61 protein-coding genes, 1 other RNA gene and 1 pseudogene (1 of these 63 running past the window's edge) are annotated in these 56,066 nt (G+C 42.9%); 23 read left to right on the forward strand and 40 right to left on the reverse strand.

Features of this window, described 5'->3' with window-relative positions; all coding sequences use genetic code 11:
- The 11 genes and pseudogenes from GL182_RS24465 to GL182_RS21060 form a co-directional block, all read right to left on the reverse strand.
- A pseudogene (locus GL182_RS24465) lies at positions 1 to 184 on the reverse strand (group II intron reverse transcriptase/maturase); the annotation flags it as partial.
- 50 nt (positions 185 to 234) lie between these two features.
- Entirely contained in the window at positions 235 to 1,632 is a 1,398-nt protein-coding gene (locus tag GL182_RS21025; RefSeq protein ID WP_163381771.1) for a sterol desaturase family protein, read from the reverse strand.
- A gap of 262 nt (positions 1,633 to 1,894) precedes the next feature.
- The gene (locus GL182_RS21030) at positions 1,895 to 3,040 is read right to left on the reverse strand and encodes a haloalkane dehalogenase (RefSeq protein WP_163381772.1); all 1,146 of its coding nucleotides are present in this window, start codon (positions 3,038 to 3,040) and stop codon (positions 1,895 to 1,897) included.
- 49 nt (positions 3,041 to 3,089) lie between these two features.
- Positions 3,090 to 4,241, reverse strand: coding sequence for a pectin acetylesterase-family hydrolase (locus tag GL182_RS21035; protein ID WP_163381773.1), 1,152 nt, complete (start codon positions 4,239 to 4,241; stop codon positions 3,090 to 3,092).
- A gap of 351 nt (positions 4,242 to 4,592) precedes the next feature.
- Positions 4,593 to 4,790, reverse strand: a complete 198-nt coding sequence (locus tag GL182_RS24350) for a helix-turn-helix domain-containing protein (protein WP_240469917.1) — start codon at positions 4,788 to 4,790, stop codon at positions 4,593 to 4,595.
- A 12-nt stretch (positions 4,791 to 4,802) separates the two neighbouring features.
- Entirely contained in the window at positions 4,803 to 5,504 is a 702-nt protein-coding gene (locus GL182_RS21040; RefSeq protein WP_240469918.1) for an AraC family transcriptional regulator, read from the reverse strand.
- Positions 5,505 to 5,522: 18 nt separating this feature from the next.
- Positions 5,523 to 5,720 carry a hypothetical protein gene (locus GL182_RS24355; RefSeq protein WP_240469919.1) on the reverse strand — a complete coding sequence of 66 codons (198 nt, stop codon included), beginning with the start codon at positions 5,718 to 5,720 and terminating at the stop codon, positions 5,523 to 5,525.
- Positions 5,704 to 6,348, reverse strand: coding sequence for an oxidoreductase (locus GL182_RS21045; RefSeq protein WP_240469920.1), 645 nt, complete (start codon positions 6,346 to 6,348; stop codon positions 5,704 to 5,706). Before GL182_RS21045 ends, GL182_RS24355 begins: the two co-directional genes overlap by 17 nt.
- A 345-nt stretch (positions 6,349 to 6,693) precedes the next feature.
- Positions 6,694 to 7,446 carry a LytR/AlgR family response regulator transcription factor gene (locus tag GL182_RS21050; RefSeq protein ID WP_163381774.1) on the reverse strand — a complete coding sequence of 251 codons (753 nt, stop codon included), beginning with the start codon at positions 7,444 to 7,446 and terminating at the stop codon, positions 6,694 to 6,696.
- Positions 7,443 to 8,423 (reverse strand): sensor histidine kinase, encoded by a 981-nt coding sequence (locus GL182_RS21055; protein WP_163381775.1) that lies wholly within the window; start codon positions 8,421 to 8,423, stop codon positions 7,443 to 7,445. The genes GL182_RS21050 and GL182_RS21055 overlap by 4 nt, the downstream gene beginning before the upstream one ends.
- A gap of 460 nt (positions 8,424 to 8,883) precedes the next feature.
- Positions 8,884 to 9,300 (reverse strand): DUF2147 domain-containing protein, encoded by a 417-nt coding sequence (locus GL182_RS21060; protein WP_163381776.1) that lies wholly within the window; start codon positions 9,298 to 9,300, stop codon positions 8,884 to 8,886.
- A 500-nt stretch (positions 9,301 to 9,800) separates the two neighbouring features.
- Here GL182_RS21060 and GL182_RS21065 point away from each other — a divergent pair, with 500 nt between their 5' ends.
- Both GL182_RS21065 and GL182_RS21070 read left to right on the forward strand, forming a co-directional pair.
- On the forward strand, positions 9,801 to 10,031 hold the full coding sequence (locus GL182_RS21065) for a hypothetical protein (RefSeq protein ID WP_163381777.1): 231 nt from the start codon (positions 9,801 to 9,803) through the stop codon (positions 10,029 to 10,031).
- 710 nt (positions 10,032 to 10,741) lie between these two features.
- Entirely contained in the window at positions 10,742 to 11,110 is a 369-nt protein-coding gene (locus GL182_RS21070; RefSeq protein ID WP_163381778.1) for a hypothetical protein, read from the forward strand.
- A 223-nt stretch (positions 11,111 to 11,333) separates the two neighbouring features.
- Here the strand turns inward: GL182_RS21070 and GL182_RS21075 are convergent, their stop codons facing one another.
- The 6 genes from GL182_RS21075 to GL182_RS21100 all read right to left on the reverse strand — a co-directional run bounded on the left by GL182_RS21075 (position 11,334) and on the right by GL182_RS21100 (position 17,231).
- A complete protein-coding gene (locus tag GL182_RS21075; RefSeq protein ID WP_163381779.1) occupies positions 11,334 to 12,425 on the reverse strand; it encodes an agmatine/peptidylarginine deiminase in 1,092 nt (363 codons plus the stop codon).
- Positions 12,415 to 13,287: a carbon-nitrogen hydrolase gene (locus GL182_RS21080; protein WP_163381898.1), complete on the reverse strand. Its 873-nt coding sequence runs from the start codon at positions 13,285 to 13,287 to the stop codon at positions 12,415 to 12,417. The genes GL182_RS21075 and GL182_RS21080 overlap by 11 nt, the downstream gene beginning before the upstream one ends.
- 62 nt (positions 13,288 to 13,349) lie before the next feature.
- Complete coding sequence (locus tag GL182_RS21085; protein ID WP_163381780.1) at positions 13,350 to 14,489, reverse strand: 1-acyl-sn-glycerol-3-phosphate acyltransferase; 1,140 nt, start codon at positions 14,487 to 14,489, stop codon at positions 13,350 to 13,352.
- A 164-nt stretch (positions 14,490 to 14,653) separates the two neighbouring features.
- A complete protein-coding gene (locus tag GL182_RS21090; protein WP_410492723.1) occupies positions 14,654 to 15,259 on the reverse strand; it encodes a DUF1080 domain-containing protein in 606 nt (201 codons plus the stop codon).
- 39 nt (positions 15,260 to 15,298) lie between these two features.
- Entirely contained in the window at positions 15,299 to 16,651 is a 1,353-nt protein-coding gene (locus tag GL182_RS21095; protein ID WP_163381782.1) for a Gfo/Idh/MocA family protein, read from the reverse strand.
- A 232-nt stretch (positions 16,652 to 16,883) separates the two neighbouring features.
- Entirely contained in the window at positions 16,884 to 17,231 is a 348-nt protein-coding gene (locus GL182_RS21100) for a hypothetical protein (protein WP_163381783.1), read from the reverse strand.
- A gap of 160 nt (positions 17,232 to 17,391) precedes the next feature.
- Here GL182_RS21100 and ffs point away from each other — a divergent pair.
- The 6 genes from ffs (at position 17,392) to GL182_RS21130 (ending at position 20,167) form a co-directional block, all read left to right on the forward strand.
- Positions 17,392 to 17,478, forward strand: an RNA gene (gene ffs / locus GL182_RS21105) — signal recognition particle sRNA small type.
- Between the two features lie 86 nt (positions 17,479 to 17,564).
- A complete protein-coding gene (gene fsa, locus GL182_RS21110) occupies positions 17,565 to 18,221 on the forward strand; it encodes a fructose-6-phosphate aldolase (protein ID WP_163381784.1) in 657 nt (218 codons plus the stop codon).
- Between the two features lie 90 nt (positions 18,222 to 18,311).
- Entirely contained in the window at positions 18,312 to 18,515 is a 204-nt protein-coding gene (locus GL182_RS21115; protein WP_163381785.1) for a fructose-6-phosphate aldolase, read from the forward strand.
- Position 18,516: 1 nt separating this feature from the next.
- Positions 18,517 to 19,230, forward strand: coding sequence for a cell division ATP-binding protein FtsE (locus GL182_RS21120; RefSeq protein WP_163381786.1), 714 nt, complete (start codon positions 18,517 to 18,519; stop codon positions 19,228 to 19,230).
- 157 nt (positions 19,231 to 19,387) lie between these two features.
- Positions 19,388 to 19,570: a CPXCG motif-containing cysteine-rich protein gene (locus tag GL182_RS21125; RefSeq protein WP_163381787.1), complete on the forward strand. Its 183-nt coding sequence runs from the start codon at positions 19,388 to 19,390 to the stop codon at positions 19,568 to 19,570.
- Between the two features lie 72 nt (positions 19,571 to 19,642).
- Positions 19,643 to 20,167 (forward strand): hypothetical protein, encoded by a 525-nt coding sequence (locus tag GL182_RS21130; protein WP_163381788.1) that lies wholly within the window; start codon positions 19,643 to 19,645, stop codon positions 20,165 to 20,167.
- Between the two features lie 17 nt (positions 20,168 to 20,184).
- On the opposite strand, the gene GL182_RS21135 is transcribed toward GL182_RS21130, so the two are convergent.
- Positions 20,185 to 21,057: an SDR family oxidoreductase gene (locus GL182_RS21135; RefSeq protein WP_163381789.1), complete on the reverse strand. Its 873-nt coding sequence runs from the start codon at positions 21,055 to 21,057 to the stop codon at positions 20,185 to 20,187.
- A 155-nt stretch (positions 21,058 to 21,212) separates the two neighbouring features.
- Between GL182_RS21135 and GL182_RS21140 the strand changes: the two genes are divergently transcribed.
- Entirely contained in the window at positions 21,213 to 22,019 is an 807-nt protein-coding gene (locus tag GL182_RS21140) for a hypothetical protein (protein ID WP_163381790.1), read from the forward strand.
- Positions 22,020 to 22,027: 8 nt separating this feature from the next.
- Here the strand turns inward: GL182_RS21140 and GL182_RS21145 are convergent, their stop codons facing one another.
- Entirely contained in the window at positions 22,028 to 22,774 is a 747-nt protein-coding gene (locus GL182_RS21145) for a LytR/AlgR family response regulator transcription factor (RefSeq protein WP_163381791.1), read from the reverse strand.
- Positions 22,768 to 24,861, reverse strand: a complete 2,094-nt coding sequence (locus tag GL182_RS21150; protein WP_163381792.1) for a tetratricopeptide repeat protein — start codon at positions 24,859 to 24,861, stop codon at positions 22,768 to 22,770. Before GL182_RS21150 ends, GL182_RS21145 begins: the two co-directional genes overlap by 7 nt.
- Positions 24,862 to 25,026: 165 nt before the next feature.
- Here GL182_RS21150 and GL182_RS21155 point away from each other — a divergent pair, with 165 nt between their 5' ends.
- Complete coding sequence (locus GL182_RS21155; protein ID WP_163381793.1) at positions 25,027 to 25,623, forward strand: hypothetical protein; 597 nt, start codon at positions 25,027 to 25,029, stop codon at positions 25,621 to 25,623.
- On the opposite strand, the gene GL182_RS21160 is transcribed toward GL182_RS21155, so the two are convergent.
- On the reverse strand, positions 25,617 to 26,582 hold the full coding sequence (locus GL182_RS21160) for a succinylglutamate desuccinylase/aspartoacylase family protein (protein ID WP_163381794.1): 966 nt from the start codon (positions 26,580 to 26,582) through the stop codon (positions 25,617 to 25,619). The genes GL182_RS21155 and GL182_RS21160 overlap by 7 nt on opposite strands.
- Before the next feature lie 115 nt (positions 26,583 to 26,697).
- Between GL182_RS21160 and murB the strand changes: the two genes are divergently transcribed.
- Positions 26,698 to 27,741 carry a UDP-N-acetylmuramate dehydrogenase gene (gene murB, locus GL182_RS21165; RefSeq protein WP_317167822.1) on the forward strand — a complete coding sequence of 348 codons (1,044 nt, stop codon included), beginning with the start codon at positions 26,698 to 26,700 and terminating at the stop codon, positions 27,739 to 27,741.
- Positions 27,742 to 27,856: 115 nt separating this feature from the next.
- Here the strand turns inward: murB and GL182_RS21170 are convergent, their stop codons facing one another.
- Positions 27,857 to 28,339: a deoxycytidylate deaminase gene (locus GL182_RS21170; RefSeq protein WP_163381900.1), complete on the reverse strand. Its 483-nt coding sequence runs from the start codon at positions 28,337 to 28,339 to the stop codon at positions 27,857 to 27,859.
- Between the two features lie 233 nt (positions 28,340 to 28,572).
- On the opposite strand from GL182_RS21170, the gene GL182_RS21175 reads away from it, so the two are divergent.
- The 4 genes from GL182_RS21175 (at position 28,573) to GL182_RS21190 (ending at position 30,024) form a co-directional block, all read left to right on the forward strand.
- Positions 28,573 to 28,950, forward strand: a complete 378-nt coding sequence (locus tag GL182_RS21175) for a response regulator (RefSeq protein WP_163381795.1) — start codon at positions 28,573 to 28,575, stop codon at positions 28,948 to 28,950.
- A 71-nt stretch (positions 28,951 to 29,021) separates the two neighbouring features.
- Entirely contained in the window at positions 29,022 to 29,507 is a 486-nt protein-coding gene (locus GL182_RS21180) for a hypothetical protein (protein WP_163381796.1), read from the forward strand.
- Between the two features lie 56 nt (positions 29,508 to 29,563).
- Complete coding sequence (locus GL182_RS21185; protein ID WP_163381797.1) at positions 29,564 to 29,749, forward strand: hypothetical protein; 186 nt, start codon at positions 29,564 to 29,566, stop codon at positions 29,747 to 29,749.
- 128 nt (positions 29,750 to 29,877) lie between these two features.
- The gene (locus tag GL182_RS21190) at positions 29,878 to 30,024 is read left to right on the forward strand and encodes a hypothetical protein (RefSeq protein ID WP_163381798.1); all 147 of its coding nucleotides are present in this window, start codon (positions 29,878 to 29,880) and stop codon (positions 30,022 to 30,024) included.
- Between the two features lie 202 nt (positions 30,025 to 30,226).
- Here GL182_RS21190 and GL182_RS21195 read toward each other — a convergent pair whose 3' ends face one another.
- A complete protein-coding gene (locus GL182_RS21195; RefSeq protein ID WP_410265622.1) occupies positions 30,227 to 31,726 on the reverse strand; it encodes a peptide MFS transporter in 1,500 nt (499 codons plus the stop codon).
- 211 nt (positions 31,727 to 31,937) lie between these two features.
- Here GL182_RS21195 and GL182_RS21200 point away from each other — a divergent pair, with 211 nt between their 5' ends.
- On the forward strand, positions 31,938 to 32,372 hold the full coding sequence (locus GL182_RS21200) for a peptidylprolyl isomerase (RefSeq protein ID WP_163381800.1): 435 nt from the start codon (positions 31,938 to 31,940) through the stop codon (positions 32,370 to 32,372).
- 18 nt (positions 32,373 to 32,390) lie between these two features.
- Here the strand turns inward: GL182_RS21200 and GL182_RS21205 are convergent, their stop codons facing one another.
- The 4 genes from GL182_RS21205 to GL182_RS21220 all read right to left on the reverse strand — a co-directional run bounded on the left by GL182_RS21205 (position 32,391) and on the right by GL182_RS21220 (position 36,127).
- Positions 32,391 to 33,674 (reverse strand): NupC/NupG family nucleoside CNT transporter, encoded by a 1,284-nt coding sequence (locus GL182_RS21205; RefSeq protein WP_163381801.1) that lies wholly within the window; start codon positions 33,672 to 33,674, stop codon positions 32,391 to 32,393.
- Positions 33,675 to 33,804: 130 nt separating this feature from the next.
- Positions 33,805 to 34,410 (reverse strand): bifunctional nuclease family protein, encoded by a 606-nt coding sequence (locus GL182_RS21210; RefSeq protein ID WP_163381802.1) that lies wholly within the window; start codon positions 34,408 to 34,410, stop codon positions 33,805 to 33,807.
- A gap of 3 nt (positions 34,411 to 34,413) precedes the next feature.
- Complete coding sequence (locus tag GL182_RS21215) at positions 34,414 to 35,382, reverse strand: electron transfer flavoprotein subunit alpha/FixB family protein (protein WP_163381803.1); 969 nt, start codon at positions 35,380 to 35,382, stop codon at positions 34,414 to 34,416.
- A gap of 13 nt (positions 35,383 to 35,395) precedes the next feature.
- A complete protein-coding gene (locus GL182_RS21220) occupies positions 35,396 to 36,127 on the reverse strand; it encodes an electron transfer flavoprotein subunit beta/FixA family protein (RefSeq protein WP_163381804.1) in 732 nt (243 codons plus the stop codon).
- Positions 36,128 to 36,181: 54 nt separating this feature from the next.
- Between GL182_RS21220 and GL182_RS21225 the strand changes: the two genes are divergently transcribed.
- Positions 36,182 to 36,508 (forward strand): tetratricopeptide repeat protein, encoded by a 327-nt coding sequence (locus tag GL182_RS21225; protein ID WP_163381805.1) that lies wholly within the window; start codon positions 36,182 to 36,184, stop codon positions 36,506 to 36,508.
- A gap of 72 nt (positions 36,509 to 36,580) precedes the next feature.
- Here GL182_RS21225 and GL182_RS21230 read toward each other — a convergent pair whose 3' ends face one another.
- Complete coding sequence (locus GL182_RS21230) at positions 36,581 to 37,579, reverse strand: zinc-binding alcohol dehydrogenase family protein (protein ID WP_163381806.1); 999 nt, start codon at positions 37,577 to 37,579, stop codon at positions 36,581 to 36,583.
- Positions 37,580 to 37,766: 187 nt separating this feature from the next.
- Positions 37,767 to 39,347 carry a replicative DNA helicase gene (gene dnaB / locus GL182_RS21235; RefSeq protein ID WP_163381807.1) on the reverse strand — a complete coding sequence of 527 codons (1,581 nt, stop codon included), beginning with the start codon at positions 39,345 to 39,347 and terminating at the stop codon, positions 37,767 to 37,769.
- A gap of 309 nt (positions 39,348 to 39,656) precedes the next feature.
- On the opposite strand from dnaB, the gene GL182_RS21240 reads away from it, so the two are divergent.
- On the forward strand, positions 39,657 to 40,463 hold the full coding sequence (locus GL182_RS21240) for a 3'-5' exonuclease (protein ID WP_163381808.1): 807 nt from the start codon (positions 39,657 to 39,659) through the stop codon (positions 40,461 to 40,463).
- A gap of 38 nt (positions 40,464 to 40,501) precedes the next feature.
- Here GL182_RS21240 and GL182_RS21245 read toward each other — a convergent pair whose 3' ends face one another.
- Genes GL182_RS21245 through GL182_RS21275 form a run of 7 tightly spaced genes read right to left on the reverse strand, consistent with a single transcriptional unit; the run spans position 40,502 to position 47,526 of the window.
- The gene (locus GL182_RS21245; protein WP_163381809.1) at positions 40,502 to 41,110 is read right to left on the reverse strand and encodes an HD family phosphohydrolase; all 609 of its coding nucleotides are present in this window, start codon (positions 41,108 to 41,110) and stop codon (positions 40,502 to 40,504) included.
- Between the two features lie 6 nt (positions 41,111 to 41,116).
- A complete protein-coding gene (locus tag GL182_RS21250; RefSeq protein WP_163381810.1) occupies positions 41,117 to 41,998 on the reverse strand; it encodes a YitT family protein in 882 nt (293 codons plus the stop codon).
- Between the two features lie 22 nt (positions 41,999 to 42,020).
- Positions 42,021 to 43,061 (reverse strand): adenylate/guanylate cyclase domain-containing response regulator, encoded by a 1,041-nt coding sequence (locus tag GL182_RS21255; RefSeq protein WP_163381811.1) that lies wholly within the window; start codon positions 43,059 to 43,061, stop codon positions 42,021 to 42,023.
- Positions 43,062 to 43,063: 2 nt separating this feature from the next.
- Positions 43,064 to 43,453, reverse strand: coding sequence for a response regulator (locus tag GL182_RS21260; protein WP_410265606.1), 390 nt, complete (start codon positions 43,451 to 43,453; stop codon positions 43,064 to 43,066).
- Positions 43,454 to 43,455: 2 nt separating this feature from the next.
- A complete protein-coding gene (locus tag GL182_RS21265) occupies positions 43,456 to 45,537 on the reverse strand; it encodes a 7TM diverse intracellular signaling domain-containing protein (protein WP_163381812.1) in 2,082 nt (693 codons plus the stop codon).
- Between the two features lie 44 nt (positions 45,538 to 45,581).
- Complete coding sequence (locus GL182_RS21270; RefSeq protein WP_163381813.1) at positions 45,582 to 46,241, reverse strand: hypothetical protein; 660 nt, start codon at positions 46,239 to 46,241, stop codon at positions 45,582 to 45,584.
- Positions 46,222 to 47,526, reverse strand: a complete 1,305-nt coding sequence (locus GL182_RS21275; RefSeq protein ID WP_163381814.1) for an oxygenase MpaB family protein — start codon at positions 47,524 to 47,526, stop codon at positions 46,222 to 46,224. The genes GL182_RS21270 and GL182_RS21275 overlap by 20 nt, the downstream gene beginning before the upstream one ends.
- A gap of 306 nt (positions 47,527 to 47,832) precedes the next feature.
- Here GL182_RS21275 and GL182_RS21280 point away from each other — a divergent pair, with 306 nt between their 5' ends.
- Positions 47,833 to 48,333 (forward strand): GNAT family N-acetyltransferase, encoded by a 501-nt coding sequence (locus GL182_RS21280; protein WP_163381815.1) that lies wholly within the window; start codon positions 47,833 to 47,835, stop codon positions 48,331 to 48,333.
- Positions 48,334 to 48,337: 4 nt separating this feature from the next.
- Here the strand turns inward: GL182_RS21280 and GL182_RS21285 are convergent, their stop codons facing one another.
- The 3 genes from GL182_RS21285 to GL182_RS21295 all read right to left on the reverse strand — a co-directional run bounded on the left by GL182_RS21285 (position 48,338) and on the right by GL182_RS21295 (position 51,042).
- A complete protein-coding gene (locus tag GL182_RS21285; RefSeq protein WP_163381816.1) occupies positions 48,338 to 49,357 on the reverse strand; it encodes a response regulator in 1,020 nt (339 codons plus the stop codon).
- A gap of 3 nt (positions 49,358 to 49,360) precedes the next feature.
- Entirely contained in the window at positions 49,361 to 49,786 is a 426-nt protein-coding gene (locus tag GL182_RS21290) for a response regulator (RefSeq protein WP_317167823.1), read from the reverse strand.
- 281 nt (positions 49,787 to 50,067) lie between these two features.
- Positions 50,068 to 51,042, reverse strand: coding sequence for a sensor histidine kinase (locus tag GL182_RS21295; RefSeq protein ID WP_163381818.1), 975 nt, complete (start codon positions 51,040 to 51,042; stop codon positions 50,068 to 50,070).
- Between the two features lie 197 nt (positions 51,043 to 51,239).
- On the opposite strand from GL182_RS21295, the gene GL182_RS21300 reads away from it, so the two are divergent.
- From GL182_RS21300 to GL182_RS21315, 4 genes are all read left to right on the forward strand, one after another.
- On the forward strand, positions 51,240 to 52,322 hold the full coding sequence (locus GL182_RS21300; protein ID WP_163381819.1) for an efflux RND transporter periplasmic adaptor subunit: 1,083 nt from the start codon (positions 51,240 to 51,242) through the stop codon (positions 52,320 to 52,322).
- A 61-nt stretch (positions 52,323 to 52,383) separates the two neighbouring features.
- Complete coding sequence (locus GL182_RS21305; protein ID WP_163381820.1) at positions 52,384 to 53,643, forward strand: ABC transporter permease; 1,260 nt, start codon at positions 52,384 to 52,386, stop codon at positions 53,641 to 53,643.
- Between the two features lies 1 nt (position 53,644).
- On the forward strand, positions 53,645 to 54,328 hold the full coding sequence (locus GL182_RS21310) for an ABC transporter ATP-binding protein (protein WP_163381821.1): 684 nt from the start codon (positions 53,645 to 53,647) through the stop codon (positions 54,326 to 54,328).
- A 232-nt stretch (positions 54,329 to 54,560) separates the two neighbouring features.
- A complete protein-coding gene (locus GL182_RS21315) occupies positions 54,561 to 55,007 on the forward strand; it encodes an Hsp20/alpha crystallin family protein (protein WP_163381822.1) in 447 nt (148 codons plus the stop codon).
- Between the two features lie 281 nt (positions 55,008 to 55,288).
- Here the strand turns inward: GL182_RS21315 and GL182_RS21320 are convergent, their stop codons facing one another.
- Positions 55,289 to 56,066, reverse strand: the 3' portion of a protein-coding gene (locus GL182_RS21320) for an MATE family efflux transporter (protein WP_163381823.1). 554 nt of this gene lie beyond the right edge of the window; only the last 778 of its 1,332 coding nucleotides appear in the window; its start codon lies off the right edge, out of view — the gene reads right to left on this strand; the stop codon is at positions 55,289 to 55,291.

Here is a 56,066-nt window from a genome sequence, read left to right on the forward strand (position 1 = left end):
GATGTTGCTCAGTAAGGGGCTGATTGGGGAACCCTGAGGAACTCCTTTTCTACGCCTGTGCAGTTTTCCGTTGATCTGGATCGGTGCACGGAGCCATTTTCGCCTGTCTGCCGCAGGCAGGGATGAGCCGCAGGGTGGTCGGACATTTTACCCTTCGGTAGATGAGTTGGATCAGGGTGCAGTATCAACGTTCGTACTTAACCGAAAGTTTCGTGCTTCGAAATCGCCTACTTTTCATATACTAACCGTTGTAGGGTGTGGGGCATTTGACCGAACCGATATCGAATAAAAAAGCTCATATCGTATCATGACTATCGGATATTTATCGTGTGCCCCGCCGATCACTTCCAGGTGTTCTATTTCAACCCCGTTTGTACTGTAGTTGTACAAATAGCTGACCACTGTATTTCCGTTGTCCGGATTGGTATAGGGTAAGTGGGATACCGTTGGCTGGAGTGCCCTCTGGTTGGGGTCGTTTCGCTGGTTCCAAAACGTCCTATTTCCTAGTATAGATATTGCCTGTGGTGTTACCAGAATAAAATTTTCCCTGTCGGCAAGTAGATTGAATTGGCTCAAACCATACTGGCTTTCCTTTGTACCCCCGGCACCGTGCAAGCTGAAAACAAGAGGGACAGGTTCGTTGCCCATATAACTTTCCGGAACATAGAGCAAATACTCCCTTTGAAGGTTGTCATGGCTGATGGTTTCATCGAACAGACCTTTTTCAGCCGTTTCTGTAATCACAACTTCCCCATTGTCTGCACAACCGGCAACTAGTGCCAGCACCCCTATTACGGCAATTGTTTTGATTGTAGATTTCATCATTATTTTTCGGTTTGCTTGATTGACACCCTGCTCCCTTACCCGATCCTTTTCCCGTTTCCAACGGCCTTTCAAAAATTGAAGGAGCGGTGAAAAGTTGATAATGATAGGGTTATGGCTTAGAAAGCCGGTGGTAACGCCATATTTCACTCTTTCTTCCTCTGGTTGATAGGTGCCGAATAGCCTGTCGAATAGGATGAGCATCCCGCCATAGTTTTTGTCGATGTACTTTTCATTGGAACCATGATGCACGCGGTGTGCCGATGGGGTATTGAAGAAAATCCCTTCCAAAAAACCGAGTTTGCCTACAGCCTCGGTATGGAGGAAGAACTGGAAAAACAGGCTGACCGCCAAACTGGTAACAATGATTTCCGGGGAAAACCCAAGCAGTACCAGCGGAATGTAAAACAAGGGACTGATAAAATTCCCAAGCCAGTTCAACCTCACAGCTGTGGTCAAATTCATCCAGATACTCGAATGATGGGTATGGTGCAACGTCCATAAAGCAGGCACTTCGTGGCTCAACCGATGGTACCAATAGTAAGCGAATTCGGTCACTAAAAAGGTAAGGGCGATGGTAAAAACACCGGCCGGAATCTCAAAAAACCGAAAAGAGGCCACCCAATCGAACACCAAATACTTCCAAGCGAGGGAAAGTGGTTTCAACAAGTTGTTGCCAACCAGTATCCCGAAATTGCCCAAGCTTTCTTTCAGGTTGAACACTGCTTTCTTTTTGGCATTTGACCAGATGATTTCTGCAACCAGGGCAACCAAAACGAACCCTAGGAAATATACATTGATGGAGTCCATGATAATTTCAATTAGTTATTAGAATACAGAATTTTTAATTTTAGCTATTGACATTCACACAATAAAGATACGGGAGCTTGAGAGGCATTGACCTGTCAACAAAAGCAAATTGAACAAAATGGTGGGTTAACTGAACAAGGCTATCCTGTTTATGTCCAGCAAAAGACCAACGGTTTTAGGCACACATTTAAGCGAGCAAGAAATCGAAGGTTAATTGCTTTTTTAACCAATTCTGATGTTGAACAATCGGCTTTACGTCAAATCAGAAAGTGCCGTAAAACTCAACCAATCTGGTAGCTATCTCTACTCCCTGATCATGCTGCAGGAAATGGCCGGCTTCAGGAAGACGGTCATGCGGCTGCCCTTCAGCCCCTGGAACCTCATCAATAAACTTTTGCTGCGTTTCGCAACTGCCTAAGTTGCCAGGATCATTCCCACCCCAAATAGTCAGGAATGGCTTTTCGAATGCAGTAAGACCCGCCCAGGCATCCTCGTTGAGTCCGGGCATTTGATTGATCAATGACGGAAATGTGCGGACACCTGCCATGTATTCGCGGCTGGGGAATGGCACATCGTAGGCCGCTTCTTCTGCATCTGATAACGGGAACCAAGTGCCACTTTCTACTACCTCAGAAGCATGAAAGGTAGTGTCTTTCATGGCATAGTTTATCCATTCTCGAAAGCCCTCCTGCGGACTTCCTCCTCCAAAGAGCAATTCACAACCATTATAAAAGGGGAACTGTTGATCAGGAACGATTGCAAGCGGGAAGTTTAAATCTTCGTGTTCATTTGGATTTTCTACAGGTGTAAAAGGCTGAACGCCTTCAGGTATTATTATTAAATCTCCATTTCCGACACTAATCGTGGCAAACCAGTCCGGATTAAGTCCGGCTACCCGCAAACCGATCAAGCTGCCCCAGTCCTGCACAAATAAGTTGATGTCGGTTAACCCAAGGACCTGAATAAATTGCCCTAAGCGATCAGCATGACCCAGATAGCTGTAGTAGTTTATATCGATGGGTTTGTCAGAGCGTCCCATACCGATATGATCCATCGCAATGACCCGGTATCCGGCATCAGCCAATACAGGAATCATTTTCCTGTAGAGGTAGGACCAACTTGGTTGGCCGTGGAGCAATAATACCACTTGTCCATTAGCCGGACCGGCCTCTGCATAGGCTTGGCGTAATCCGTCTATTTCAACATACTTGTAGTCGTAAGGCCAGTCGGGTAAATTTTCAAATTGCGCTTCAGGGGTCCTGACGAACGCTATACCACCTGCTGTAGTTAAAATTTCAACTTCTGTTTCTTCTTCAGGAGAAACATCCATTTCATCAACTTGGCAGGAAACCGTCAATAAACCAATGGATAAGAATATAAATACGGGAATGAATTTGAGCTTTTTCATAATAAAATCGAATCTATTTTAACATTAAATTTCTGAGGTAAAAGATTGGCTAACATCCATCTTCGATGGAGAAAATTGTTGAGAATTTTTTTTTGATAAGTTTTTTCAATTCAATAACTGTTTCCCAACCCGCGCTTTCATTGATCATATCGGCGAGCCATTGCCTTACGGTTACGCCCCCTACTTCTACATTAAAACTCCTGATGATGTAGGTATGGGCATTACCATTATCAATCAAACTTTGGAAGCGCTCGGGGTGGGCGTTGTTAAGTTCTATAGCAGCTTCTATGAGTTGCGCTTCAAAAGCGGGACCTCCCATTGAAGCCGAGCCTACAGAGTCTTGTTTTGAAGAAATATACGCCATGCGGATATTATCGTCTTGTTGGAGCTGGTAGTCATGAAGACCCGTCAGGTTACCGTCTGACCCAATACAATCTGAACAACTCGAAGGTATAAAAGCATTAGAATTCCAATAAGTAAACAATCCCTCAAAGCCTCCTGGATTACCAATGCCTTGCCCTGAATCATTGACTACATAAATTCGGGCTTCGGGGTATAATTTTCTTACTAAGGGTAAAGCCGCATGTACTGCAAAGCCTCCTGCACTATTTCCGGCAAGTACAATTTTTTCAGGAGACGGATAGTTTTGAACAATTACATCAAGGGATGCTGATAAATTTTGTAGGCCTTTAAAGAAACGGTCATTTACACCATCGCCATCGCTATCCACTTCGTTATCGCCCGACATCATGGAACCATCGCAGTAAGGCACATACCCTACATTATAATTTGCAACAGGATTTTGCGGGTCGCTCGGGCTTAGTATCCCAAAAGGAATAAAAGGGATGCCCTCTTCAACTGCTGCACAAACTACTGGGCTACAAAACCCCCCTCCCTGCAGGAAGATCATCAGGTTATTGCTGCTTCCGTTTCTGGTGAACATCGAAAATTGTTTGCCGGTAAAACAAACGGGGCCATCTGCACTGTTAAAAACATGTTCGGTTACCCCAGGGCCTACAGTTGTTGAAGAAATAGGTGTAATGGTGCCCAGATACCTATCCACTCCTTGGTCATACAGTTGCTGAAAAGGGCGGGGCTCTACGGGTGCGATTTCAGGTTGTTGGCCTTCATCATCTGTGCAGCTCAAGAGCACCACAAACAGAGATAGAAGTAAGAAATGACTGATTTTAAACGTTTTCATTTTAACAAGATTTAAAGTATTTGTTGTTTTGAATACATCGTAAAATTATCTCATCTGATCGTGCTGATTCGGTGCAAACTGCCTGAACTGCACCAATCGGCAAGTCAATTGAACCGGTTGGGGGTTAAGGCTATTATCGGTTGTATCGCATCATGAAAATAATTGTTAGATAAAAAAATGAGCTTTTTGTAACAAGTTCACCTATTCTGTAAAGTTGTTCAGCAGGATTATCAATTTAACGCCTACCCGCCGTAGTTCATAGACATAGCCCAATACTGTTTAAAGATGGCATCTTGTACACGACAAGCCGCCTGATATTCATGTGGGCGAATTAAACCGATATACCTTTATTTAATTCTTTCTGTATTCACTGGGACTAAGCCCTGTTTTTGATTTAAAAAGATTGCTAAAATGCTGAGGGTATGCAAACCCTAAATGGTATCCAATTTCACTAATGGAATTGGAAGAATTCAATAAACGGTTTTTTGCTTTTTCAATAACAAATAGATGAATGTGCTCCTGTGCTGTTTTTCCGGTTTCCTTCTTCAATAGATCGCTCAGTTAATTTGTGGAGAGGTTTAGCTCCAGAGCGCAATATTTTACACTTGGTATACCTAACTCGATGGCTTTATCCGTTTTGTAGTAGCCTTTCAACAGGTTTTCAAACCTCGATACAAGGTCAACATTCAAATTGGAACGGGTGTAAAATTGGCGGTCATAAAATCGGATGCAATAATCCAACAGCAATTCAATGTTTGAGATGATCAGGCTTTGGCTATGCCTATCCAAATTTTGACTGTATTCCTTCTCTATTTTATCCAGGATCTCTTCTAACATTTTGCGCTCATCATCAGAGAGGTGAAGCGCTTCATTCACATCGTATTGAAAGAAAAAATAGGTATCAATTTTGTTTGCCAGATTGGATTTTTGGATAAGATCAGGATGAAAAGCCAGCGTCCAACCTTCATCTGCATCACTTTGTGACGGCATTTGAGCTTCCCAAATCGTTACTTGCCCTGGAGCGGTAAATACCAATGTCCCTTCTTCGTAGTCATAAGAGTTCTTTCCATAAAGCAAATTACCACAACCTATGTGTTTTAACGTGATTTGGTAGAGGTTGTTGATAGCCTTCACGCTCCGAAGATCGATTGAAGGCTTATACTCGTTTGTTTTTACTACCGAAACTAAAGGGTGCTTAGGCTTAGCCAGGCCCACGGCATTGTGGGCTTGGCTAATGGAATGGATGAAATACGATTCCCGCATGTTATGAATTACTTACTATCAGGGACTGGTTTTTTTCAACTGGCTGAGGATAATGTTATCAAAAGCGCTGTCACCCAACCATTTCCTCATTCCTACAAATGGCTTTGCCAAATATGCTTTCAAGTATCTGATTTTAGGCTTTCCAACCGTAGCAGCTTTGGCAATTTCCTTTCCCAGAACGTCCACGGGCGTAAGTTTATCATTGGTGGTATCCATGCTGGCAACAACCTTGTTTGCCAAGTGTGCATACGGCCCACTTACCCGAAACTTTCTTTTGGCTTTCCATGGCTATACCTCCCCATTCGGTTTTGATGCCGCCAGGCTCCACTACGACCACATCGATCCCAAACTGTTTCAATTCCAATCTTAAGCAGTCGCTCCATCCTTCGAGCGCAAATTCTGTGGCATGGTACCAAGCTCCGAAAGGCGTGTATATCTTCCCGCCCATTGATGAAATGTTGACGATCCGTCCGGATTTTTGCTTTCGCATGGTTGGGATCACCAGTTGTGTCAAATGGGCCAATCCAAAAATATTCACCTCAAACTGCCTTTTGGCTTCTTTAATCGGCACTTCCTCTACCGAACCATAAGCGCCATACCCGGCATTATTGATCAAAATATCGATTCTGCCCTCTTTTTCCAAAAGGGTATCTACCGCTTCTACGATAGACGCATCCTCGGTCAAATCCAATGCCACAACGCCCATTCCTTTGTCCTTCAAATCCTGCATACGTTCAACTCTTCTCGCCGCTCCACACACTTTATAACCTTGTTGACGAAGGATTTCGGCGGTTGATTTTCCCATGCCTGAACTTGCTCCTGTTATTAATGCTACTTTTTTCATGTCTGTTAGTTTATGCTGTTTATGTCAAAGCTTCAATGACAAGATGAGAAAATAAGGCGCTACTATCTTGCTTTTGCCCTGTGATTAATCCTCCATCTCTGATGGCAAATGGCTCTAACGGAGCAGCCGCTTCGTAATGGGTCTTGGGGTTTTCCTGGCTTCGGTTTCGATGGTGTATGCATTGATTTTGATGATGGAAACAAAATTAGATCAGGCTAAAATGGCCGACTAAATCATTTTAAAGAAAGACTAAAGGATTTCACAGATTGTACGTTTTATGCAGCGTTAAATGCAAGACTTCGGTCAAAAAACTGACTATTTCACCATTTTAACTAAGATACTACCTTATCTCTCCAACCATTCCTTAAATGGCGATACTTTCAACCGGCTGACCACGGCTTGCTCGGGTAACTGTACCCGAAGTTGTAAGATTATTTTTCGGTTGAAATAAGGCTCAAAAGATTGGATGGCCTCCTTGTTCACCAACAGCTGTCGGTTGATGCGAAAGAACCGGCTCGGATCGCAGACGGATTCCACGTATTCGAGTTTTTTAAAAATGGGATATTTTTCCCCTTCAAAGGTATAGAGGTACACGTTTTCATACTCCACGGTAAAAGCGGCGATTTCCTCCACTTTTTTGATTATAGATTTTTCTCTGTGCTGGGTCAGAAAGCTCTTTTGGAATTTCTTATCATCCTGTGTCTGCATGGTTACGGGTGCTGCATTTTTAGATTTCAAACTGCTGACCAACCTTTTGTACTTTTGGAGTGCCCCATGGATTTCTTCCTCTTTGAAAGGCTTGAGCACATAGTCTATCCCGTTGTTTTTGATGGCTTGGAGGGTATATTCATCATAGGCGGTGCAAAACACGATGGGCACGGTTACATCCACATGTTTAAAGATTTCGAAGCTCTTCCCATCTGCCAGCTGGATATCAAAAAAGAGAATATCCAGGTTTTTCTGGTATTTACTCAGGTACTGGACCGCTTCTGCTATCGACTCCAATTTTTCGATGACCATAAAATCGTCATCTTGCTCAATGATTTCCTGCAAAAGTGAGGCGGTATGTGCTTCGTCTTCCACAATTAAGGCATTCATCTTCTAAGCAGTTTTAATTGTACAAGAAAATGTCCGTCCTTTTCTTTAATTGCAACCCCATCCTGCTCGTTCAAAAGCGCATAACGCTTCCTCAAAACATCCAGGCCATAGCCGGAGCTTTCAGCCTCTTCAATTTTTGGTTGGAGGTTATTGCATACTTCGATATGACCGTTTTCCGTACTTACGATCTCAATGGTTAGCGGCTTTTTGGCGGTCATGCTGTTATGTTTGAAGCAATTCTCCACCACTACCTGCAATGCCATAGAAGGCAAATGCAACGCATGCAACTTCTCGTCAACCCCCAATTTTACTTGCATGGCTGCCTCGTTGCGGTTTTTCATGAGGAACAGGTACGACTCCAGTACCATCAGCTCTTCTGAAAGCGGTAGCGTCGAGTTATCGTCATGCCTCAATATTTGCCTGTAAAAGTCTGACAGGTTCATCGCGAAAGCCTCGGCATGTTGATGCCGTTGGCGCACCATGGAACGCAGCGTGTTCAAAGAGTTGAACAGGAAGTGCGGATCGACCGTTTTTCGCAGCGCTTTTAATTGGACCCTGTAATTTTCCTTCTGTATCTGCTCCTTCTCAATTAATAACCTCGAAATGTTTTCCTGCGTTTTGAGGGCATATTGAATAATCATAAAAATGATGGAAGCAAATATGATTCTCACTATTGATTGGGCCCTTAATGAATTTTCTACACCATCTGTCATGAACAGGAAAAAAAAACCGTTTAAAACCCCAATACAAGCAAGGATGCCCAACACAACTAGCAAAGCCCTATATTTGGGTTTTTTTACCCTCCAAAGTTCCCATAGCATGTACCATAACGTGTAACAGGTGATGAACCCAACCATCCAGTTACCGATAAAACCCAGATTAAAAATGGACTCCGTATCGGTGTTTGCATATATCCCCAAAAGGGGCAAAACCACGGATAGGGCAATGGGTAATAGAGTTTTTGTATTGAGTTTCAATTTTGAGAGTAGAATAGTTATACTTTGAATAACGCAACTAGTTACGAGTTTTTGATGTATCCACCAAAAATGGCGGTTCCAGGTTTAGGGAGCCTCCGAGGTGTCTTCACCAACCGACAGATGCACCCAATTAATTTTGGATGAGTTAGGCTTCCATCGTTGAGAATAAGGACGCATCCTATTCCGCTTTCTTCGATTTGTATGCCCTTTTCCTGGTAAAGTCGGCAAAGACAATTGTATCGGGTTCTGCGGTTCTATCTGCATTATCATTGAAAGGTTGTCCATAAGTCAAGCCAATAGTGCAACGCTATTAATAAACCCGTCACAGGAAATCGAATTGAATGGGTTCATGCGCTGCAGCTGCAATCCCTTTTTCAGCTTCTGAAAAGGACTGTATTCGTGCAAATAAGGATAGATGGACCAGCAACAACCCCATTATGGGTGCAATAGATTTCTTACGTTAAAGCCGTTTCCAATATTTTGTTCCGCTGAAAAAACCGTAGCTTGCCTTGATCTTTAAGGTTTTGTCATCTTCCAAAAACAGCGTGGCATCAAGGGTTCTCTTTGCTTTAGGTTGAAAGATGGTGCCACAGCAGAATTTTGTATCACTCTTCTTTTTAAAGTCCCTGAGCAATACAATTTTTCCATTTTCTTGTATCTTTTTGTTTTGTTCGGCATCTTCCGAAGAAAGCAACTGGCCAAAATACTTCCCCTCTTGTTCGTATATCAAAATTGTGATACTCTTTTCGGTGTCCTTCCACTGCCCCTCTATTTGTGCTTGTGCACAAAAAGAGAAAGCCATCAAGATCGATACAAAAATCAAGGGCATGTTTTTGGTTGGCCATTGGATTCGCCTCAAATTCACTGGAAATTTCATGCTTGTTTATGGTTGATTTACTCTAAGGTACGGCCTATTCTGCTCCATGTACTTGTCGAAAAGAGTGAACTGAACATAGATGTGGGTGAATTGAACGAACATACACTCAAAGGGACATATCTATTAAATCAATTCAACCGTACCGACCCCCCTTCCTAAACTCCGTTTGCGGCCACCGGGGCGAGCACCAAGGCGATGGGTGCCGTGCTGGCAACGCTCTCGATTTCTTTCTTCATTTTCATCTTATTGCTCCTGATGCCGTTCAACTAAATAAAGAAAAGTAGTATCGTATTATCGGCAGTCCCTTTTGGGATTATTGGAGTTGTAGCAGACTTACATTTGAAACACTTCCTTTTATTCTGTATTCAGCTATCAAAGGATAAACTTTAAAATCAATTAGCGAGGGGGCTGGAATAATTGTTTGTTGCTTAAAACCTTCAACATATGTTAAGATTTTTTTAGCTATCTTTTAAATTTGGACTATAAAAAAAAATGGTTGCATGAAAAAAAATAGCTATTTTATTCTTTACGTTTTTCTTGCCTATTCCCTTTATGGGCAAAACGCAGAAAAAGGATTAAAGCTTTTTGTTCAATCAGACCTAGTCGCGTACACTACTGCCAGAGGCTGGAGCGCTTGGGCAACAGCTCAATACCGGCAAAGCAAGCTTTCATTGGTCTATGTCAATTATCCGAATAGTTTTAGAAGCATCTATGACGAGACCAGTATATAAAAGGTGCCAAAACCTGCCAAAAACCTGACCCGATTCACCTCAAAATCGAAACCTTGCGTATAAAAAACTGACAGGCCGGGTTCTGAACTGCAAACTTCGAGTTTAGAAGTACCCGGTTTTTTGGAAAATGAAAAAATTTCCGAAAAATTGTCAGTCCTGATTTTTTTCAAATAGCAGAGCAGTCAATTTTTAGAAAAAATCTTCGGTTTTAAGATTCAAAAACCAACTTCCGAACTGAAAAATTCCAGTTTTTATATTCAGGCCTGTCAGTTTTTGGTGGCCGCTTGTCAGTTTTTAGTCCAGGCCTTCTTGTATTAAGACCCCAGCTGCAGTTCGGAGCAGGCTTTTGGGATTTTGGAAGTACCTCTATAAACGGAACGGATTCATTAGAGAGTATGGTTTTGATGTAGCTTATTAGCGATTTTTTGTGGAAGAGTCTTTATGCTGGAGTTCAGGTAATGAACGCTTTGCAAAGTTTTGTTGATGAGGACAATCAGAAAATTGGTAGGGGCTTTCAGATTTTCAAAACTTTTAGAGTGGGCTATTACGTTAAACTATTTAGAAACATATTATTTATTGAACCATCTTTAGCTATTACGCACCGTCCATATCACACAAAAATGCCTGATTCCTTTAAACAACTTGATCACAAAAAGTCAAAATTCGTTGTCGGAGGACCGGGTCTGCATTTTGGGTTTAATTTTTAATCGATGAAAACTATCTTGAATCTAACAAAATCAGTCATTTTCGTATTTTCATTCGCACTAATTTCATGCGAAAAAGAAGATCCCAATCTCTCCCCAACACATCTTTGCGAAGTGCAAAACCCAGCACAGGAAGTAGAATGGCTAAAAACTGCCATTGATGAAGTGCGTAGTGATGAATACTCCTATTATTCCACGGCTTTGTATCAAGGTGAAAGGGTCTTCTTCTATGGAAATTGCGACCCACTGGTCAATTATGCCTCATTCATCAGGAACTGTGCCGGCGATAATTTGGGAAATACAAATGAGCTTTATGATAGACTTTCAGAAATTAAAGTGGTTTGGAAGCATGAAAACTCAAAATGTAATTTTTGATATAATTATTTACCCCAAATAATCAATAGTTAAATGTTTAATAGATCCAATATCAATTGTCTTAATAATGTTAGGGTATAAAAATAAAAACCCTCGAAAAAGTCGATGGACTTGAGAAAATGTATACTAGCCGGCTCAGGAAAAGGGATCTGCACCTACGCCCTGTAAGTGCCAAATATATTTCCCTACCCTGTAAAAAGGAATTCCGTTTTCTGAATCCGGATCACAGATAAGCAGGCTCCTGCTGGCTGAGGCAATGGAAAGATCCCAGCCCCCAAATCAAATCCCAGGAATCTACTCCCACCACCTTTCTGTCGGGAAAACAGCCGCTGAGGATATCCAATGCCTTATCATCATTTTTGTCCCTGAAAGTAGGCACAATCACATGTTTATTGGCGATATAAAAATTGGCATAACTCGCTGGCAAGCGGGTGTCTTCGTAAATTACAGGGGAAGGCATGGGCAACTCCACAATATCCAGGGACTGCCCGTCCGGAAGCCTGAAAGTCTGCAGCATCTCCAGGTTTTCTTTCAATACCTGAAAATTCTCATCCTTTTTATTGGATTCAACCACAGTCACCACCTTGCTTTCGCTGACAAAACGGGTCAGGTCATCCACATGCCCATCGGTATCATCCCCAATAATCCCATCCCCCAGCCAAAGGATTTGTTGAACACCATAATAGTCCCTTAAAAAGTTCTCAATTTCCTGCTTGTTGTATTGGGGATTGCGGTTTGGGTTGAGCAGGCAGGCTTCTGTAGTCAGCAGGCTACCCTTTCCATTAAAATCTACCGAGCCTCCCTCCATGATGATGCCGGGTTTAAAGCAAGGGATACCCAAATGCAGGGCCACTTTTTCCGGAATCAAATTGTCCAGGTCATAGGGTGGATACTTGTTTCCCCATGCATTGTAGCCCCAATCCACAATGGCCTTGCCCATCTCCGGGTGCTTATTTAACAAAAAAGAAGGTCCATGATCCCTGCACCAGGCATCGTTGGTAGGGAAATGGTGAAAGAAAACCTGCTTCATGTCTGCACCGGAACGCTCAAGATGCGCCGTTGCAAAGGCCTGCATGGTATCATCCGCCAGCATGACATGCACCTTTTCCCCTTCTGTCAGATAAGCCACAAAGCGGCTGAAGGAGGGAAAGATACTATCAATCTTTCCCGGCCAGGAAGCCTCTTTGTGGGGCCAACTCAACCAGGTGGCTTCATGGGGGTGAAATTCGGCAGGGAAATAATAGCCCAAAGCTGCCGGAGCTACAGGGTCCTTCCCAGAAAAACCCTTAAAGTTAAACTTGGGGTCAATTTTCATCCAGGTAACGCTTGAGAAGTGGATCATAACTATCTATCCTTCTGTCCCTGAGAAAGGGCCAATGCGTCCTGTAACTGTCCGATTGTGTCAGACTTACAGCGACCACTTCTACCGTTTCTTCCAAATGGGGGGCCTGAAAAATGACTTTTCCAAAAGCATTGGTAACAAAAGACCCTCCCCAAAATTGTAATTCTCCCTCCTTACCGGTCCGGTTCACCGAAACCACCGGCACACCATTGGCCACGGAATGGGATCTCTGGATGGTTTGCCAGGCCTCGTATTGTTCCTTATTGGTGGCCGGATCCTGTGATTCATGCCATCCAATAGCGGTGGGGTAAAATAAAATATCTGCGCCCATCAGGGAAGTGATTCTGGCCGCTTCCGGATACCACTGGTCCCAGCAAATCAGTATACCCAGTTTACCATACCTGGTGGAAAAGACTTTATAGCCCAGATCACCGGGAGTAAAATAAAACTTTTCATAAAAACCCGGGTCATCCGGGATGTGCATTTTGCGGTATTTACCCAAATAGCTGCCATCTGCATCCAGTACGGCAGTGGTATTGTGATAAATCCCCTCCGCCCGCTTTTCGAAAAGGGAGGCGATGATGACAATGCCCAGCTCTGCCGCCAGTTTCGAAAAGACTTCCGTGCTGGGACCGGGAATTTTTTCAGCGAGCGAAAAATTTTCATAAGCCTCCACATCACAAAAATAAAGGGACCTGAAAAGCTCCTGCAGGCAAACTATTTTGGCTCCCTGCCCGGCAGCCTTGTAAATGGCCGCTACTGTTTTTTCAACATTTGCTTCGGGTTCTCTCCCGCAAGTCAGCTGCACCAAACCAATATTTACTTTTTTCTCTATCAAAGCAGTGCTATTTATATTTGATATTGTAATTCCTGAATATTCAACCCATCCTCAACCTATCAGGTAGTCAACTGTTGCATTTTCTCCTTATGGATTACCGGATTGGCGTACATGGCAAGAAAATTCCTGACTGCCACCGGGTTATCCAATGCCACGCCTTCTCTCATTCTCGCCTGAAATTCCTCTTTTTCCAGAACAGTATATTGGTCTTTATGTTCGGCTGTTTGGTTGAGCAAATCCAGGGCGATGTAATTGGTAGGCCATAAGCGGTAGTTTTTCACTATTTCCTTATCCAGTTCCTCCACCAGCAGTTGGAGTTGCTTGTTGACCGTATTTTCCTTAGTGAATATGGCCTCAATTTCTTTATCCGGTAGTTTCCCGACAGAAATATGGATCCGCTTTTTTTGGCCCATAATGCCACTCATCAGGGTTCTGAAATCTTCATTCTTCTGTTTCACATAGGTTTCTTCCCTGGCCTTTGCTAGCAGCTCTGGCATTTTGAGCATATCGGTAGGGTCATTTTCATAAGAAATTGAAATGGGCACTATCTTAAGCTTCTTAAAATATTCTTTCAGGGGCATCTCTCCGGAAGCTTTGGAAAGCATTTTCAGCACTCCCTTTTGGGTCAAATCCATTCCATCCTTGGTTCTTCCTTCCCTTTGGGCAATCCATACAGACCTGTTTTGAGAAAAAATAGCTTCCCTGATGAATTCAGCATTGAGCATGGAATATTCCAGCATGGCTTTATGGCTGAGCCCCCTGTGCACAATAAAATTCCGGGTCAGTCTGGACAATGTTTTTAAAAATGGTTTTTTTACCAGGTTATCTCCAATGGCTGAAGTAGTCATCAGAAGGCCATGCTCATACAGGGTAGTATTTAAAAGGGAGGTATCCAGTATGATGTCCCTGTGATTGGATACAAACAGGTAAGCGGTATTGGGTTCAAGCTTTTCAAATCCCGAAGTGGTGAGTCCATTGGAACTGATTGCCAATACCTTTTGCACGGAATGGTAAATAAAATTGATCTGAAAATCACGAATGGAATGGGTTTTGAGTAGCTGCGCTGTCCATTCTTCATCCGTTTTATCCGGAAAAGTAAAATTCATCATCGCTTTCATCATGGGATGAGCAGCAACTTCTTTCAAAGCCTGGTTGACTTCACTATCATAAAAAGGTCTTATCGAATCAAATTTGGACATGCTATTTCTTTTAACAGGATGCAAATTACAAAAAATGGCCCAAAGGTTCCTTCCTTTCGTCAAACAATAGTGCTAAAACACAAAAGCCCTGAGATTTCCAGGGCTTTTGTGTGACAAAGACATCAATGGCAGAAGTAAGAAATCCTGCCAAAGGAGAGAATCAATTACAGGGTCTTTACTTTGATGTTTTTCCAGGAGATCTTTAAGCCTCCACCGCTGTGAATTTGCAGGGCAAGCTGTCCTTCTCCTTCTCCGATCTTTTCATCGGTATAATCTACCATTTCCACGCCGTTTAACCAGGTGGTCACGTGATCGCCTTCTACCCGAATCTTAATGTCATTCCACTCTCCGAACTTAAGGTGTTTGTCCTTTTCAGGATCAGGCTTGATCAACCAGCCCCTGCCATAAGACTCATAAATCCCTCCGGTGTCATTGCCCGGAGGAGCTACCTCTACCTGCCATCCGGATACCTTGGTACCTTCAAAGGTAGAGCGGAAAAAAATACCGCTGTTACCGTCCTGATCTTGCTTGAATTGGGCCGTCAGCTCAAAATCCTTGTAATTTTCTTCCGTCCCCAAATACCCGTATTCTGCATCAGGGCCACTTTCGGAAACCAAAATTCCGTCTTCAACATACCACTTTTCCGTGCCGTAAACGATCCATCCCGACAGGTCTTCTCCATTAAAAAGATCCTTCTCCCCGGAAGAAGCACAGGATAATAGCAAGGCCATGGCCAGCATCAGGCTACTGTTTTTTACAATTGTTTTCATCATTCGTTCTAGGTTTTACTTATCTTTTCTGTTTAAAATTTAAACCAACTTCATATTTACCGGATCCCACTGTATAAACTGATCCTGGAAATAACTGTCATTACACAGCAAGGCCGGGGCTGCTGCCCGGAAGGCAAAAACAGGATCCTCCACTACCTGCCCTCCTTCACGAATGGCTTGGAAGAAGTTTCCAAAATGATCATAGTGAGCCCCTTTGTATCCCGGCTCTACCTTATACACCATCTCATTGGGAGGAAGAATTTTCTTCCTGTCTGCAGCAGCTCCCCTCATTTTGGCCTGGGCTTCCATAAAAGGATCATCGCTGGCCGTCTGCTGATTGGTTTTGACCACTACCTCATCCCATTTCACATCCATAGACCCTTTACTACCTACAATCTTCAGGTAGGTGGATCCGCTGGTACCATCTACAAAATTACACCTTAATGAAAGGTTAAATCCCGGATGCTGTTCACTGTCCGGATATTGAAACATCCCCAATAATACATCGGGAACCTCTCTACCGTCCTTCCAATACCGCAAGCCCCCCATGGCTGAAATTTTATCAGGGCCCAGGGAGTTGGTGATGAAATGCAAACTGGTAAACAAATGGACAAACAAGTCCCCTGACATACCAGTCCCATAGTCCAGGTAATTTCTCCACCTGAAGAACCGCAAGGGATCAAAATCTCTTGAAGTGGTATTGGAAATATACCGCTTCCAATCAACGGTTTTTTCTGAGGCATCATCAGGAACCAGGTATTGCCAGGCCCCCTCCGGAGAATGTCTGGCCCAGAACCCCTCAGCATAATTGATGTCTCCTATGGCCCCTTCTGCCAACAGTTCCTTTGCCTTTTCATTCCCCAAACTGGAAATCCCCTGGCTCCCGACCATAAAAACTTTTCCTGATTGCTTCCAGGCATCGATCACTTCTTTTCCTTCCGCTACATGATGCACCATTGGCTTCTCACAGTAAACATGCTTTCCGGCATTCAGGGCATCAATGCTGATCTGCTTGTGCCAATGATCAGGAGTGCCAATCAATACGGCATCGATGTCATCTCTTTTCAGTATTTCTTTGTGGTCTTTTGTCAGGAACAAATGGTCACCCCACTTTTCTTTGGCTGATTCCAATCTCCCATCATACAAATCACATACTGCCGTAATCTGCACATTTTCATGCTGAAGTGCGGTATTCATGTCCTGAGTGCCCATGATTCCTGCTCCTATAAGTGCAATTTTAAGCTCCCGGTCAGCCACTTCCCCAGGATTCCTTTGCATTCGCAAGGGAACCAAATCCGATGCTTCCTGATGTGCAAACGCTGCCGGTGCCAAAGCCGATGCTGCCCCGGCCAGGCCCAATCTCCTTAAAAACTTCCGTCGGTTATTTTCCATTATTTTTCAGTTTGATCCAAACAAAGAATAAATATAGCCAAATAATAAAACATATTTTTATTCAATATGATAAACTTAATAAATAATTTAAAGGATCTCTTCATTGCTTGTGGGCTAGGCCTTTGGTTGATACCAAAAAAAATCCCTTCCTTAAAATGGAAGAGACTTTTTTTGTAGGTTAGTTCTAAATAGTTGGTTTAAATGAAAATATTTTTTAACAACTGAACGAAAGCTATTCTTGATTGGGCCCTTCCTGAATGGGTTGGTTCCGGTTACCATTGTTATTGTAGTTCGGATTATTCGGATCCATCATCCGCTGTTGTGGCCATTGAGGGACCAATTCTTTTTCCTCCAAACTAACCAGCTCATCGTTTTCAAAGGTGGCCAGCAGATAAAAGCGTTCATCTTTGTTGATGCGATATACCTTTTTTTCATTGTTCAACTGGCTGATGACGGCATCTTTGTTTTGTCGCAGAAATTTACTTTCGGACATCCCCAATTGATAGGGGATCCGGGGCTGAAACAAGGCACAGGAACCCATTAAAAATACCAAACTTAAAATACTCAGTGCTTTTACCATAATTTTTATTTTTATCATTATTTTGTCATTACCTAATGCAGGTCCCGTACGCATTAGAATAACAATAATTCTGCCAATAATTTTCTCATTGAGCCTAAAGCCATTACTCCTGCTAGTGTGAAATATTTTGCGGATGTGGTAATTTTATTTACCTTTGTACCGAGCGGCACGACCAGCTCCTGCTAAACCCCCCAGGTCCGGAAGGAAGCAAGGGTAGGCGGTTGTAGCGGTGCGATGCCGCTTATTTTTTTATCCTTTTCCCCAAGAGGTCCTGCTTTTTGTTAATTTTGAATTAAATTTACCAGCATACATCAAAAACCTTATTTATTTAGCATGAAATTCTTTATTGATACCGCAAATTTAGACGAAATAAAAGAAGCCTACGAACTGGGAGTATTGGATGGTGTAACTACCAACCCCTCCCTGATGGCTAAGGAGGGCATCAGCGGGGAGGACCAGGTAAATGCCCACTACAAAGCCATTTGTGATATTGTAGATGCCAATGTCAGCGCCGAGGTTATCGCCACGGATTTTGACGGTATGGTCAGGGAAGGAAAAGCCCTGGCGAAAATTGATGACAAAATCGTGGTCAAAATCCCCATGATCAAAGAAGGGATCAAGGCCATCAAATACTTTTCAAGTGAGGGTATTCGAACCAATTGCACCTTGGTTTTTTCAGCCGGGCAGGCCATATTGGCTGCTAAGGCAGGGGCCAGTTACCTTTCTCCTTTTATTGGAAGGCTGGACGACATTTCGTTTGACGGTTTGGACCTGATTTCGCAAATCGTTCATATCTATCAAAATTATGGTTTTGAAACAGAAGTTCTGGCTGCCTCTGTGCGGCATACCATGCACCTGGTGAAGTGCGCGGAGTTAGGCGCTGATGTGGTGACCTGTCCGCTAAAAGTGATTACAGGCTTACTGAACCATCCCCTTACCGATAAAGGTTTGGCTCAATTTCTGGCAGATCATGCCAAGGCCAATAAATAAAATAATCAAAGGGCAGGTTACAACCTGTCCTTTTTTGGTTACAATTGATTCTAACAGACAGGAAGTATTACAAGTAAAACCCTGGGGCGCATGTATATCATTAAAGTAAAAGGAAAGGCCAAAATCCCGGATTACATTCAGATCAGGGACGAAAATTTTGTTCTGGTAGCCTATTTCAGGGCAGATCGGCCATTAAAGAACATGGAAAAATTTGGTCTGGAAGGCAAAGAAGAAGCTTTGGAGCAATTGATCAGGGACCTTCCTTTCGGTAAACTTAAAAAACTCAGCCTCTGATATGATTTTCTCTAACGAGCCTGTAGTAAAAGTTAATAATGCCTGTATTTTTCAAGGCATCAATACGATCCTGAAAAATGTCAACTTCGATATTGAAAAGGACGAGTTCGTTTTTTTAATCGGGCGCACCGGCAGTGGTAAAAGTTCCTTACTCAAAACCCTTTATGCTGATTTGCCATTGATCATGGGGGAAGCCCAGGTGGTCGGCTATTCCATTGCCCATATCAAAAAGAAAGAAATCCCCTTTCTGCGGCGCAAACTGGGCATCGTTTTTCAGGATTTTCAATTATTCCCCGACCGCACTGTAGCAGAAAACCTCTATTTTGTACTCCGCGCCACCGGCTGGAAGGACAAAATCAAAATGAAAAATCGCATGATTGAGGTTTTAATGGGGGTAGGCCTCGGAGGGGCTGCCACCAAAATGCCACACCAGCTTTCGGGTGGCGAACAACAGCGGGTGGTTATTGCCAGAGCACTCCTCAATGAGCCTTCCATTCTACTGGCCGATGAGCCTACCGGTAACCTGGATCCTGATGTTTCAGATGGCATATTCAAGCTCTTCCAGGAAATCAACAAAAAAGGGACAGCTATACTGATGGCCACACACAACTACGAACTGCTCAAAAAATACCCTTACCGTATCCTTAAATGTGAGAATGGTCAGGTTTTGGATAGCAAAACAGCAGACATTTCCCTTTCAGGAACTGGTATTTGATTGGATCAAAGCCGCAGGCAAAACTTAAAGCTGCCATAGCGGCTTGCCTGGAAGCCATGCTCTGAGCTATGCGGTAATCCTTTTTCATGCGCCCATAGTACAGGCAACCTTTTTTATACAATTTGAGTAAAGTATAAAGACCAATCAGCAAATCCTTATGGAAATTGAACATTATTTTCAGTGCCCGTACTGCCTGGCAGAAATCTCCATGCTGCTTGATCCCAGTGTGCGTGAACAGGAATACATTGAGGATTGCGAAGTGTGTTGTCAACCGATCCAGGTAGCTTATGGAATAGAAAATGGAGAACTTCACTGGTTTAATGCATCTGGTATAGAGTAATGAAATTTTATTCAATTTAACCTTGAAAATCCTGCTACAGCCCTTATTTTAGGTGAAAAATTAGACAGGGATATGGTTAAAAATTTACTCTTTTCGCTCCTTTCACTTGCCTTTTTTCTGCCTTTTCAAATCCAGGCCCAGGTCGAGGAAGAAATCAAAACAGCCGGGCAGATTTATGCCTATGCCCAGCTTCATGGAGATCATGAGATCCTATTGGACTTTACCTACCCCACCCTCATTGAAAAAGCCGGAGGCAGGGATGCCATGAAAAACATTTTGAAACAAATTCAGGAAACCAAACAAAAAAAAGGGCAACACCTGACCTCCATAGAATTTGGCGATCGAATTGAATCGGTCATGGTCAAAGATGAAGTTCATGCCATCGTGCCCATTACCCTGATCACCAAAGTACCCGGAGGAACCCTCACCAGCAATAGCAACCTAATTGCCGTTGGCACGGAAAACCGGGAAAACTGGTATTTCATTGAAACCACGGCTCTGGAAGAAAGAAATATCCAAAAAGTTCTGCCCAATTGGGACCACAGCCTTACCTTACCCTTTAAAAAGCCTCCGGTCTACAAGGAAGACAAAAGGTAAAGCCTTACTTCCTTTTTTTAACCGCTACCTTTTCTTTGCTTTTCCATGGAATCCCAAAATTCTTTGTTGAGTGATTTTAAGCCATTGAACTGACCTGCGCCCTGTAGCCATTCACCTCCATCAATGGTAATGATTTCTCCATTGATATAGGCTGAATAAGGAGAAATCAGATAAGCTGCCAGATTGGCTAATTCCTGGTGATCCCCTACCCTACCTAGGGGAACTCTTTTGGCAGGATTGAACTTATCTGCGAGCTCTCCAGGCAGAAGCCGATCCCATGCTCCAGCTGTAGGAAAGGGACCCGGAGCTATGGCATTGCTGCGAATACCATGGGGTGCCCATTCTACCGCCAAAGACCGTGTCATCGCCAGTACCCCGGCCTTGGCGGCCGCGCTGGGGACCACATAGGCAGATCCTGTAAAGGCATAGGTTGTGACTATATTCAGGAATACCCCGGCATTTTTTCGGCTGATCCAATCCTTTCCCGCTATCAGGGTAAGGTTAGCAGTTCCTTTAAGTACAATATCCAAAATGGTATGAAAGGCACGGACAGAAAGCCTGTCTGTAGGAGATATAAAATTGGCTGCTGCATTATTGACCACTACGTCAATTTTTCCAAAATATTCCCGGGCTTGCCGGAACATCCGATCCACCTGCTCATAATCCCGGATATCGCATTCCAAAGGTAAAACCTCTGCTCCGGTTTGTTCCCTTAATTCAGCCGCTGTCTTTTCCAAGACCTCCATTTTCCGGCTGCTGATAACCAATTTTGCTCCCAGTGTCAGGAAATAACTGGTCATAGACCTGCCTAAACCGGTACCTCCTCCCGTCACCAGTACCACCTGATCTTTTAATGCATCCTGAACCAACATGCCTTCTGTATATTTCATCTGTTTATAATTTGTTTTTTAGCGGCCAAATGCATTTTGCATTTAAATCAAACTTGTTTTAAAATACGTAATTTTGTGGTCAATCAAATGATTGGGTTAAAGTTTATTTAACTTTGGGTAAACAATCCATATACTCTAATAGAATTGCGGTTCACATGAAGTCACTTGTCAGATACACCGTTTTCGTTTTTTTACTTTCCTGTAACCTGGACAACAGCCGGGATTTGCAGATTGATCAGTCTTATGAGGGGGAAGAAGCTTATTGGGTGTCAAAATCCCTTGATGAACACCTGCACCTGGCTTTTTATGAATGGGAGGCTTTCAAAAATGAGTCTTTTACCGATAGCCTGCCCGGCTGCCCGTCCATTCTGTTTTCTGAAGACTCTTTGACCATTACCCTGGATTATGACCAGCTTGCCTGCGAGGATACCGGCCCTACGGACTTTGAAGGGTCGATCCAGCTTCATTACAGCCTCCCATCTCCAGGGGCCAATGACAGCCTTGAGCTGTCTTTCCAAAATTACCGGTATAAAAACACCCTTGTAAAAGGATTTCGGAACTTCTATTCTCCTGAAAAGCGCACGGACAGCAAAATTCTGCTTGAACAGACAGATTCCTTGTTATTAGAAAACAACCAGGGTTCCAGCACCCGGCTTCGGTCCGGGTTAGCGCATCAGGGCATCTTTCAATCCGGCATATTATCAGAAATCCGCAGTAATGGTGAAATGGGCGGGAGAAATTGGAGTGGAAATGATTTCAGTGTCAATCTTTCCAAAACAACAGGAGCCGAATGCCTGAACATGGCCCTCTTCAGGCCCTCCTCCGGAACGGAAACCTGGACAGTGCTGCGAACGGGGGAACAGCCTGTCACCCATGAATTGGTATATTCCAAATCTGGAATTTGCGACACCAAAACCACCATACGCCTATCCGAGGGAGTAGTCATGGAGAAGACACCCTGATGATACTTTCAAATCGCCCTTAACGCTTTAAGAAGGGCTTCCTTCCTCCTTGTGGACACCTCTACCTGAGTTCCATTTTCCAAAACCAGTATGCCTCCCTTCCCTTTTTTAAATTGTTTTACCTTTGAAAGGTTTACCAGGTGGCTGTTATGGACCCTGAAAAACCCCAGGGTTTGTAAGATCAACTCAAACTCCTTGAGTGTTTTGGCTACCGTGATTTTTTGTTTGTTTTCAAAATGAATAACCGTATAATTTACATCCGCTTGCAAGTAGCTGATATCATCCAATTCAACGAAATTTAACCCTTCCTGTGTGGGAATAGGCAGGCGCCTTTTACCGGGTAAATAGGAGGGAAAAGTATCAGGGATTTTATCCGGACGCTCTGGATTGGGGATTGATATGTCTTTGATCTTCCCAAGGGCAAGCAGCAGTTCATCCGGATCAATGGGTTTTAACAGGTAATCCAATGCATTTGCTTTGATGGCCATTATGGCATATTTTTCATGGGCTGTAGTGAAAATCAAGGCAAAGGGCCAATTTTTTTTTCTGTTTAACCAGCTAAATATGACTTGATCGTCCAACTCAATATCCAGAAAAACAAGGTCAGGAATTTCATTTTTCAAAAATTTATCCAGGGCATCTATTTTAGAAAAAGATCCCCGGACTTTCACCTTGCCACTGGCATAAACCGTTAACAGCTTCTCCAGCCTGCTCCGGCAATGGTCTTCATCGTCAATGATAATCGCATTCAACATAATTCCGGCAATTCCAATTCTACCCGATACCCTATCTCCAAAGCCCCATGCTGTACCCTGGCTTTCGCAGCTCTGGATTGGTTCCATAGGGCTATCCTATCTTCTGTAAGGCGCATTCCTACCGAATGCCCGTTTTTAATTTTATAAAATGGTGAGGAGGAGCTGTTCCCCTTTCCATTGTCCTCTACAATGAAAGTAATTCCATTTCCAGATTTCCTGATGCAGAGCCTTATTTCTCCGGGAGTTTCGTCTTTGGAAGAAAAGCCATGCCAGATGCTGTTTTCCACATAGGGTTGAAGCAATAGTGGCGGCACCTGAATGTGATCCGGGTCAATTCCTGCATCCATATCTATGTGGTAAGTAAATTTTCCATTGAAGCGAAAAGCTTCCAGTTGCATGTAAATTTCCAACATTTGTAAGTCTTCCTTTAAAGAAATGGTTTGTTCTCCACTTTTCTCCAGTATCATGCGCATTAATTTCGCAAATTTCCCCAGGTAATAGTCCGCTGTAATGGGATCATGCTTCAAAATAAAATCACTGATCGCATTGAGGGAGTTGAAAATAAAATGCGGGTTTAGTTGTGCTTTCAGCCATTTCATTTCCGTTTCTGCAATTTTTTGCTTCAGTGCGGCTTGCTGCTCTCTTTCCCTGGCATCCCTTTTTTTCTTATATAAAATAGCCACCACCAGAAAGAAGAAAACGAAAAACGCAAAGACTCCGGCTATCAATTGTTTTTTGTAGGCTTGTTCCTCCATGGCCGCCTGCCCCAATGCAAGGGCCTTTTCATGTGATGCCTCCAAAAGTGCTTCCTTCTTTTCAAATTCAAACCGGGATTGCTGCAGGAGCAATTCCTTTTGCTTTTCATTATTAAATATACTATCCCGGAATGCCAGGTAGGCTTTATGCCAGGAAAGGGCAGCTTCGAAATTTCCCTGCAAGGCATAGGTATTGCTCAAACCCAAATACACATCCTGAAGCAGGGATTTTGCACCAGAACGCAAGGCCATATCCCTCCCCTTTTCCTGCCAGGCAAGCGCCTTTTTGATTCTATTACCTGCTGTTATCGATTCAAATGGTAAAAATTCAGGAGGCATGGCAGCTACCAGATTGCCCATCAGGTGAAAATTCACTGCCCTATTTTCCAGATCGTTGGTCTGCTCGTATGCTTCAATGGCTTGCGAATGGGCACGATAGGCAGCCTCATACTTCCCCAAATTTAAGTACACCTTGCCCAAATTGGTCAAGTCACTCCCAATCCTCCTGTGGTTACCAATTTCCTGGTTTATGGATAGGGATTTTTTGAAATACCCCAATGCCTGCTCCGGCTCCATCATTTCATTAAGAATAATGCCCATGTTACCTAAGGCATTGGCCTTTCCCTGTTGGTTTCCTGCTTTTTCAAACCATTCATAGGCTTTTTGCTGGTAATTCATGGCAGTATCCAGCTCACCGGTATTTTTATAAACCAGTCCAATATTGGTCGCCAGATTTGCCTGTAGCAATTTTTCCTCCTCCGGCATCAGTCTCAAAGCATTCAGAAAAACTTCCAATGCCTTGGGGTAGTCTGCCAGGGAAAGGTAGACCACACCTAGATTAGATAAATTATAATAGACACCCTGCAAGTGGTCTATGGCTTCGAATCGGGAAATGGCTTCTTCATGGCTTTGAATGGCAGAGATAAAATCGGAAAGGTTGTACTGGATCAGGGCCATATTGCTCAATGTCTTGGCAGCCCCAAGTGAATTGTTTAAAGAAGTATGAAGCCTCATCGCTTCGGAATAAGCCTTCAAAGCCAGGGAATCCTCTCCCTTTGCCCAATAGTTGGATCCAAGGTTGTTCCAGGATACGGCAAGATAATGATCATCAGCCAGCTTTTCTGCCAGATCTCTGGCCATTTGGGCATAATGTATCCCCGAATCCGGAAGTATGCCATAATAGGCATAGGCCATCTCATTCCAAAGCATGATGCGGGTAGAATCCGGAATGGCCTTTCCCTGAACAATCCGCTGCAGGCTGTCCAACGCAGCACGTTGACCAAAAGACCAAAAGGAGGGTAACAGGCAAACCAAAAACACAATTTGCTTCATGATACAGCTGATTATACCTTCCAAAATACTTCTTTATTGAATCATTTACTAAATAATCGCCAGCAAAAAATAAATAAATGCAAACATCCAATCAGTCAGCCTTTCGGATAAATACTCAGGGGGGTATATTGAAACCAAAAGGATTTTAAAAAAAATGCTATGAAAATGGAAAGAAATTTACACCTGAAAAAATACAGTTTGCTTACACTGATTGGTTTTTGCTTGTTTTTTATAGCTTCTACCCACGCGCAGGATCAGGCTTTTGATAAAGGGACCAAAGTGATAAGTGCCGGTGTGGGGATAGGGAGCTCCCTGGGCAGCTTCTCTCACAATTCACAAACCCCAGCCCTTAGTGTACAATATGAACAAGGGGTATGGGATGCAGGATCGGATGGGGTCATCAGCCTGGGTGCCTACGTTGGCTATAAAAGCTTTGGATGGAAAACTGAATCTTCCGGTTTCAATACTTCTGCGAGTTGGAAATATACCATAATCGGATTGAGAAGTGCCTACCATTACCAGGGGTTGGATAATGAGGACTTAGATATATATGGGGGATTGATGCTTGCTGCCAACCTGCTCAACTACACCTATACTGATTCTCAGGGAAATCAGCAAGGATCAGGAAATTATGGCAACAGCACCGGCCTGACCTTGTACCTGGGGGGACGGTATTACTTCTCTCCCATGGCTGCCGGCTTTGCAGAAATAGGCTACGGTATTTCCTACCTGAATCTGGGACTGGCCCTTAGGTTTCAATAGTGACCGGCCAACCTGTCGGAACTGCTTCTTCCTACATGGACCAGCGCATCACCTGCATTTACTACGGGTTGATTATTAATGCCGATCACATGTCCGGAATAGGAACTCTTTACCGGAACCTTGACCTGTCCGTAAGGGTCAGATATTTTAGCCAATACCTGACCCTTTTTTACCTCATCTCCCAATGATACGGAAGCATTGAAAATGCCTGAAATTCTCGCCCTTACCCAACCGCTTTCCTGAATTTTCAATGTTCTTACCGGAGGAAAATCGCCTCCTATCATGTCCAGGTGTTTCAGCAGTCTGCCGGTACCCATGATGCCTTCCTGAATGACCTGTTCATCCAGTCGCATGGATTCTCCCCCTTCAAATACCAGGATATGCTTCTTGTTTTTATAGGCTTCTTTTCGGAAAGATTTATCGATATGGGGAGAATTCACGGTAAAATTTGCCCCAAAGATTTCCGCCAGTTTTAACCCCATTTTATCCTTAAAATCCACCCGTACCTGGGGATAATTGGAAAGCATCCTTCCGCCGGTATGAAAATCTATACCAATATCTATTTGCGGGATGATCTCATGGGTCATGATATAGGCAATCTGAGAGGCCAGGGAACCTTTGCTGCTTCCTGGGAAACTCCTGTTCAGGTCTCTCCCATCAGGAAAGGTTCTGGAATTGCTCAGGAATCCATAAACATTTACCAGGGGAATAAAAATCAAAGTACCCTTTTTGGGTTCATAAATATTTTCTTCCAGCATCCGCTTTACGGTGACAATACCGTTGATTTCATCTCCATGTACACCCCCACTGATCAAAACGGTAGGGCCTGGATTACTTGAACTCCGGATAAATACAGGTAAATCGATAAGGGTATGTGTTGGAAGCCTGGCAATGGCTATTTCAATATTCAGGCTCTGACCAGGTCTGACCCTGATACCATTTATTACCATTTCTTTCATAAAAAAGCTGATTTGTCGGGTACTATGGTAGCGTTCAAACACTACATTATGCGGCTAAATTGACAGATATTTTTTCTATTTGGTCAAATAACCTTTAATTCGTGATATAATTTATATGATGAAGATACAAGAAAATATTTCTTTAAGCGCCTATAATACTTTTGGAATAAACAAAAAAGCCAGGTTTTTAATGGAAGCTGAAAGTAAGGAGGATATTCTTCTTGCTTTCAGGCAATGTCGCCTGTCAGATAAACCCCTCTTCGTGCTTGGCGGAGGCAGTAATATCCTGTTGCTGGAGGACCTGGATGCCCTGGTGCTGAAAATTAACATTCAAGGTATCGAGGTTGTTTATGAAGATGATGAAACCGTGGTAATGAAGGTAGGTGCAGGTATGGTATGGCATGATCTGGTACTGTATTCCTTGCGGAAAGGATTAAGTGGATTGGAAAACCTTTCCCTAATCCCGGGGACCGTCGGTGCTGCCCCCATGCAAAATATCGGCGCCTATGGGATAGAAATCAAATCCGTTTTTGACCATTTGGAGGCCATAGAAATTGCTACAGGCCAGGTAAGGGTTTTTAATGGGGAAGATTGCAGGTTTGGATACAGGGAAAGCGTTTTTAAAAATACATTGAAAGGAAAATTCATCATCTCCCATGTGGCCTTCAGGCTTCATAAAAAACACCAACCTCATATTGATTATGGTGATATCCAACTCACCCTTAAAAAAATGGGGGATGTCTATCCCAGCCCGGAAAATATCAGTGACGCAGTAGTGAAAATCCGGCAACAAAAACTACCTGACCCGAAAGCGTTGGGTAATGCCGGGAGTTTTTTCAAAAATCCCACCATACCCCTGGTAGAATTCAATCAGCTTAGCATCAGGTATCCTGAAATCCCCGGCTATCCCATGGAAGGAAAAATGGTGAAAATCCCCGCAGCCTGGCTGATTGATACTGCGGGCTGGAAGGGAAAACGCATAGGTGCTGTTGGTGTGCATAAAAACCAACCCCTTGTGCTGGTGAATTATGGAGGCGCTGAAGGAGCTGATATTCTGGAATTAAGCAGTAAAATACAAGCCGACATTCTGGCTAAATTCGGTATCAACCTGGAAAGAGAAGTCAATGTCATCAGTTCCGGGAATCTGATTCAGATCTGATTCCGGAAATGGAATTGTCTATATGCTGTAACCAATACCCCCCAAGCCGATACTAACCCGCCAGGATAAAGAGTGTGTAGATAATAGGATAGGCCTGCCGGTGAAATAGTCCGCTTCAAATCAACTCATCGTTTATTTGAAGCGGTTTTTTGTAGTGTTCCACCTTAACCCCAAATTTTTCCAAAAACACCAACCCTTCATCCAATCCGAGACCTTTATAGCTGGCATAGGAATAGAGATAGACCACTTTATTGATCCCCATAGAATATATGATCCTGGCACAGGGAAGGCAGGGAGCTAATGTAACGTAAAGTGTAGATCCTTCCACCGAAGCTTTATTTTTGACGGCATAAAGAATGGCATTTTGTTCTGCATGCAATGCCAGAGAACAGCTGCCCTTGCTATCCCTGCTACAGCCCACCTCCGGGAACTCTTCGTCACAATTATGGGTGCCTGAAGGAGGCCCATTATACCCTATGGAAATGATCCGGGTTTCTTTGGTCAACACCGCCCCTACATGTTTTTTAATACAATGGGACCGCTGGGCCAGACTTACTGCCAATTCCATAAAAATATCGTCGAAATCAGGTTTAGTCATCATCTAAAATTAAATAATTTAAATATAAAATATATTTTATTTGTTTTTACCTAAAACCAAGGCCAGGTAGGAACCCCTATGGCAAGGTGCGCAAACATAACTTTTTTAACGATTTCTTTCAGGGAAAAAGTTGGATAAATAAAAATAAACTTAATCAAAATTTATTTATTAAAAATAATATTCTAATTTTGTCACTTATTATTTGCTTTTCAAAACCAAGTTTATGTATTTCAATGGTTAAAATAGTTTTAATTGACGATGACCCTATCAGTATTTTTGTGACAGAAAAATTGATACAGCGGAATATCATGGAGCCTTGCAAGGTTTTTTCATTTGACAATGCTATGGATGCCTTAAAAGACATTTATCATATCAAACCACATTATTTATTTCTTGACTTGAATATGCCCGAAATGACAGGATGGGACTTTTTGGAAGTTTTCAATCCCGTCAAAGAAGACCCTGAAATTTATATTTTGAGTAGTTCTGTAGATGAACGGGACATCATGAAGGCCAATCAGTACCAAAAAGTAAAAAAATACCTTTCCAAACCTCTCATCAAGCAATACATCAATTTAATTTTTGGCAAAAACAAGCAGGATATCCATTGAAAAGTTAAATTTTATTCGGCTAATCAGAAACTACTTTTGCTGAAAATGGTTATTAAATAAAAAATAAAACCATGGCAAAAGCGAATCCCAATTTGATATTTGACCTGCGCAGAACGGTAGCGAAACTAAAAAAAGGTGCTCCTTACCAATGGGGGCACATGGGGGCCTGCAACTGTGGTAATCTAGCCCAAGAGATCATTCAAATCAGCAAGGCGGAAATTCACCGGTTTGCCATGCAGCGTTCCGGAGATTGGAGTGAACAATTGCTCGACTACTGCCCCAGCAGTGGAATGCCCATGGATCTCATGATTACAAAATTGCTGGATGCCGGACTGGAAAGAGATGATTTGATTCATTTGGAGAAATTATCTGATCCCGAGATTCTGGCGCACATTCCTATAGAACGCAGGAATAAAATGGCTAAAAACAATATTGCAGACGTAATATTATACCTGGAAACCTGGACGCACCTGCTGGAAAGCCAGTGGGCTGATGCTCAGGAAATAAACAGGCTTTCCCAGGCGGGAAAAATAAATCATTCCAAGGTCTTGAGTTAATTCTGAAAATTTCCTTAATTAGCCCGAATTAAATTTACATACAACTCCTGTTACTTATGAGTGAGGACTTTGACGATGATTTTGACCTGGATTCTGAAGATGAATTTGAGGATGAGTTCGATGATTTGGTCTTTGATGAAGAAGAAGACAATGGATTGGAGGACGATGTCTTCATGGATTTCGATGAGGACGATTTTGATGAATCTGAGGAAGATTTTGAGGACGATGATGAATTTGACTAAACCTATTATGGGTTGAAAGAGAAAGTAAAAGGTAGCCAAAAGCTCCATTGGATTTCGCTGATTGCTTTGTAATCCACATTTTGCTTCCTAAATTGCAACCCAATTAAGACATCCAAACCATTGTGTATATGTTACTAGAAATATTCAGTTCTCCGATAGCATCAGGAGCCCAAACCTTTTGGTTGATCGTTTCCATTTTAGTAGGCCTGGGAGCAGGTTTATCTGCCATTGATTTCAGAAGTACTTTATTTAAAAAGGACGAAAAAGAGCATTAAAAAGTAGCCGGCCATTTCTGCCGGCTTTTTTTTTGACTATTTTTTTCTGGTCATTTCCTGGCAGAAATCATCCATCAGGTGTCGTCATAAGTCAGGACCTGTTTAAAAACTTCGGTATGATGGAGATTTTACAAGGCTGAAGAACTACCGGATCTTGCTCCTAAGCCAAACCGAAGCAGCATATTTCCTACTGGTATCGGATTTAACGAACCTTACCCATTAGCCTTCTTATCTGACCAGAGAAAAGCATCAATACAAGACCTGCTCCTACCACGGTATAAACTATCAGCAGATACTGTTGAGGCATTGCTGCCAATGCTTCACTGGTTCCTCCACTGGCACTTCCCGCAATTCTTCCAGCTACCAGGTTACCCATTGCGATGGAGAGAAACCACATGCCCATCATTTGCCCGGCAAACTTCTTGGGGGCCAGTTTGGTAGTCAAACTTAATCCAACAGGGCTAAGGCTCAGCTCTCCGAAGGTATGAAAAAGGTAAGTAATGACAAGCCATGTAGGGGCTGCCAAATCTCCGGAAGCGGCGATTTTTGCAGCAAAGTACATGACCAAAAAACCTATACCCAGCAAGATTAGTCCAAAGGAAAATTTCAATGGAGAGCTAGGCTCCAGCTTTTTCCTGGCCAGGCCTACCCATAATGCTCCAAAAAAGGGAGCAAATATAATGATGAAGATGCTATTGACGGATTGAAAATACCCCGCAGGTATTTCCCAACCCAACATCATCCTATTGGTAAACCTTTCTGCAAATAAGTTCAAAGATGAACCGGCCTGCTCAAACCCGGACCAAAATATAGCGGAAAAAACGAACAGTATCATGATAACCAGTACCTTCTTCCTTTGTGCGGTATCCAATCCGCCAAAGAGCAAAACATACCCGAAATATAACAGTGCTACTATGGCAATTACGGTATTGGAGACCCCGGCGATGGCGACGGGGTCCAACCGGATGATTTGTAAAAAGAACAATGCGATCAGTATTAAAGTCAGAGCCAATATGAGCCACATCCATTTAAATGCACTTTTTTGAGCGGCGGATTCCCCATCATCCTTAGGCACCACAGCTTCTCCTATTCCTTTCAAATATCCCCCGGTGAGCTTGTATTGCACCAGGCCCATAAGCATGCCAAATCCGGCCAGGCCAAAACCAAGGTGCCAGTTATACACCGCCAGGGTACTGCAGGCAATAGGCGCCAAAAAAGCACCGAGGTTAATCCCCATGTAAAAAATGGAAAAGCCGGCATCCCGTTTTGAACTGTTTTCCGGATACAACTGCCCTACAATTGAACTGATATTCGGTTTCAGCAAACCGGTACCGAAAACAATCAATACCAAGCCCAGAAAGAAGGATGGTAAATCCATGCCTGTAAGTTGATTGGTAGTCCCGGAATCTGCTGATAACCAGTGAAAAAGTCCCGGTAAGGCCATTGTAAAATGCCCAAGGGTAATGATGATACCACCTATCCAAACTGATTTCTTGAGTCCGATCAGTCGATCGGCTACCCAGCCCCCTGGCAGGGCAAGCAAATACACTCCCATGGAATACAGGCCGTAAATCGCTCCCGAGGTCTGGTCATCAAAACCCAGACCTCCGGTAGCAATGGGGGCAGTCATAAATAATATTAATAGGGCCCGCATGCCATAATAGCTAAAGCGCTCCCACATTTCTGTAAAGAAAAGTGTCATCAGACCCTTTGGGTGGCCGAATAGTTGGGGACCTTCATATTCCAGGATGTCTTCCGGAGCATTGTGTTTTCCTAAAAACCTGTCTTCTTTTTTCAAATCAAATACGATGTAAGTAGTGAAATTTTATAAAAAGGGTAATGCATTGAATGCAATTATAACATGATACTACCATTAATTCAGTATTATTGCAAAAAAAACAAATGATCGCTATATGAAAACAGGAGAAATTCATACCGAGAAGGGCATGATGAAAGTTAATTTTTATGACGAAGATGCCCCCAAGACTGTTGAAAACTTTATCCAGCTTGCTCAAAAAGGATTTTACGATGGGTTAAGCTTCCACAGGGTTATCCCTAATTTTATGGTACAGGGGGGCTGTCCCAAAGGAAATGGCACCGGAGGACCTGGGTACCATATTGATTGTGAGTTGGATGGGGAACTACAATACCATGACCGGGGCGTCCTTTCCATGGCACATGCAGGGAGGAATACCGGAGGTTCTCAATTTTTCATTTGCCATAACCGGGACAATACCCAGCATCTTGACAGAAACCATACCTGTTTTGGGAAAGTGACTGAGGGACTGGAGGCCCTGGATCAGATCAAACAGGGAGATAAAATAACCAAAATCATTATCCATGATTAAGGCCAGATCAGGCAATAATTAAAATAGCGCCCCGGCAACGGTAGCAGTCATCAAACAAGCCAGGGTAGCCGCCAGTAAGGCCCTCATACCGAGCTTTGAAAGATTCCCCTGTTGTTCGGGCGCTATGCTTCCAATGCCACCAACCTGTATGGCAATGGAGCTGAAGTTTGAAAAACCGCATAGGGCATAGGTGGCTATGACGATTGATTTTTGCGACAAAGTGCCGGCAGATTGCATTTCCGCCAAGCCCAGGTATGCCACAAATTCATTGATTACCGTTTTTTGTCCCAGCAAGGATCCTACTGCAAGGGTATCTTTCCACTCCACACCAATAATCCAGGCAAAAACCCGGAAAATCTGTCCCAAAAGGTATTCCAGAGACAAACCGGAAAACGTTCCATCTGTTCCGGATACCACCAAAGCATTTAATCCGGTAAAGTCACCAACGATTTCAGTAAGCAGGTAGTTGACCGCAGCAATCACCGCTATAAAAGCCAATAGCATTGCCCCTACATTAAGTGCCAGTTTCAGGCCCTCCGAGGCTCCCCTGGACATGGCATCTATCAGGTTTACATCTGGAATCTGATCACTGATTTGTAAATTGTCATTGACCACATCCTTGTCTAGTTCCGGAATGATTATTTTAGCAATCACAATGGCAGCCGGCGCATTCATGATACTGGCTCCCAGGAGGTAGGTGGCAAAACGGGTTTTCTCAACCGGATCATCCCCCCCTAAAAAAGCTACATATCCAGCCAAAACCCCGCCGGCAATGGTAGCCATGCCACCTGTCATCAAGCACATCAGCTCAGACCTGGACATGGAGGGAATAAATGGCCTTACCAATAAGGGGGCTTCCGTCTGCCCCAGAAATATATTTCCTGCTGCAGACAAGCTTTCCGCACCGGAAAGTCGCATGGTTCTGGACATTACCCATGCTATTCCAAAGACAATTTTTTGCAGTATTCCCATATAATAAAGGCCCGCAGAAACCGTAGAAAAAAAGATGATGGTGGGCAAAACCTGAAAAGCGAAAATAAACCCGAAAGAGCTGGTGGCAAGGTCTCCAAATAAAAATTCGGCTCCCTCTTCAGAAAAACTCAAAAATGTAACAAAACCTGCACTCACCTTAGAAAAAAGCGCCGCAACAAAATCAACCTTGGTGATCAAAATACCAAAAATCACTTGCAAACTGATCCCTATCCCTACCAGCCGCCAATCTATCCTTTTTCTATTTGCGGAAAACAGGGCAGCAAATAACACCAACACCAAAATCCCCAATACACCTCTTAAATAATCCATATCAGTCCAGAAATTTCAAAAATATCGCCTGCCAGACTGATGTCAGCATTGATGGTTTTGCCATATCAATATGCTTTTTAAATAAGCCCCTGTTTTGGCTGAAAAGAAGAAGGGAATGCCCATGTTGACATTAATTCCTTCTGTTGATCTCATCTCTCAACCGGGCAGCCTTTTCGTAGTCCTCATTGCTGATGGCCTTTTCAAGCATTTGGTTTAATTTGTCCAGGCTAAAATCCTTTAAAGAAGCTTCCTGAGATTTGGTCTTTTCCCTGGTCCCTTTTCCAGTTCCTGAAGCGGATTCCTGCTCCCTTTTTTCATCCTCTTCCGTAAATTCAATGGCGGCTTCGGCCATGACCGAACTGGCACAAAATATGGGCGCATCAAACCTGACGGCAATCGCAATGGCATCCGAGGGTCTGGCATCGATCTCTACCTTTTTAAAGGAGCTGTGACACATGATTTTGGCATAAAATACCCCCTCTCTCATGTCTGAAATCAAAATATGATCTACAGAAAACTGGAAATTTGAAGCAAAGGATTTAAATAAATCATGGGTCATCGGCCTGTTGGGAATGATCTTTTCTATTTCTATGGCAATGGCCTGCGCCTCAAACATCCCTATCACAATAGGTAGCTTTCTTTTCCCTTCGGATTCACCCAATATCAGGGTAAATGAACCAGATTGTGCGCTATTCGAAGATAAGCCCAAGATTTCTAACTCGATCGTATTATCCACAGTTTATTGTTTTAATGCTTTAATCGCTTCTGTAAGCTTAGGAACTATTTCAAATGCGTCCCCTACTATTCCATAATCCGCCGCCTTAAAAAAAGGAGCATCCGGATCTTTGTTAATAACCACAATATACCTGGAGGCGTTCACTCCTGCCAGGTGCTGAATGGCACCAGAAATCGCTACGGCTATGTATAGCGCTGGAGCTACTTTAACACCCGTTTGTCCCACATGTTCATGGTGGGGCCTCCAACCCAAATCTGAAACAGGTTTGGAACAACCCTTTGCAGCCTTCAATGCTTCGGCCAAATCCTCAATCATCCCCCAATTCTCCGGGCCATTGAGTCCCCTTCCCCCGGAGACAACAATATCTGCTTCTGGCAGCAACACCTCTCCGCTGGCTTTTTCCATATCTGTTATTTTTGCTGCAAAAACAGTATCAGGCAAATCCAGCGTCAGCTTTTCAACCGGGACCACTGCCCCATCCGTTTTGATGGGATGGGTATTCTTTTTGATGGCCAATATTTTGTTTTCGGCTTCTATACCTGTTTCTACAAAGGCTTTGCCCGTAAAAATACTTCTTTTTACAACAAAACCTGCTGAAAGGTCAGGCAATCCCACCACATTAGAAACCAATCCTGCATTTAACTTAATGGCTAACCTGGCAGCTACGGCATCCCCAAGGGAAGACTTCGCTAAAACCAGCGTGTTGGCACCCACCAGATCATAAACCTGCGCAACCATATAGGCATGTGCCTGAATGACTCCTGAGTTCAACCTTTCATCAGCCACCTGATAAATGGCATCAGCTCCAGCCTGTCCTATCAGGTCCAAGTCCTCATCTGCAACACTTCCCAATCCCAAAACACTTACCTTTCCCCCGGATTTTTCGGCCAGGGCGGCTCCATAGGAGATGGCTTCTAAAGAAGAATTTTTGACTTTTCCCTGATCCTGTTCTATGTATACTAATATTGACATTTTCTTTCGCTATTTAAAGTATTTTGGCATCGTTTTTCAGCAACTGTACCAATTGATCCACATCCGCTACTATCTTTACCTCACCCTTTGGTGCAGGCAGTTCGTAGGTCTTGGTGGCTGTTCGGGGATCAGCCGATACCGCATCTACCACCTGAAGGGGCTTGCTCCTGGCCGACATGATTCCTCTCATGTTTGGAATTTTCCACTCTGCAATAGGTTCCTGGCATCCTGCAATAAAAGGCAGACCTACCTCTATAAATTCCTTGCCCCCTTCGATTTCTCTGGCCATTTTAGCCGTATTACCTTCTATTTCCAGTTTCATCACAGGCGATATGGAAGGTATACCTAACAGTTCCCCCACCATACCGTGTACCATTCCTCCATTAAAATCAATTGATTCCCTTCCCATAAGAATCATGTCATAGCTTTTTTCTTTTGCCTGATGGGCAATCTGTTTTGCCACAAAATGGGCATCCCGGGGAAAAGCATTGACACGAATGGCTTCATCTGCTCCGATAGCCAGGGCTTTTCGCAAGGTGGGTTCAGTTTCTGCCTCTCCTACATTCAGCACAGAAATGCTTCCTCCTGTCTGCTCTTTAATTTCTACCGCTCTGGCCAGTGCATAATCATCATACGGCCCAATAATAAACTGAACGCCGGCTTTATCCAGCTGGGTGTTTTCGTCCGTAAACCTGATCTTAGATGTGGTATCAGGCACATGTGTGATACATACCAATATATTCATGTAATTTTAATTAACTTTGTCAACAAATAATAAAAGTAAATGTAATCCCTCACCATGAACCATGATGACAGGGTAAAGGTACTCTTACAATACATTGAAGAAGAACCTGAAAACCCTTTTAATATTTACGCCCTGGCTTTGGAATTCCAAAATCAAGACAAAGAAAAGGCTTCTTTTTATTTTAACAAACTATTGGAAGAACATAAAAGCTATCTTCCTACCTATTATCATGCCGCCTTGCTATTTGCAGAACTAGACCAACCTGAAAAAGCCGAAACAACATTCCAGGATGGTATCGCACTGGCAAATCTCCAAAATAATGCCCATGCCAAAAAGGAATTGCAAAATGCTTATTTAAATTTTCAGTTTGAAGGAGATTGACGGAAGAACGTGATGGCTTTTCTATTAATCCTTCCGGGATCAACCTGGTAGAAAGTATCACAACTTTCAGGCTTAACTCATTTCTAAAACCAACTTGCCCAGTTGTTGGCTGTTTTTCATTTTATCGAAGGCTTCCACTGCCTTTTCCAGAGTAAAAACCTCATCTACCAAAGGGGCGATTTTATCTTGGCCTACCCGCTCCAGCATGTTTTTAAAATCCTCATCCGAGCCCATGGTGGACCCCTGTAAGCAAAGTTGTTTCCAGAATATTTTCCTGGCATCCATTTCTCCGGGATTTCCTAAAGTAGCTCCATAAACCACAATCCTTCCTCCAGGCCTGGCCACCTCTATTAAATCATTCAAGGTATTTCCCATGGCACTGTCTATAATAAGATCAAAACCCCCATCAGCAGCTTTTGCCTCCTGTACCCAGTCGGACTTGTAATTGAAACCGGCACTTGCTCCCATACCCAGTGCTTTTTCCAACTTCCAGTGTTCACCACTACTCACACTTACTTTTGCCCCTGAGCTCAGTGCAAATTGAACTGCAAGCTGGGCTACACCTCCGCCAAAACCTGTCACCAATACCCTGTCTTCCTTTTTCAATTTCCCCTGGTAGACCAATGCCCGGAATGCTGTTACCCCAGCCAATGGTAAGGCTGCAGCTTGAATCGCATCCAAATGCCCTGGTTTTTCGTGAACCCTATCTGTCTTTACGCAGATATATTCTGCAAAAGTGCCGTGATTGGGCATACCAAGAATGCTGAATTCGGGAGCCTGGGCTGAAGCTTGATTCCCCCAGTTGTTTGCAGGATTGATCAATACCTCCTTTCCCATCCAGTCCGAATCCACTCCTTCACCTACTTCTACTACCCTGCCGCTGCCATCTGAACCTAAAATAATGCCATTTTTCAAATTCGGGTATTTCCCCTGCCTGCACCACTGATCCCTATGGTTTAACGCAGCAGCTTGAATTTTAATTTTAATTTCCTGGGGACCCGGTACCGGTTCTTTCATGTCCACCAGGGCAATTCCATCGGATTGGTTGCTATCTAAAATGATACACTTCATGCTATTTGATTGTCTGGTTAAATTGTTTATTTATTGGATCAAACCCTTTAGAGGCCCGGATAAAGGCCGCTACCCATTGAACCCAATCATTCAGAAAGAGCCATTTTCTAAGGCCGGTCCCTGTCGGGAGGATCCCTTCTGGTGAATACAGCCTTTAAATGCGGCACATTTGATGCTTAGGGCTCAATTAAAAGGGGGCCTTATCTTCTCCTCCGGGAAAAGGGTTGTCTCCCTTCTCGTCTCCATTGGCACGGCTACCCATCCGCACCATTCCTCCCTCATCAAATCCCTTGCCTCCTGCACTACTGGGAAAGCGACTGCCATAAAGCGCATCTTGTGGCTGGTAGGGTACATTTAAATCCAGGTCGGTAAACTTGGTGTACTTGCCAATAAACCTGAGCTTCACATTTTCCAGGGAGCCATTTCTGTGCTTGGCTATGATTACTTCTCCTACTCCCGAGGTGCTGTTTCCATCTTCATCTTCGGTAATTCCGTAATATTCCGGCCGATACAAAAACATGACGATATCGGCATCCTGCTCAATGGCTCCCGACTCCCTGAGGTCAGATAACTGAGGCCTTTTGTCGCCTCCTCTGGTCTCCACAGCCCGGGAGAGCTGGGACAAGGCAATAACCGGAACGCTGAGCTCTTTGGCTATCTTCTTCAGTGCCCTGGAAATACTTGAAATTTCCTGCTCCCGGTTACCTCCATTATTGCCCTTACTGTCTCCTGACATGAGCTGCAGGTAATCCACTACTATCAACTGAACATCATTCTGTGCCTTTAGCCGCCTACATTTTGCCCTTAGTTCCAATATAGACAAGGCCGGTGTATCGTCTACAAACAAGGGGGCTGAGGTGAGTTTTCCTGTTTTATGAATCAGCTGCTGCCATTCATAATCCGCCAGGTTTCCCTTTTTGATTTTTTCAGAATCCAACTCCGCTTCCGAACTGATCAAACGATTGACGAGCTGAATGGAAGACATCTCCAATGAAAAAATGGCGACCGGGCGATCATGGTCTACGGCTGCATTTCTCAATACCGAAAGCACAAAAGCAGTTTTTCCCATTGCAGGCCGGGCGGCAATGATCACCAGATCAGACTTTTGCCAACCGGAAGTAACCCTGTCAAGGGCAGTAAACCCTGAAGGAACACCCGTAAGACCATCTTTCTGTCCTTTTTTGCTTTCTAATTCTATAATGGCTTCACGCATGATGGAGCGCATGTCCACATAGTTTTTTTTGATGTTATTTTCTGAAATTTCAAACAGGGACTGCTCCATTTTATCCAATAATTCGAAGACATCGGTAGTATCTTCAAATGCCTCTTTTTGTATCTCGGAAGCAATCCTGATCATGTCCCGCTTCATGGCCTGCTCAGTAATGATTCTGGCATGGTACTCTATATTGGAAGCCGAAGACACCCGGGAAGTCAGTTCGGTGATAAAATAAGCCCCACCCACGAGCTCCAATTTGCCGTTCTTCCGGAGTTGATTGGTTACGGTAAGCAGATCGATGGGTTCTCCTGCATTGAACAAATCTAAAATGGCCTCATAGACCATCTTGTGAGCATCCTTGTAGAAGCTGTCCGGCAAAAGGATATCAACCACTGCAGTCAGGGCATCTTTCTCCAACATCAAGGCTCCCAGAACGGCCTCTTCCAAATCAATGGCCTGAGGTGGCAATTTACCCAAAGCAGATAAAGGGTCACCTGTCCGTCTCCTTACTGTTCCCAATCGTTCAGTTTTATTGCTGTTTTTCTCTGCCATATAAACAAAAGTACCCCTTTAAGGTCAAAGGTTTTGAACAAGTTATACACTTTATTATCCACAAACCTGTAATCATTACTGATACAACCCATTGTGATCAAATTCTATTCCATAGAATGAAAAATAATTTGTACGCCCCTTTAGTAAGCTTCAGACAAAACAATTTAACCCGTAAAAATCCCTATATTTGCAGCGTTGATCACCCTGATGATTCTCCCATAAAGAAAAAATTTTGGCAGGATTCAGGACCGAAAAACTACGTACACTTATTTTGAGCCTAACCTTTTTCATATTCAAAGAAAAATCCAAATGAAATTGAATTTAAAAAACCCCATTGCATTTTTTGATCTGGAAGCCACAGGAGTAAACATTTCCACAGATAGAATTGTAGAAATATCTATTTTAAAGGTTTTTCCAGATGGCAAGGAAGAAATCAAAACCTTGAAAATCAATCCAACGGTACCCATCCCCCTGGAGTCTTCTCTTATTCACGGCATTTATGACAAAGATGTGGTCGATTCGCCTGTATTTAAAGATGTGGCCCGGGAACTTTTGCAGTTTTTTGAGGGAGCAGATCTGGCAGGCTTCAATGTATTAAAATATGATATCCCCTTACTGGTTGAAGAATTTTTGAGGGCAGGAATCGACTTTGACCTGGAAAAGAGAAACCTGCTGGATGCTCAGAAGATATTTTTTATGATGGAAAAAAGAAACCTGGCATCGGCTTATAAGTTTTATTGTGGAAAAATTCTCGAAAATGCCCATAGTGCCGAGGCAGATACCCTGGCTACCTACGAAGTATTCAAAGCCCAGATTGAAAGGTATGCCGGAGAGCAAATGGAAGACCTTCAGGGCAATATTGTGGGCGTCATGGAAAATGACATGAAGAAAATCCACCTCATGATCAATGAAAAAATGGTGGATTTGGCCGGGAGGTTTGTTTTCAACGACAAAGGTGAAGAATGCTTCAATTTCGGTAAACTCAAAGGGAAACCCATCACACAGGTACTAAAAGAAGAACCCGGCTATTACGACTGGATGATGAAGGGCGATTTTCCACTGGACACGAAAAGAAAACTCACCCAGGTGAAACTCCGGGGCTTTAATCAAAAATAAGGGATTCGGCAGGGAGACCATTTTTTCCGGATAATAAGTCAAGGCAAACGACCTTCAGATTGACTCAAAACCTGCTTTTCTCTTATCAAACTTCCCAGGTGCTGTAGCTTTATGGGTTCCCTATACTGCCTGCAAAAACGGGTATGGTAGGAATGGTTCTTTATAAACTGAATTTGCATGTCCAACCAACGGCTGCGGCTAAGCCCAGGTAATCCCCATCGCATTTCCTTATACAAACCCTCACTGATGGCATCAAATTGAGCTGTGCCCAGGTATTCCAGATCCGCGTCTGCCAGAATGGCCTCAAGCCTACTTGACGGCCGCTGCGGAATTTTGGTGGCCATGATCATGCCACCAATTTTTTTGATGTCTTCCTTACTGAAATCCCATTCCGGCAATTCTTTTTCTATGATTTCGCAGGCTTTGGCCTCATGGTCTTCTTTTCCAAAAATAAACCCCATGTCATGAAACAAAGCGCCGGTTTTTAGCAGCATCAAATCATCCGGACCCATACATTCATACCTGCCTATGACTTCAGCCATGTCTATAACATATTCCGTATGTGCCAGATTATGGTAGGTCAATGCGGCAGGCAAACCCTCCGCCAGCCTTTTCCGGTAAAAACTAAAAAAAGATTCCCAATCCATGCCTCTTCAATTGTTCTTTTCCTTCACTATACCTCCCCTGACTTCCTTAATGTGTCCAACAAAGAAAAACGCTCTATCGTCCAGTTCATATACACTTTCTTTTATCCTGTGAATCTCCAGTCGGGTTACAATGGTCATCACAATATCACAATCATACTTGATGTCAAACTTGCCTGGTAAATATCCCCGCTCTCCCTTGTAGACCGTTATGGCCTTATCGTATTCATTGACTATCAAGGATTTGATTTTTTCATGCTCCCTACTGATAATGGTCAGGGAAGTATACTCCTCAAAACCGTCTACCACATAATCTGAAGTTTTCATGGCAGTATAATACACCAATATTGAGTACATCGCCGTCTCTATACCAAATTCGTAGGCTGCTCCTAAAAACAAAAATGAATTGAAGGTCAAAATGATTTCACTGGTGGAAAATCCCGACTTCTCCTTGGTATAATGGGCGATTACCTCCAACCCATCAATCACTCCTCCACCACGAATTACCAGCCCTATTCCCAAGCCAATAAAGATTCCCCCAAACACAGCTATTAACACTTTGTCATTGGTGACGGTAGGAATGGACACTACCTGCATCAACAATGCCAAAAGCAATACGGCAAAAGCCGCCTGAATGGCAAATGTTTTACCGATTTTCCGGTACCCCATGATCAGAAAGGGGATATTGAACAATATGAGCAGCAAACTGATATTGATATGAAAAATCTCCTCTACCAGGATAGAGATTCCGGTCACCCCTCCATCTAAAAAATGGTTCGGAATCATGAAACCTCTTAATGCTATGACAGCAAAACCTACTCCAAAAAAGGTATATAATAGGGAGGAAGGGGCAAAAATTGACTTCCAGTTGACCGGTTTTTTATCTTGCATGTTATTTTTTATCATTAGTCTGTTACTCCAATACTTCGTAAACCACCAAGGGTAATTGCTTGTTTTTCACGTCTATGGGGCCTATTTCCCGGCATTTGAACGATTCTTTAACTTTTTCATGATCCTTTTCCGTAATCAATATCTGATTTTTTTCTGCGGCAGTCTGAAGTCTGGCAGCTATATTGACGGTGTCTCCGATCACTGTGTAGTCCAGTCTCCTTAAGGTAGAAGAGCCTATATTACCTGAAACCATTTCTCCTGAGTTGATGCCAATGGACACCTTGGGGCTAAACTTGTATACCCCTTCAAATTCAGGCTGGGCGGCCAGACTCTCCCTTATCGCCAATGCCGCATCCAGGGCCCTGTCTAAATGGAATTCTCCCGTAAATACCGCCATAATTGCGTCCCCTATAAACTTATCTACCACTCCATTTTCTTTGATGATGGCAGATACCATCACATCAAAATAATTGTTTAACAAGGTCACCACTTTATCGGGCGACTCATGCTCACTGATAGCAGTAAAGCTGCAAATATCAATGAATGCAACTGTTCCTACTATGGTTTCATTGTGGAACAAAGCCTTCTCAATCTCCATTCCCCCCATAAAATTCAGAACGGTTTCATCCACATACATGCGCAGGATATTGTTTTCCTTCACCGCCCGTACCGTATCTCTGATCTGCTGTACATGCTCCAGGGTTTTTTTGATGGTGATTTCCAAATCACTGAAGTTAATAGGTTTGGTGATAAAATCGAAAGCCCCTCTGTTCATGGCCATGCGGATATTGTCCATGTCGCCATAGGCCGAAACGATGACGGATTTAAGCAGGGTATGCTGTTCATTTATCTTGGAGAGTAGGGTCAACCCATCCATTTCTGGCATATTGATGTCACTCAATACCAAATCGAAATCCTGATTTGATTTCAGGTGCTGTAGTGCAATTTTCCCATTCAGTGCAAAGACAAACTCGTACTCCTGCTGCCTTATTTTTTGCCTGAATTTCTGCTTGATCAGCACCTCCAGATCCTCTTCATCATCCACTACAAGTATTTTGGCCATAACTATTTCGGAATTATTTGTTGCACTTCATCCTTCAATGCCTTGAAATCTATGGGTTTGGTAAAAAACCCTTTGGCTCCAAAAGACATGGCCTTATTGAAATTTTCCCGATCTCCATAAGCTGATATCATGCTCACCTTAACCTGCGGAAATCTGGACTGCATCTTTTCCAATAGTTCCAAACCAGTCATGCCAGGCATGTTGATATCAGAAAAAACGTAAACCACCTGAGGCGGAGCTTCATCACCGAGCAACTTCAAGGCTTCTTCCCCTGAAAATGCAAAATCCAGCTCCAGCATTCCTGACCTGATTTCTTTCCTGAATTGCTGCCGAAACAACATTTCCACATCCATTTCATCATCTACAATTAATATTTTAATTGGATTGCTCATGATTAAATTTTAGGTAGGGTAATGATAAAACAAGTAGACTTTCCATCTTCAACCTGCCACTCCATGGTCCCCTGATGTGCCTTGACGATATCATGGGTGATGGATAATCCCAACCCCGTTCCCTCAGTACCTTTTTTGGTAGTAAAAAAGGGCTCCAAAATTTTACTCTGAAGGGCAGGTGGTATTCCAGGGCCATTGTCCCCAATTCTCAACTGAAAATGATCTCCCCCGTCAATGGTACTGACGGATAACTTGGGTTGGTATGCTTCCTGGGTATTCGGAGAATTTACTTTTTCATACATGGCATCGAAGGCATTGCCACAGATATTCAAAATAATCCGGGTAAAATCCTCCTCGATTACCGGAACCTTTCCCAGCTTTGGATCCAAATTCATGGAAATGCTTACATTGATTGACTTTTTCCCCGCCCGCATGCCATGAAAAGCCAGATGGGTGTATTCTGTAACGAGGGCATTGATCGCTGTCTTTTCCTTCAAACCAGAACCTCCCCTGCTGTGGGCAAGCATGGATTTGACGATGCCATCGGCCCGCCTTCCATGTTGGTGTATTTTTGCAAGATTACCTTTCACATCCTGAAGGTTTTCTACCATCAAAGCTTTTTGTTGTAAGTTAGGCCCTTCCTGATTCATCGTATCAAATACTTCGTCCAATAAATCCATACTTAGTTCGGAAAAATTGTTGACGAAGTTCAGGGGGTTCTTGATTTCATGAGCTATACCTGCGGTAAGTTGTCCCAATGAAGCCAGTTTTTCCTGTTGGACCAATTGGTCCTGGGTAGCTTTCAGGTGCTGGAGGGTTGCTTCAACTTTCTCTTTTTCATCTTGCAGTTCAGTTGTCCGGATTTTAACCATTTCCTCCAGCTTGAAATTTTCGCGCTCCAGCAGCAGGGCTTTATCCGCTTTCAACATGCGCATTTTTTCTGCAATGGCAAGAGAGAAAATGATCGCCTGCAAGACAATACTCAAAAGCAGGTTATTGTGGGTAAACCAACTGTACTCCAGGTAGCCCAGGCTATAAAACAGCAGGTAAAAAACCGAAATCCAGGTAGGCAGATAGGCCAACAAATAGATCCAGGCCGGTCGGAAATCTTCCTTCCAGCGCATGATTCCGACAAAAAATAAAAACACTACTGCCAGCCCGGAAACCATGATGGTCAATCGCTCCCACACCGGCACCTGAAACAAAGCGAATACAATGGAAACTAAAAAGATTACCTGAAAAGCTTTGAAAATCGAGCTCGTCTTGGGGTAGGTTTTTTGGTTTATACCCAGGAATACATAGCTGAACCACAAACTGAAAATGGCAGAAAAAGAAGGCATCAAATTATAAATGATATGGTTCCATTCTGGAGGTTCTATATAAAACAATACATTCAAAAACCCGGAGTATCCCATTACCTGAACCAACAAGAAAGCCATGTAAATGGAGAATAGCAGAAACTCATTTTCTCTTACAATCAAAAAAATAAGGATGTGGTACAACACCACACAAAAAATGATCCCATATAAAATGCCCTCCACGATACCGTTTTTGTGCTGAAGTCCAATGAAGGTATTGGCGGTGAAGATTCTGGCCGAAAAGGCTTTATAGATCATACGGTTAATTTTCACCAAATAGACAACTGTGTGACCCGCTGCATGCGTTAAATCAAATAATTCGGATCCATGATTGATGAATTTTTCGCTTATGGGGGTCAATATTCCTCCCTTTGACACCAAATTTGCTCCATCCGCATCCAGAAAGTATAGCGCGATATCGAAATTCTGAAGTAAGGGCAAGGAAAGGTACAATGGTGCCCTGTCGGATTGCAGGCTAAAAACAAACCAATAATCAGCATTTCCCTCCGGGTCCAATTCCAGATCTGTCTGACTAAAGGATTTAAATCCAGATAGATTTTTAAGAACTTCTTCAATCGGGGTATCTTTCGGAGTTTGGTACATTTTGGCATTATCCCAAACCTGAATTACCGTGTCGCTACTAATTTGAATAGTTGTCAAATCCATGCTGGTTTGAGAAAATACATGGGGCGCATTGCCTACCAGTAGCACTAAAAGGAGGGCCATTCCCCATAATGGTAATTTGCGGCGTATTATTTTTAGTAAAGCTTTCAATGTTGATTCGCTTTAGCTCCCCGGGATACCTGCAAAATGTAAATGATATTCAACACAAAAACAGCAAACGTAAGCAACTGAAGAAAGTGGCTGTCAGGATGATGTAAAAACACAAAAATGGTCATGAACAAATTCCCAAAAAACTTAAACCAGGCGACGGATTTGGTTCCAATCAGCCCAGGGGCCTTCCTGGAGGCATTAAAGACAAACAAGGAGGCCATGACTACGGTAATTAAATAGGCAGAGGTAGTCCCCATTTTGGTATCAAGTCCTTCCGTTTCGAAGAAATAAAATACAGGAATCCACCAAATCACCAATATCAGCATAAAGGGCACAAACATCTTCCCGAAGAGATCTGTCTTCATCTGGCTTGCTCCATACCTGACAGTAAAATAAGAGATGGCTACATCCATAAAAAACCAAACCCTTAGCCCCCATTGGAACAGTTCTCCCAAATCGGTGTGGAGCAGAAATGCCCAGGAAAACTCCCATGCGATATTGGAACAAACGGCTAGAAAAGGCATCTCCATCTTTTTAAAGCGGATGGCATTCCGTATGATGATAAAATAGGCAACATTCCACAAAACAGTTCCTGCCAGTAAAAAGCCTATTTCAAGGGGGGAGTATACTTGCAGGTTAATCCAATGATGCTCCATGGCGCTGGTTTTTTGGTGTTGATATTCCCCAATCAACCGTAAGCGACTTGGGGATATAAAAATTGATAATGGAGGTATCCGTCATCCGGCTAATCATCAAAATAGACAAATGTTTGGTGATCCACTGCAGTACCATGGAAAAGACCAGGCTTTTGTCCAGCTTCTCTGCAATCCAGGACCAGAATTTCAACCGCTTCCCCATGGTATGAATATGAGCGGTCTCGACGCTGGGTACATCCAACAGATCCGAAATGTCTTTGCCCATAAAAAACCGCATCAGGGCATGGTTGGATTTTTCACCTAAAATCGGTTGGGATTTTTTATTCTGGAATACCAGTAAAGCATCCATCAGGGCTGCTCCCTGGCTACTCTTCGTCACCTGGTGGTCAAAAATGGCATGCCCCAGCTTCCTGGCACTGGCTGAGGTATGGGGGATCATGTCATCCTGAAGCCCCATCAGGTGCCCAATGATAGCCCAGCAATGCGTATAAGCCTCCATTTCCACCTCCTCCAATTTTATGTCGATGCTTTCCAATCCTTCCAGGATCAATGCTGAAAAAGCCATCAGTGTCCCCGCCATGTCTTCCTGATTGATAGGTTCACCATACTTGGAAGCATCCCAACCTTGCCGCTTAAGATAATACCGGATCACAGCATGTATCAGCCGCACCTTTTGTATGGCCCTTAACCCTTTGCCCTTGACGGAGAGTCCTCCGGGAGTCATCGCATAAACCACAAAAAGGGCTGTTTCGGCAATTCTCCTTGAAAAAGCGTTCATCTCTCCGTGTTTTTCATTCAATCGGGCGGTTTGGAACAAAACTTCAGCCCCTGACGCACAGGCATAACATTCCGGTAATGATTTGTAAGAAAGCATCAGGTTGACCCAAATACCATGGCGTATATAGATTTGCTGTCCCAGGGCAATCAAGTCCTGATTGGCCCATACAGGTAATTCCCCGGACATCTCAAAATAGGCCTTTAATGTCTGTGGCGCATCCGCAGGCAATTGGTCCTTATCTTTGGTGATCATTTCAAACAATTGGTTAACTGCCGCCAATTCCCCTTTTTCCATGATTTCCTGAATGGTAGCATCTGCAAGCAGGTCCATCTCCTGTCGTTTATTGGCCAAAAAGGAAGTACTCCAATCAGAGAGCTGGTCATCGGGTAAATCCTTCAGGGCATCCAGAGACCTTCTCTTTAGAGATTTATACCAGGTGACAAATTTTATAGCTCCAGCCAAAAAAACCAGAATCAATAAAAACAGGACTATCAGGTAAACAGACATAGGCTAAGTGTGATTAGGGTTTGATCTTATCCATTCAAATATGTATTTCGAAATCAAAAAAATATCTTTTGTATAAGGATCAATTTAGATGATATCCCCTATCCTTTTTCATCAAAATGGACGAATGATACTTTTATCTGTCCTGATGATTTGATTTTCTTACCGAATGCCTCTCATTGGTAGCTTTGGAACAAGCCGTTTTGAAGCAACTTATGATGAAAATTTCCTTAATATTACAGGATAAATTCACAGGCACAATTGGTCAAAATACGTTTCGTAAGCTATCGATTCAAAAAAGAGGATTCAATGATTAAAATTACCCAGGCAGATCGCCAACAAATCCCGCTCATTCAGGACCTGGCCAAAAGGATTTGGCCCAGTGCCTTCGGAGACATCCTGAGCCCGGAACAACTGGCCTATATGATGGATATGATGTACAGCAATTCCTCCCTGCAAGAGCAAATGGAAAAAAAAGGCCATCATTTTCTCATTGCATCGGAAGGAGGTAAAGCCATGGGATTTGCCTCTTATGAACTTCACTACCTGGGAATTCCGGACCTAAAAATCCATAAACTGTATATTTTACCTGAGGCACAAGGGAAAGGCATTGGCAAGAAAATAATGACTTACCTGGAAATAACCGGCAAAAAAACCGGCATGGATAACCTGGTGCTCAACGTCAACAAATACAATAAAAAAGCTTATCAATTTTATTTAAGCCAGGGGTTTACAAAGATAAGGGACGAAGTTATTACTATTGGGAGTGGGTATGTTATGGATGATTTTACTTTAAGGAAAGGGATTTAATCAGTTAAATATTTTGGTCATCGGGCAAATCAATCTTCTGGGTTTTGGAATTAATATCCTTGATCACCTCATCTAATTCTGCAGCGGAAACCAACACATAGTCCAACAATTGCTTTTTGTCATTAGGCAAGTCGGCAAGTTCAATTTCCAGAAGGCCTACCAAGCCCATCAGCCTGGCCAGGGGGGCACGTACTACATGAGATTGAATCCATGCAATATCCTTGAGCCTTTTATTTTGGTCTTCAATGGTTTCAATATAGGCTTTTTTCAGGGTTATATCGTTTGCCAGCACCAACTTGGCCGGTCGACCGCTGACGTTTATTGGATTTGAACTGATTTCCACTGTGATGACCTCCCCATTTTTTTTTGTATGCAGGAAAGTCCCTGCATTACGAAAGCCTGAATACTTTTTACCCTCTTCAACGGCATGCAGTAGGGTATTTCTCTCTTTATTAGGCCGAATATCGGTAAGGGTCATCAAAAGAAACTCATCTCTGGAATACCCATAGGACTGGATCGCAGCCTCATTGACATCCAGAAACTCAAGAGAAATCTGGTCATACACCCACATGGGTAATGGGCTGAGGTGAAAAAGTTCTTTATACCGATGTTCAGACTCTTCCAGCCTGTTGAATACTTTTTTCCTTTCTATACTATATAGGATACTTCTATACAGGATGTCTGGATGAAGCTCATCTTTGATCATGTAATCCGACATGCCCAGGCTGATAGATTTTACGGCAAAACTCCTGTCAGCATACCCGGTCAGCACAATGATTGGAACCCGGTAAGCCAGGGTTAAAATTTCCTTGATCAGTTGTTCCCCACTTTTATCGGGCAAGCTAAGGTCCAATAAAATGACATCAAAATCACCAAAGGTTTTGGTAGCAGCATCCTTAAAAGTGGCCACCCAATCGATTTCGGCTGCAGGGAATTTTTCCTCCAGGGCCTCAGCTACCAGTACATAATCACCTTCATTGTCTTCGATGATTAGGATGTTTTGGATATCATCTTCTGAAGACATAGGTTAAACTTTGGAGGGAAGCTTTACCAATGAAAACCAAAAGCTTTCAATTTTCTGCAGGATGTCCTGATAACTTTCCGGACCCATTGGTTTGGAAATATAACTGTTTGCATGGTTTTGGTAGGACTCCAGAATATCTCTTTCACTGGAGGACGTTGTCAGCATGATGACAGGAATTTGCTTCAGCCTGTTGGAGCTTTTGATAAACTGCAGCACTTCCTGTCCGTTTTTTTTAGGTAAATTGATATCCAGTAAAACCAGATCAGGAATGCTTCCATACTCTGTACATAAGCAATCTTCCAAAAATTCAACTGCTTCATGACCATCTTTGGCGTAGGTGATATGCAAGGGGATATTGAGCTCTTCTAAAGCCTCTGAAATCAATAATACATCGCCTTCATTGTCTTCAACTAAGAATATTCTCAACATGGTCATGTTCAGCAAGTTTACTTTTGGTTAGGATCTTCCATCCCTGTTTTACCTTTGGATGAGTGATGAAATAAGCATATTAAATTATTTAATTCCAAAAATAAATAGAGAAATTTTTATTTCACCCCAGGAGAACGGATGAAAATTTAATCCTCACAAAACAATTGCCTTAAGCGGATATTTAATTTGAAATCAGCCATAATAAACGGCATTCCCTGAAGGGTTAATTGGTTGGCATTAAAAGAATAAACCTTACTGAAGGGTTGACCTATGGTAATGTTCTATTCGTCCTCGGTTTTAGATCCGGAAACCATCTCTTTTACAGTAAAATAGAAGGTGCTTCCATCTCCTAAAACGGATGTGGCCCAGATCTTACCTCCTGCGTCTTCAATGATTTTCTTACAAATGGCCAAGCCCATACCGGATCCCCTTTTGATCAGCCCTTGATCATATTGCTGAAGGATATAAAATATACTGTCCAAATTTTCAGATTCAATGCCTATACCATTGTCTTTCACGGCAATGGTTTGGTAACCATCTGCACTGGAAACACTGATTTCAATCTTTAATGGTCTGGAAGGATCCCGAAAATTAAAGGCGTTATTCAACAAGTGATCAAATAATTGCAGAAACCTTTTATAATCACCTTTGATCATAGGTAGATTTCCTTTTTTCAGGTCAATTTTACCTCCACCAAATTTCCTCGAGTTCAAATGAACTGCCTTTTCCAGAACTTCATTCAGGTCTACCAATTGGGGTACTTCCCTTTCTTCAGTCAATTGGGAAAACTCTACCAGATCCTGAATCACATCTTTTATTTTATAAAAATTATCCAAAGTCAACTCCAGAAAGGAAATGGATTTTTCCGGCAGGTTATCTTTATTTTTACGAATAAACAGTTCCAGAAAACCATGGCTTTGTCTCACTGGTTCCACCAATTCATTGGATGCCACCAATATAAACTGATCCAATTGGTTCCTGGCGTGTTCTGATTTTATTCGCTCCTTTTCTATTTTAATGTTGGCCTTCTCGAGTTCCTGGACCTTACCATCTAGATAGCGGTAATGTTTATCCATCAAATAATACAACAAGCTTCCTGTCAAAACAACAAATAATACTCCTTTAAAAGATTGATACCTTGTTAATATAGAAGGATCAATACCCTGAAAAAAATATAGGACCAAAATATCACTTCCAAAAATCCACAGTATACCTACAAATACATATAGAATAGATATCTTTATACTCGTTTTCATCTCTACACGTTCTTCATCCTATTCTAACTTGCACTACTTAAAATCAAATGATTAAATTACGAAACAAAATTGATTAGCAGAGATTTTACAAGCAATTAATTTATGCTTTAACATTTTATTTTTTACAGTACCAACCATTCATGAAAACCCGTTAAATTGGTGAAGTGAAAAAAGTTGATAGTTAAATACAGATATCTATGTTTAAATTCTCTTCATGTGCCGTTTTCACCCTGCTGCTTATCTTAATATCCTGCTCTCCCCCTGCTGAGAAAATTTCTCCTATCAGGCAAAACATTACCCTCTCGGTATATGCTTCAGGTAAAGTGTTGAGCAAAAACCAGTATGAGGTGCAGCCCAACAATACTGGCTACATACAAAAAATTCATGTCAGCGAGGGAGATCAGGTACAGCAGGGGACGGTATTGTTTACTTTAACCAATGAGGCAACTCAATTGAATCAGGAATTGGCCCGGATCTCCCAATCATTTTCCGAAAGGGAAAACAACACCGCCAGGCTAAAAGACCTGGTGGTTAAAATAAATTTGGCGCAGGATAAAATGAGACACGATTCGCTTTTATGGTTGAGGCAAAAAAACTTGCATAAGAAGGGCATTGGGACAAGGGTTGAACTGGAACAAAGGCAATTGCAATATTCCCAGTCCAAAACTGAGCTAGCTGGTCTGGAACTTACGCATGAAACCCTGTCCAGGGAACTGCAATACAATGCTGAGAATGCCCAAAAAAACTTTGAAATAGCCCGGTCCAGGGCCAATGATTTGAAAATTAAGAGCGAAATAGACGGCAGGGTTTATGCCTTATTAAAAGAGGCAGGAGAACTGGTAAACCAACAAAGCAGCCTGGCAGTATTGGGAGATGGAGAAGAATTTATTTTAGAGCTCCTGGTAGATGAAAATGATATTGCTCAAATAAAACCCGGTCAAAATATAAAGGTTAACCTGGACAGCTACCGCGGGGAGGTTTTCGATGCAGCAGTGACAAAGATAAACCCCATGATGGATGACAAAACCAAAAGCTTTGTGGTTGAGGCAGAATTCACCAAATCTCCTCCTCAGCTGTACCCTAATTTGACCCTGGAGGCGAACATTATCCTTCAGGTAAAGGAAGATGCACTCATGATCCCCTCTTCATATATATTACAGGACAAATATGTCCTGAATGCAGCAGGAGATACCCTGGAAGTCAAAACTGGCATAAAAAACTACCAACACACAGAAATAGTCAGTGGGATTGAAGGAACGACAGAATTGATCAAGCCATAAAATCGAGCCTGCCTAAAGGAGACAGAAAGGCATGTGACCATTAAGAAACAATTATAAACACATGAAGTACAGTTTATTGTTGGAAATCGCACAAAAACTGATGCTGGCCCGGCTGAAGCAAACCCTGGTTGCAGCAGTTGGTGTAACTTTCAGTATCACCATGTTTGTGGCATTATTGGGTTTTATGAACGGATTGAACCTGATGTTGGATGGATTGGTACTGAATAGAACGCCACATATCCGTTTCTACAATGAAATCAAACCCAATCCCAACCAACCTATTGATGGCTCTGATACTTACAAGAGCTACCATAACATCATCAGGTCCATCAAGCCAAACAATGTCCGCAAAAGCATCTACAATAGTGCGGCCATGATTGAAACCTTGCAAAACGATGAAAGGGTCCTGGGCGTAGCACCAAAGGTCAGCACGCAGGTATTTTACAACATAGGCAATATTGACATCACAGGATCCATAAATGGTATTGATGTAGATGCAGAAAATGCACTTTTCACATTTGATGATTATGTCACTGTCGGAAATACAGGTGATTTGAAAAACACCAACAACAGCATCATCCTGGGCAAAGGGGCAGCCGACCGGATGTTGGCACAGATCGGTGATGTAATTCAGGCTACCACCGCACAGGGAAATTCGGTACAATTGAAGGTAGTTGGCTATTACCAGTCAGGATTGGGTGAACTGGACAATGTGCAGAGTTATACCTCCCTGGAAACAGCCCAAAAAATATTGGGCGAACCCTCCTCTTTCATTACAGATATTCAGGTAAAACTGAAGGCCCTTGAATTGGCTCCGTCCATGGCCAGCGATTATGGTGATTTATTTGAAATCAAAGCAGACGACATTCAAACCGTCAATGCTCAATTCGAAACCGGTACTGAAATACGGAACCTGATCAGCTATGCCGTTGGCATCACCTTGCTAATCGTTTCAGGGTTTGGTATTTACAATATTTTGAACATGATGATTTATGAAAAAATGGATACCATCGCCATATTAAAGGCTACCGGATTTTCCGGTAGAGATGTAAACATTATCTTCATCCTTATTGCACTGATCATTGGGATAGTGGGTGGGGCCGTAGGGTTAATTTTGGGATATCTGGCAGGGTTGGGCATCGATCATCTCCCCTTTGAAACCGAGGCCCTACCTACCATCACCACATTCCCGGTGGACTTTAATCCCCGGTATTATATCATTGGTGGTGTTTTCAGCTTACTGACCACCTACATGGCGGGCTATTTCCCCGCAAAAAAAGCCAGTAGTGTAGATCCGGTAGAAATCATAAGAGGAAAATGACATGAAGGAAAGACTTGTTTTGGAAGCCCAAAAAATCAATAAATATTTTTTTAACCCGGTAGAGACTCAGGTACTGAAAGACATCACCTTCACCATCAACAGGGGTGAATTTGTTTCTGTAATGGGCAAATCTGGTTGTGGAAAATCCACTTTGCTTTACATTTTATCCACCATGGACACCAGCTACCAGGGCAGATTGCTGATAGATGACAGCCCTGTTACCGGAAAATCCTCCTCCTTTCTTTCAAGGATCAGAAATGAAAAAATCGGTTTTGTCTTTCAATTCCACTACCTGTTGGCAGAGTTTTCTGTCCTTGAAAATGTCATGATTCCAGGCCTCAAACTGGGGAAAATCGGCCGAAAAGAACTGGAATACAAAGCCATGGAAAAACTGCGCATCTTTGGAATGGAAGACCATGCACTAAAAAAGGCCAACCAATTGTCCGGAGGACAAAAACAAAGGGTGGCCATTGCCAGGGCGCTGATCAATGATCCTTTAATCATTATGGGCGATGAGCCCTCCGGCAACCTGGATAAAAAAAACAGCGATATTGTATTCGAAATTTTTAAAGAACTGGCCAGTACCTTCAACCAGACTTTATTGATCGTTACCCACGACCCCGAATTTGCAGCTGGTACCGACAGGATCATTGAAATGGAAGACGGCAGGATCATTTCACAATAAAAAAAAACTATTTCTATTTTTTTAAGAAATCCTGAAATATGTGTTCGGACATGATTATCAATTTTGATTTAACAACCGTACAACAGAACCATTTTACACTTTTCTTTAAAAGACCTTTTCCGGCATTGGTTGAAAATCATGTTTTCCCGTGATAGGGATCATGAAGAATAAAAGGTTGTTGGGTTAACTTAGTACTCTAATAAAAAGATAACCCACTAAATTCAATTAACCAATGGAAACACCAGCAAAAAGAAACGGAAGTCTCTGGCCTAAGGTAATATCTGATCTGATGGGATCAGCGAACTTTCCAGAATTTGAAAATCGGTTTTACGACTGGGATCAAAAATTTGAGATCCCTTCAGTAAATATAAAAGAAACAGAGAAAGAATTTCAGGTGGAGGTAGTAGCTCCGGGATTTGAAAAAAAGGATTTTAAAATTGAGTTTTCTGACGGCGTACTCACCATACAGGCCGAAAAAGAAATGAAGAAGGAAGAGGATAAAGAAGAGATCAAAAGGCAGGAGTTTTCCTATGCCTCCATAAAAAGGTCCTTTAGCCTTCCGGAAAATGCAGAAAACGACAAGATAGCGGCCAAATATGAAAATGGCATCTTGCTGCTTCAGATTCCAAAAATTAAACAGACTGCTGCCCCTGCAAAAAAAGAAATTAAAGTTGGTTAGGTCTAGTGAAAAGGCTCCGGTCGCCTGACCGGGGCTTTTTTTATTTCTTTTTCATCAGGACTGATTGCAATGCAGCACTACCGATGAGGTGTTTATTAAATAACTCATTGGGAAAAACACAAATGATAACCTTTGAAAAAGCTGCTCTCATACCATCTTATTTTCTTACCTGAAAGATCAAAAATGAAATTAAACGAATAAGCGATTAAACATTTTCTCAAATGTATTTCAAATACTGACACCGCCTTGATAATAGGAAATAAACTTCAAATACGATTCCCTTACAAGGCATCGGTACCCTTTTTCAGATAAAAATAAGAAATAGCAGCAGCCCCTGTATCTGCCAACGGAAAGGCGTACCAGATCCCCTCCAAACCAAAAAAAATGGGCATGATAATGACCAGGGGTATCAGAAATATACCTTGTTTACTTAAGGCCAGTAATAAGGCGGATTTTGGCTTGCCTATCGCCTGAAAGTAAGCACTCCCTATCAGGCTGAAGGCTAAAAGTGGGGTAGCCAGAAAGGCTTTGCGCATCGCAGGGATACTCTCCCTAATCAGGGCCTCATCTTCTGTGAAAATCTGGATCAACGAGCCAGTAAAACTCATGATCAAAATAAAAATCAAAAAGGCTATCAAACTTGAAGACCGCAATGCAAGCCTGATGGCCAGGTGCACCCTATCCCTTAATCTTGCCCCATAATTGTATCCGGCAATGGGCACAAAGCCCTGGGTGATGCCCAACACCGGAAAATTGGCAAACATCATGACCCGGTTGATTACACCAAAAACCGATAAGGCCATTTCTCCTCCGTAAATAAAGAGCTCATTATTCAGAACTATGGCCAGTATACTTACGGTCCCCTGCCTGGCCAGCGTAACTGCCCCCAGGGCAGAAATTTCCCTGGCAATGGCCATATCAGGTTTAAACCAGGAAACTTTAACTTTCATGATGGATTTTCCAAACATGAAAAACCACAAAGTATAGCCTGCACTCGTAATATAAGAAATGGTAGTGGCCCATGCGGCGCCTTTTAGCCCCATATCCAACCACACAATA

The organism is Cyclobacterium sp. SYSU L10401 (assembly GCF_010993705.1).
Lineage (GTDB): Bacteria > Bacteroidota > Bacteroidia > Cytophagales > Cyclobacteriaceae > Cyclobacterium.

What these genes read in the sequence shown, in the direction of transcription:
- GL182_RS21025 (WP_163381771.1), bottom strand. Translation starts at nt 1,632, where the DNA reads ATGGACTCCATCAATGTATATTTCCTAGGGTTCGTTTTGGTTGCCCTG.
- GL182_RS21030 (WP_163381772.1), bottom strand. Translation starts at nt 3,040, where the DNA reads ATGAAAAAGCTCAAATTCATTCCCGTATTTATATTCTTATCCATTGGT.
- GL182_RS21035 (WP_163381773.1), bottom strand. Translation starts at nt 4,241, where the DNA reads ATGAAAACGTTTAAAATCAGTCATTTCTTACTTCTATCTCTGTTTGTG.
- GL182_RS21040 (WP_240469918.1), bottom strand. Translation starts at nt 5,504, where the DNA reads ATGCGGGAATCGTATTTCATCCATTCCATTAGCCAAGCCCACAATGCC.
- GL182_RS24355 (WP_240469919.1), bottom strand. Translation starts at nt 5,720, where the DNA reads ATGGATACCACCAATGATAAACTTACGCCCGTGGACGTTCTGGGAAAG.
- GL182_RS21045 (WP_240469920.1), bottom strand. Translation starts at nt 6,348, where the DNA reads ATGAAAAAAGTAGCATTAATAACAGGAGCAAGTTCAGGCATGGGAAAA.
- GL182_RS21050 (WP_163381774.1), bottom strand. Translation starts at nt 7,446, where the DNA reads ATGAATGCCTTAATTGTGGAAGACGAAGCACATACCGCCTCACTTTTG.
- GL182_RS21060 (WP_163381776.1), bottom strand. Translation starts at nt 9,300, where the DNA reads ATGAAATTTCCAGTGAATTTGAGGCGAATCCAATGGCCAACCAAAAAC.
- GL182_RS21065 (WP_163381777.1), top strand. Translation starts at nt 9,801, where the DNA reads ATGAAAAAAAATAGCTATTTTATTCTTTACGTTTTTCTTGCCTATTCC.
- GL182_RS21070 (WP_163381778.1), top strand. Translation starts at nt 10,742, where the DNA reads ATGAAAACTATCTTGAATCTAACAAAATCAGTCATTTTCGTATTTTCA.
- GL182_RS21075 (WP_163381779.1), bottom strand. Translation starts at nt 12,425, where the DNA reads ATGAAAATTGACCCCAAGTTTAACTTTAAGGGTTTTTCTGGGAAGGAC.
- GL182_RS21085 (WP_163381780.1), bottom strand. Translation starts at nt 14,489, where the DNA reads ATGTCCAAATTTGATTCGATAAGACCTTTTTATGATAGTGAAGTCAAC.
- GL182_RS21090 (WP_410492723.1), bottom strand. Translation starts at nt 15,259, where the DNA reads ATGAAAACAATTGTAAAAAACAGTAGCCTGATGCTGGCCATGGCCTTG.
- GL182_RS21095 (WP_163381782.1), bottom strand. Translation starts at nt 16,651, where the DNA reads ATGGAAAATAACCGACGGAAGTTTTTAAGGAGATTGGGCCTGGCCGGG.
- GL182_RS21100 (WP_163381783.1), bottom strand. Translation starts at nt 17,231, where the DNA reads ATGGTAAAAGCACTGAGTATTTTAAGTTTGGTATTTTTAATGGGTTCC.
- fsa (WP_163381784.1), top strand. Translation starts at nt 17,565, where the DNA reads ATGAAATTCTTTATTGATACCGCAAATTTAGACGAAATAAAAGAAGCC.
- GL182_RS21115 (WP_163381785.1), top strand. Translation starts at nt 18,312, where the DNA reads ATGTATATCATTAAAGTAAAAGGAAAGGCCAAAATCCCGGATTACATT.
- GL182_RS21120 (WP_163381786.1), top strand. Translation starts at nt 18,517, where the DNA reads ATGATTTTCTCTAACGAGCCTGTAGTAAAAGTTAATAATGCCTGTATT.
- GL182_RS21125 (WP_163381787.1), top strand. Translation starts at nt 19,388, where the DNA reads ATGGAAATTGAACATTATTTTCAGTGCCCGTACTGCCTGGCAGAAATC.
- GL182_RS21130 (WP_163381788.1), top strand. Translation starts at nt 19,643, where the DNA reads ATGGTTAAAAATTTACTCTTTTCGCTCCTTTCACTTGCCTTTTTTCTG.
- GL182_RS21135 (WP_163381789.1), bottom strand. Translation starts at nt 21,057, where the DNA reads ATGAAATATACAGAAGGCATGTTGGTTCAGGATGCATTAAAAGATCAG.
- GL182_RS21140 (WP_163381790.1), top strand. Translation starts at nt 21,213, where the DNA reads ATGAAGTCACTTGTCAGATACACCGTTTTCGTTTTTTTACTTTCCTGT.
- GL182_RS21145 (WP_163381791.1), bottom strand. Translation starts at nt 22,774, where the DNA reads ATGTTGAATGCGATTATCATTGACGATGAAGACCATTGCCGGAGCAGG.
- GL182_RS21150 (WP_163381792.1), bottom strand. Translation starts at nt 24,861, where the DNA reads ATGAAGCAAATTGTGTTTTTGGTTTGCCTGTTACCCTCCTTTTGGTCT.
- GL182_RS21155 (WP_163381793.1), top strand. Translation starts at nt 25,027, where the DNA reads ATGGAAAGAAATTTACACCTGAAAAAATACAGTTTGCTTACACTGATT.
- GL182_RS21160 (WP_163381794.1), bottom strand. Translation starts at nt 26,582, where the DNA reads ATGAAAGAAATGGTAATAAATGGTATCAGGGTCAGACCTGGTCAGAGC.
- murB (WP_317167822.1), top strand. Translation starts at nt 26,698, where the DNA reads ATGATGAAGATACAAGAAAATATTTCTTTAAGCGCCTATAATACTTTT.
- GL182_RS21170 (WP_163381900.1), bottom strand. Translation starts at nt 28,339, where the DNA reads ATGACTAAACCTGATTTCGACGATATTTTTATGGAATTGGCAGTAAGT.
- GL182_RS21175 (WP_163381795.1), top strand. Translation starts at nt 28,573, where the DNA reads ATGGTTAAAATAGTTTTAATTGACGATGACCCTATCAGTATTTTTGTG.
- GL182_RS21180 (WP_163381796.1), top strand. Translation starts at nt 29,022, where the DNA reads ATGGCAAAAGCGAATCCCAATTTGATATTTGACCTGCGCAGAACGGTA.
- GL182_RS21185 (WP_163381797.1), top strand. Translation starts at nt 29,564, where the DNA reads ATGAGTGAGGACTTTGACGATGATTTTGACCTGGATTCTGAAGATGAA.
- GL182_RS21190 (WP_163381798.1), top strand. Translation starts at nt 29,878, where the DNA reads ATGTTACTAGAAATATTCAGTTCTCCGATAGCATCAGGAGCCCAAACC.
- GL182_RS21195 (WP_410265622.1), bottom strand. Translation starts at nt 31,726, where the DNA reads ATGACACTTTTCTTTACAGAAATGTGGGAGCGCTTTAGCTATTATGGC.
- GL182_RS21200 (WP_163381800.1), top strand. Translation starts at nt 31,938, where the DNA reads ATGAAAACAGGAGAAATTCATACCGAGAAGGGCATGATGAAAGTTAAT.
- GL182_RS21205 (WP_163381801.1), bottom strand. Translation starts at nt 33,674, where the DNA reads ATGGATTATTTAAGAGGTGTATTGGGGATTTTGGTGTTGGTGTTATTT.
- GL182_RS21215 (WP_163381803.1), bottom strand. Translation starts at nt 35,382, where the DNA reads ATGTCAATATTAGTATACATAGAACAGGATCAGGGAAAAGTCAAAAAT.
- GL182_RS21220 (WP_163381804.1), bottom strand. Translation starts at nt 36,127, where the DNA reads ATGAATATATTGGTATGTATCACACATGTGCCTGATACCACATCTAAG.
- GL182_RS21225 (WP_163381805.1), top strand. Translation starts at nt 36,182, where the DNA reads ATGAACCATGATGACAGGGTAAAGGTACTCTTACAATACATTGAAGAA.
- GL182_RS21230 (WP_163381806.1), bottom strand. Translation starts at nt 37,579, where the DNA reads ATGAAGTGTATCATTTTAGATAGCAACCAATCCGATGGAATTGCCCTG.
- dnaB (WP_163381807.1), bottom strand. Translation starts at nt 39,347, where the DNA reads ATGGCAGAGAAAAACAGCAATAAAACTGAACGATTGGGAACAGTAAGG.
- GL182_RS21240 (WP_163381808.1), top strand. Translation starts at nt 39,657, where the DNA reads ATGAAATTGAATTTAAAAAACCCCATTGCATTTTTTGATCTGGAAGCC.
- GL182_RS21245 (WP_163381809.1), bottom strand. Translation starts at nt 41,110, where the DNA reads ATGGATTGGGAATCTTTTTTTAGTTTTTACCGGAAAAGGCTGGCGGAG.
- GL182_RS21250 (WP_163381810.1), bottom strand. Translation starts at nt 41,998, where the DNA reads ATGCAAGATAAAAAACCGGTCAACTGGAAGTCAATTTTTGCCCCTTCC.
- GL182_RS21255 (WP_163381811.1), bottom strand. Translation starts at nt 43,061, where the DNA reads ATGGCCAAAATACTTGTAGTGGATGATGAAGAGGATCTGGAGGTGCTG.
- GL182_RS21260 (WP_410265606.1), bottom strand. Translation starts at nt 43,453, where the DNA reads ATGAGCAATCCAATTAAAATATTAATTGTAGATGATGAAATGGATGTG.
- GL182_RS21265 (WP_163381812.1), bottom strand. Translation starts at nt 45,537, where the DNA reads ATGGCCCTCCTTTTAGTGCTACTGGTAGGCAATGCGCCCCATGTATTT.
- GL182_RS21270 (WP_163381813.1), bottom strand. Translation starts at nt 46,241, where the DNA reads ATGGAGCATCATTGGATTAACCTGCAAGTATACTCCCCCCTTGAAATA.
- GL182_RS21275 (WP_163381814.1), bottom strand. Translation starts at nt 47,526, where the DNA reads ATGTCTGTTTACCTGATAGTCCTGTTTTTATTGATTCTGGTTTTTTTG.
- GL182_RS21280 (WP_163381815.1), top strand. Translation starts at nt 47,833, where the DNA reads ATGATTAAAATTACCCAGGCAGATCGCCAACAAATCCCGCTCATTCAG.
- GL182_RS21285 (WP_163381816.1), bottom strand. Translation starts at nt 49,357, where the DNA reads ATGTCTTCAGAAGATGATATCCAAAACATCCTAATCATCGAAGACAAT.
- GL182_RS21290 (WP_317167823.1), bottom strand. Translation starts at nt 49,786, where the DNA reads ATGTTGAGAATATTCTTAGTTGAAGACAATGAAGGCGATGTATTATTG.
- GL182_RS21295 (WP_163381818.1), bottom strand. Translation starts at nt 51,042, where the DNA reads ATGAAAACGAGTATAAAGATATCTATTCTATATGTATTTGTAGGTATA.
- GL182_RS21300 (WP_163381819.1), top strand. Translation starts at nt 51,240, where the DNA reads ATGTTTAAATTCTCTTCATGTGCCGTTTTCACCCTGCTGCTTATCTTA.
- GL182_RS21305 (WP_163381820.1), top strand. Translation starts at nt 52,384, where the DNA reads ATGAAGTACAGTTTATTGTTGGAAATCGCACAAAAACTGATGCTGGCC.
- GL182_RS21310 (WP_163381821.1), top strand. Translation starts at nt 53,645, where the DNA reads ATGAAGGAAAGACTTGTTTTGGAAGCCCAAAAAATCAATAAATATTTT.
- GL182_RS21315 (WP_163381822.1), top strand. Translation starts at nt 54,561, where the DNA reads ATGGAAACACCAGCAAAAAGAAACGGAAGTCTCTGGCCTAAGGTAATA.